Here is a 57,303-nt window from a genome sequence, read left to right as displayed (position 1 = left end):
AGCCTTCCGTGGTAGCTATTCGCCAGGATCGTGCCGGTTCGCCGAAAAGTGTCGCGGCCGTGGGTCATGACGCAAAACAGATGCTTGGCCGTACGCCAGGCAACATCGCAGCCATTCGCCCGATGAAAGATGGCGTTATTGCTGACTTTTTCGTCACCGAAAAGATGCTGCAGCACTTCATCAAACAAGTCCACAGCAACAGTTTTATGCGTCCCAGCCCGCGTGTGCTGGTCTGCGTCCCCGTTGGGGCCACGCAGGTTGAACGTCGTGCCATCCGTGAGTCCGCTCAGGGTGCCGGTGCGCGTGAAGTCTTCCTGATTGAAGAGCCGATGGCGGCTGCGATCGGTGCTGGCCTGCCCGTGTCGGAAGCAACCGGTTCAATGGTAGTCGATATCGGTGGCGGTACCACAGAAGTGGCCGTGATCTCGCTGAACGGCGTGGTCTACTCCTCGTCGGTGCGTATTGGTGGTGACCGTTTCGATGAAGCTATTATCAATTATGTGCGTCGTAACTACGGTTCACTGATTGGTGAAGCGACCGCAGAACGTATCAAGCATGAGATCGGTTCCGCCTATCCGGGCGACGAAGTGCGTGAAATTGAAGTGCGCGGCCGTAACCTGGCTGAAGGGGTACCGCGCGGCTTTACGCTCAACTCCAACGAAATCCTTGAAGCGCTGCAGGAGCCGTTAACCGGCATCGTTAGCGCGGTGATGGTTGCCCTGGAACAGTGTCCGCCTGAACTGGCGTCGGATATCTCCGAGCGTGGCATGGTACTGACCGGCGGGGGTGCGCTGCTGCGTAATCTGGATCGTCTGCTGATGGAAGAGACCGGCATTCCGGTGGTTGTCGCTGAAGATCCGCTGACCTGTGTGGCTCGCGGTGGCGGCAAGGCGCTGGAAATGATCGACATGCATGGCGGCGATTTGTTCAGCGAAGAATAATTGCCTCAACCGGCTGAGAACGTCATGACGATGCGCAGGGAGTCGCGTGTCAACCGGCGCGCTATGCGCCGGTGCAATGCGTCCAGCTCAGGGGAGCACGGTGTTATGCCGGGCTTCCTTACCTGTCGTCGAGGATCATGCAGATTATATGAAGCCGATTTTTAGCAGGGGACCATCCCTGCAGTTGCGTCTTTTCCTGGCTGTCATTGTGGCGATAGCCATTATCATTGCTGACAGCCGTGTGGGTTCGTTTACCCAAATACGCAACTATCTGGATACGTCGGTCAGTCCGTTTTACTTCCTGGCCAATGGGCCGCGCCAGATTCTGGATGGCGTGTCGGAGTCGCTGGCGTCACGTCAGCAACTTGAGCAGGAAAACAAAGCCTTACGTCGCGAGCTCTTCCTGAAAAACAGTAACCTGCTGATGCTGGGGCAATACAAGCAGGAAAACGCACGTCTGCGTGAACTGCTGGGTTCACCGCTGCGTCAGGACGAGCAAAAGATGGTCACCCAGGTTATCTCGACCGGCACTGACCCCTATACCGACCAGGTCGTGATCGACAAAGGCAGCGTTAACGGTGTCTATGAAGGTCAGCCGGTCATTAGTGATAAAGGGGTGGTCGGGCAGGTGATTGCGGTGAGTCAGCTGACCAGCCGCGTGCTGCTGATTTGCGATGCCTCTCATGCGCTGCCGATTCAGGTCTTGCGTAATGACATCCGCGTCATTGCCGCCGGTAACGGCTGTACCGAAGATCTGCAGCTTGAGCATCTGCCGGGCAATACCGATATTCGGGTTGGCGACGTACTGGTTACCTCAGGTATTGGCGGACGCTTCCCGGAAGGCTATCCGGTGGGTGTGGTTTCCTCGGTTAAAGTGGATACCCAACGCGCTTACACTGTGATTCAGGCCCATCCGACCGCTGGCCTGCAGCGCCTGCGCTATCTGCTGCTGCTGTGGGGTGCCGATCGTAACGGTGATATGCCGCTGCCGCAGGATGAAGTGCATCGCGTAGCCAACGAACGGCTGATGCAGATGATGCCGCAGGTTCTGCCGCCTGCGGGTGAAATGGGGCCGCCTGCGCCCGCAGCGCAGATGGGACCGCCGGCACCGGCGACCGGCAGCAGTGCCGGACAGAACAGTTCTTCGCGTTCGCGCGGAGGTCAGCCTTGAGTCGATATCGCAGCCAGGGACGTTGGGTCATCTGGCTCTCTTTCCTGGTTGCGCTGATTCTGCAGATCATGCCGTGGCCGGATGAGATCTATATGTTCCGGCCCTCCTGGCTGTTGTTGATCCTCATCTATTGGGTACTTGCGCTGCCGCATCGGGTTAACGTCGGCAGCGGCTTCCTGATGGGCGCGATTATGGATCTGATCGCCGGCTCCACTCTCGGAGTACGGGCACTGGCGCTCAGCATCATCGCCTACCTGATCGCCTTTAAGTTCCAGTTATTCCGCAACTTAGCGTTGTGGCAGCAAGCGTTAATGGTTATGGTGCTGTCACTGGCTATGGATGTGATTGTCTTCTGGGCTGAATTCCTGGTGATCAACGTTTCATTCCGACCTGAAATTTTCTGGAGCAGTGTCGTCGACGGTATTCTCTGGCCATGGCTATTCTTACTCATGAGAAAGATTCGTCGTCAGTTCGCTGTTCAATAAGGAAATTTATGGTAACCCTCTATCTGGCTTCCGGTTCACCGCGTCGGCGTGAGCTGTTAACTCAACTTGGCCTGGCCTTTGAGCGCATCGTGACTGACGTTGAAGAACAGCGTCAGCCGAATGAGGCGGCGGAAAACTATGTCCGCCGTCTTGCCAACGACAAAGCGCAGGCGGGTGTCAGGCTGGCCGCGCAGGATCTGCCGGTACTCGGCGCAGATACTATCGTGGTGCTGAATGGCGAGGTGCTGGAAAAGCCGCACGATGCTGCCCATGCCGCCGCGATGCTGCATAAGCTCTCCGGACAGACGCATCAGGTGATGACGGCGGTGGCGCTGGCCGATGCTCAGCAGTCTCTTGATTGTGTCGTCATCACGGATGTGACCTTCCGCACCTTAACCACTTCTGACATCACCGACTATATTGCAACCGGTGAGCCGATGGATAAAGCCGGCGCATACGGCATTCAGGGCAGGGGTGGAAACTTCGTCCGCAAAATTAATGGAAGCTATCACGCGGTGGTTGGACTGCCTCTGGTTGAGACTGCAGAGTTGCTCAGCCACTTTCAGTCACTGCGTGCCGTAAGGGGTCAACATGACGGCTGAATTACTGGTTAACGTCACGCCTTCTGAAACGCGTGTTGCCTATATTGATGGCGGCATACTGCAGGAAATTCATATTGAGCGCGAAGCGCGGCGCGGCATCGTCGGCAATATCTACAAAGGCCGGGTCAGCCGTGTCCTGCCGGGGATGCAGGCGGCATTTGTCGATATCGGTCTGGATAAGGCCGCTTTTCTGCACGCTTCCGACATCATGCCGCATACCGAATGCGTGGCGGGCGATGAGAAAAAGAACTTCATCGTGCGGGATATTGCCGAGCTGGTTCGTCAGGGACAGGATCTGGTGGTGCAGGTGGTGAAAGATCCGCTGGGCACCAAAGGCGCGCGGCTGACCACCGATATCACGCTGCCGTCGCGTTACCTGGTGTTTATGCCGGGCGCCTCACACGTCGGCGTTTCACAGCGCATCGAGAGTGAAAAAGAGCGTGAACGTCTCAAAGCGGTGGTAGCCGATTATTGCGACCATCTGGGCGGCTTTATTATCCGCACCGCCGCTGAAGGGATCGGCGAAGAGGAGCTGGCGCAGGACGCCGCCTTTCTCAAGCGTCTGTGGACCAAAGTCAGCGAGCGCAAAAAGCGTAACCAGACCCGCTGTTTGCTCTACGGCGAGCTGGCTTTAGCCCAGCGTATTTTGCGTGATTTCGCCGGCGCAGCGCTGGACCGCATCCGTGTCGATTCGCGTCTCACCTGCGATATGCTGGTGGAATTTACCAGTGAATACATTCCGGAGATGGCCGGTAAGCTGGAGCTCTACAATGGCAAACAGCCGATCTTTGATCTGTTCGACGTTGAAAATGAGATTCAGCGCTCGCTGGATCGCAAAGTTGAACTAAAGTCAGGCGGATACCTGATCATCGATCAAACCGAAGCGATGACCACCATCGATATTAATACCGGTGCCTTTGTCGGCCATCGCAACCTCGATGAGACTATTTTCAATACCAACGTTGAAGCCACGCAGGCGATTGCCCGTCAACTGCGACTGCGTAATCTTGGCGGCATCATCATTATTGATTTCATCGACATGAGCAATGAAGAACATCGCCGCCGGGTGCTGCATTCCCTGGAAACAGCGCTGAGTAAAGATCGGGTGAAAACCGGTATCAGTGGTTTCTCAGCGCTGGGCCTGGTGGAGATGACGCGCAAGCGGACGCGTGAAAGTATTGAGCACGTGCTGTGTGAAGATTGTCCGGTGTGTAAAGGGCGCGGCACGCTGAAGACGGTGGAAACGGTCTGCTACGAGATCATGCGCGAGATCGTGCGGGTCCACCACGCGTATGACGCTGACCGCTTCCTGGTCTACGTCTCGCCGACGGTAGGTGAAGCCCTGAAAACCGATGAGTCACATGCGCTGGCAGAAGTAGAAATCTTTGTCGGCAAACAGGTCAAAGTCCATGTCGAAGCGCTCTATACCCAGGAGCAGTTTGACGTGGTGATGATGTAATATCAGGCACGTCAGCCCGACCGGCTTTTCTCTGATCGTCGGGCTAAAAAATCGCCCTTGTCTGGGATAACATGCGCCTGTCTGGTGCTTTTGTCTGAAGACGGCCGGGTTTCAGAATTAACTATCCGTCGTTAACGGAAGGCAAGGAGAGGTGTGAGTGAGGCAGTTGCCGAGGATCTTGTTACTGCTGGTCGCCGCGATCATCGTGATTGTCGCGCTGCTGGTCAGCGGGCTGCGTCTGGTAATGCCGCATCTCGACAGCTATCGCAGCAACCTTCTGCAATTCGTCTCCGAGCGCAGTGGCGTACCCGTGAGCGCCCGTCAGCTGCAGGGGAAATGGGAGAATTTTGGCCCAACTCTTCAGATACGCGATCTCAACGTCGATCTGCAGGAAAACGGCAAACTCACCATCGCCCGCATCAATCTGGCCCTCGACGTCTGGCAATCCCTGCTGCACTGGCGCTGGCAATTCCGCGATCTCACTTTCTGGCAGCTGCATCTCGACAGTAACCGCCCATTGCTGGACAGCGATAAAGAGAAGAACAGCTTTCGTCCGGCTCAAATCAATGAACTTTTCCTGCGCCAGTTTGACCATTTCGACCTGCGCGACAGCACCATTCGCTTCCGTACGCCATCCGGTCAGCATGCCGAGCTGGCGATTCCACGACTCACCTGGCTGAATGAAAAAACGCGCCATCGGGCTGAGGGTGAAGTTAGCCTGTCGAGCTTTACCGGTCAGCATGGCGTGGTTCAGGTGCGGCTTGATCTTAATGACAGCAACGGCCTGCTGAATGATGGCCGCATCTGGATGCAGGCCGATGACGTGGATATGCGTCCGTGGCTGGGCCGCTGGATGCGTGATAATACCCGGCTGGATAGCGCCCGCTTTAGCCTGGCGGCCTGGGTCAACCTGCGCGACGGCGACATTTATGCCGGTGATCTGCTGCTGCGGCAGGGCGGTGCCAGCTGGCAGGGGGAAACGGGCCGGCATACGCTGCAGGTTGATGGCCTGACGGCGCACCTGTCGCGCTTCCAGAACGGCTGGGTGGTGAATGTTCCGCAGACGCGTCTCAGCACCGACGGCAATCCGTGGCCGGCCGGACACTTCTCGCTGCTATGGCGGCCGGAAGATAAGCAGATGCTGGGTGCCAATGGCCAGCCTGAAGTGCGGGTGCGAGCCACCCAACTGGCGCTGGATCACATTGCGCCGATCGTGCCGCTATTTGCGCCGCTCTCGCCAGCGCTGTTTGAAAACTGGCGCACGCTGCGGCCTCAGGGCACCATCGAAGGCCTGGCGCTGGATATTCCGCTACAGCAGCCGGAGCAGACGCGTCTGCAGGTCAAATGGCGCGACTTTAGCTGGCAACACTGGAAACTGCTGCCGGGAATCAGCCATTTAAGCGGAGAGGCGCGTGGCAGCCTGAATCATGGTCAGGTCAGCGTCGACATGGGCGCAGCCACCGTGCCGTATGGCGATGTCTTTCAGGCACCGCTTGAGATCAAACAGGTCACCGGTAACCTGCGCTGGCAGCGTGATCAGCAGGGCCTGACGCTGGCGGGCGAAAATCTTGATCTGCAGGCGCGCTCGCTCTGGGCGCGTGGCGACTTCAGTTATCAGCAAAACAGCGGCGGTGAGCCGCGGCTGGATATCCTGGCTGGCATCAGGCTAACCGATGCGGGCGATGCCTGGCGCTATTTTCCGGTGCCATTGATGGGCAACGGACTGACGCACTACCTGAGCGGCGCGATCAAGGGCGGTAAAGTCGATAACGCCACGTTGCTGTTTGCCGGTAACCCGGCGCTGTTCCCGTTCAAGCACAACGACGGCATGTTCCAGGTCTGGGTACCGCTGCGCCAGGCAACGTACGCCTTCCAGCCCAAATGGCCGGCGCTCAGCAATCTGGATATCGATCTTAACTTCCTCAATGACGGCTTGTGGATGAATGCCGCCACGGCCCGGCTGGGTGAGGTTGATGCACGTAACGTCAGTGCCGTTATTCCCGATTACCTGAAAGAGAAGCTGATTATCGATGGCGATATCAGCGGAGACGGCAAACAGATCGCCGACTATTTCCAGCAGACGCCGCTGAAATCGTCACTCGGTGCGGCGCTGGAGCAGCTGGAAATCAAAGGCACTACGCGGGGACATCTGAACCTGGATATTCCGCTGGATGGTCAGCAGGTTCATGCCAGCGGCAACGTGGTAATGAACAACAACTCACTGTTTATCAAGCCGTTGAAAACGACGCTCACCGGTCTCACCGGCCGCTTCCGTTACAACAACGGTAATCTGGAAAGTGAAGAGATGCGGGCTGCCTGGTTTGGTCAGCCGCTGGGGGTCAGCTTCAGCACCCGGGAGAATCCGGATGATTTCGGCGTGAAGGTGAAACTGCTGGGTGACTGGCAGCCGGCCAAAATCAGCGAGATTCCTGCGGCCGCCAGCCGCCAGCTGGGTGGACATCTGCCGTGGCAGGGTGATGTGAATATTACGCTGCCGCATCGGGGCGGGGCGAAGTATGCAGTAGAGCTGAACGGGGATGCCAGGGAAGTGAGCAGTCGCTTACCTTCACCACTGGATAAAAAGGCCGGTGAGGCGATGCCGATCAATATCAAAGCCAGCGGCGACCTGCAGCATTTCGATCTCAGCGGCAGCGTGGCGACCCGTCATCGGTTCAACAGCCGCTGGCTGCTGGAGCCGACCTTACGCGTCGATCGCGGCATCTGGCTGAATGACACGGCGAAAACGCCTGCGCTTCCCGATCATGCCGGCATGGTGCTGAATCTGCCGCCGCTGGATGGCGAAGCCTGGGTAGCAATGATGGCTGGCGCAAGTGGCGGTACCGGCGGCAGCGCTGAACAGCGTCAGCTGGGCGGCGTCACGCTGCCGGGCAACCTGATTGTGCGCACTCCGGCGGTCACGCTGGCGGGGCAGCAGTGGCATGCGGTAGACGCGACGCTGGCAGAGACAGCCGATGGCAAGGCGCAGGTCAGCGTCAATGCTCAGGAGATTCGCGGTAAGCTGGAGATAGCGCCTAAGGCACAGTGGCAGATTGGCCTGGATTACCTCTATTACAATCCGCAATGGCACCATGACGCGCAGCAGGGCGACAACGCCAGCGCTCAGCAAGCCAGCCAGATTAACTTCAGCAGCTGGCCAGCGTTACAGTTGCGCTGTGCCGAATGCTGGGTACTGGGACAGAAATATGGCCGGGTTGCGGCGACGCTGCAACCGAAAGGAGATACGTTAGCACTTACTAACGGAACGGTAGATACCGGCAGCTCGCAGCTGAAAATTAAGGGTGACTGGGTCAACCGCCGGGACGATCAGCGTACTTCACTGAAAGGGACGTTGAAAGGGCCCAATATCAACAACGCCACCAACTGGTTTGGCGTCAATACCCCGCTGCGCGATGCGCCGTTCAATATTGATTACGATTTACACTGGCGCGCCGCGCCGTGGCAGCCGTCAGCTGAAACCCTGAGCGGCACGCTGAAAACCCACTTTGGCAAAGGGCAGATCGCTGATGTGAATACCGGGACTGCCGGCCAGATCCTGCGCCTGTTCAGCTTTGATGCGCTGCTGCGCAAGCTGCGCTTCGATTTCAGTGATACCTTTAATAATGGCTTCTATTTCGATTCGATTAATGGCACCGCCTGGATCGAAAATGGCGTGATGCGCACCGATAACCTGCGGGTCGATGGGCTGGAAGCCGACATCGCGATGCAGGGCAATATGGATCTGGTTAAACGCCGGATCGATATGGAAGCGGTCATCACGCCGGAAATTTCTGCTTCAGTCGGCGTTGCGGCGGCGTTTGTGGTTAACCCGGTGATTGGCGCGGCGGTGTTCGCCGCCAGCAAGGTGCTGGGACCGGTATGGAACCGGATATCGCTGCTGCGTTATCACATCAGCGGCCCGCTGGATAAACCGGAAATCAATGAAGTGCTGCGTAAACCGCGTGAAACTGACAACAAGTGAATTTGACGCGGTACCGGAATTACCGCAGGCTATGATTATCCGAGCACATAATGAGTGAGAAACGATGACTCTGAACCTGGTAAGTGAGCAGTTACTAACTGCTAACGGCATTAATCAGCAGGACCTTTTTTCCCTGTTAGGGCAGCTTTCAGAACGTCGTCTGGATTATGCCGATCTCTATTTTCAGTCCAGTTTCCACGAATCCTGGGTGCTGGAAGACAAAATCATCAAAGATGGCTCCTACCATATTGACCAGGGCGTCGGCGTGCGTGCCGTCAGCGGTGAGAAAACCGGCTTTGCCTATGCTGACCAGATCACGCTGAACGCCCTGCGGCTGTCATCGGAAGCGGCACGCAGCATCGTACGCGAACAGGGCAACGGCAAGGCGCACACCCTGTCTGCGGTAATGAACCGCTCGCTCTACTCCACGGTTGACCCGCTCAGCAGCCTGACGCGTGAAGACAAAATTGCGTTGCTGCACCGTGTCGATCAGGTGGCCCGTGCGGCCGACCCGCGCGTGCAGGAGGTCAACGCCAGCCTGAGCGGCGTGTATGAGCAGGTGCTGGTGGCCGCGACGGATGGCACGCTGGCGGCTGATGTGCGTCCGCTGGTTCGTCTCTCTATCAGTGTTCAGGTCGAAGATCAGGGTAAACGCGAGCGCGGCTCAAGCGGCGGCGGCGGACGTACCGGTTATGAGTTCTTCCTCGCCGATGAAAATGGCGATGTGCGTGCCGATGCCTGGGCGCGTGAAGCGGTGCGAATGGCGCTGGTTAACCTTTCTGCCGTGGCGGCACCTGCCGGTACGCTGCCGGTGGTGCTGGGCGCGGGCTGGCCGGGCGTACTGCTGCATGAAGCGGTGGGACACGGTCTGGAAGGCGACTTCAACCGTCGCGGCACCTCGGTATTCAGCGGCAAAATGGGGCAGCTGGTGGCGTCAGAACTCTGTACGGTGGTCGATGACGGCACCATTGAAGGGCTGCGCGGTTCCCTGGCGGTCGATGATGAAGGCGTACCGGGTCAGTACAATATGCTGATTGAGAACGGCGTGCTGAAAGGCTATATGCAGGACAAGCTCAATGCGCGCCTGATGGGCGTCAGTCCTACCGGAAACGGTCGTCGTGAGTCATATGCTCATCTGCCGATGCCGCGTATGACCAACACCTATATGCTGGCCGGCAAGTCGACGCCGCAGGAGATCATCGAAAGCGTTGAATATGGCCTGTATGCGCCTAACTTTGGTGGCGGCCAGGTGGACATCACCTCAGGAAAATTTGTCTTCTCTACCTCGGAAGCCTATCTGATTGAGAACGGCAAAATTACCAAACCGGTGAAGGGCGCGACCCTGATTGGTTCCGGTATTGAAGCGATGCAGCAGATCTCAATGGTAGGTAACGACCTGGCGCTGGATAAAGGCGTTGGCGTCTGCGGTAAGGAAGGCCAGAGCGTGCCGGTGGGCGTGGGCCAGCCGACCCTGAAGCTGGATAAACTGACTATCGGCGGCACCGCCTGATATCCACTCAACAACCCGCCGCCCGGCGGGTTGTTAGCTTTTACGCTGCTGCTGATACTGCTCGGCAACCTGTTCGAAGTAGCCAGTCAGATAATCGATACAGACCTGAACCTTGAGCGGCAACTTATCCTTTTCGGTATAAAGCGCGTAAACCGGGCGCGGCTCAGACTGATACTGCGGAAACAGAATATCAATCTCACCGGCATTGATCTCATCAATCACCCACATCATTGGCACGTAGGCGATGCCGTTGCCCGCTTTCAGCCAGCGGATCAGGGTCAGTGAATCGTTAGTGACGAAACGCCCCTGCGGCGCCAGTCGCGTCACCAGCCCTTCTGGCGCAATCAGCTCAAAGTTATTATCGGGACGCACGCTATATTCCAGCCAGGCGAAATTATCGATATCGCCCGGTTTTTCCGGCGTACCGTGCTGCGCCAGATAACTTTTTGCCGCGCAGACCACCATCGGCATGGCGCCCAGGCGACGTGAAAACAAGCTGGAATCTTTTAGCGCACCGACCCGAATCACCAGGTCCAGGCCATCGGCAATTAAATCCGGTGCCGGAATGCCGGTGACCAGATTGACGCTCAATCCCGGATACTCACGCAGCATATCGCTGGTCATGCCAGCCAGCACGTTCTGCGCCATGGTAGAGGAGCTGCCAATACGCAGTACGCCAATCGGCGTGTTATTAAAGGCGTAGAGCTGCTCATGCACCTGGGTAGCTTCCGCCAGCATACGACGACAGCCCTGATAATAAATTTTGCCCGCTTCTGTCAGCCCGATACTGCGTGTGCTGCGATTAAGCAATTTGACCTGTAGCTCATCTTCCAGTTTTGCCACGATCTGACTGATCGAAGAGACGCTCAGATGGAGCTGGCGTGCGGCAGCGGTAAACGAACCCAGTTCAACCACTTTGGCGAAAATCGACATGCCCTTCAGTCGTTCCATTATTTACTCTGGCTTAAAAGTGATTTAGATCACATTCTGTAGAAAACTTATAGTCAGGCGCGTTACTATAAGCGCGCCGGGGTATTTCCCGGTGATTCTTCATTGCCTGTTGCCCTTCGATGATACGCTATTATTAAGCCAGCTGGGGTTCGGATAGAGCGACCAGTGGCTTTTCCTGCGACATCTGACGAGGCAAAGGAGTATCCCGGCAAGGTCGAACTAAGGATTTCTGATGAGTGTGCTTCCGGTATTTGTCATGTTTGGGCTCTCTTTTCCGCCCGTTTTCATCGAATTAATTATCTCGCTAATGCTGTTCTGGTTAGTGAAACGTGTGCTGACGCCGAGCGGTATTTACGATCTTGTCTGGCATCCGGCACTTTTTAATACAGCGCTTTACTGCTGTGTGTTTTACCTTGTATCCCGTTTATTTGTCTGAGGTTTAAGTGAAAGCACTCATAAGAAAAATCGCGCGTTACGCGATTACTATCCTGCTGGTCATCATCGCTGTGGTGATTATTTTCCGCGCCTGGGTGTTTTATACCGAATCGCCCTGGACCCGTGACGCAAAATTCGCTGCCGACGTCGTCGCCATCTCACCCGATGTCACCGGTCTGATTACCGACGTACCGGTTCATGACAACCAGCTGGTGAAGAAGGGCGACACCCTGTTTGTGGTGGATCGCCCGCGTTATCAGAAAGCGCTGGACCAGGCCCAGGCTGACGTCGAATATTATCAGGCGCTGGTCGGTGAGAAACGCCGCGAAGCGGGACGTCGTAACCAGCTCGGTACTTCCGCTATGTCTCGCGAAGCGATTGATCAGGCTAACAACGATCTGCAAACCAGCGAACACCAGCTGGCGAAATCGGTGGCGACCCGCGACCTGGCGAAGATCGATCTGGAGCGCACTACCGTTAAGGCACCGTCTGATGGCTGGGTCACCAACCTGAATGTTTACCAGGGCGAATTTATCACCCGCGGTTCGGTGGCGGTGGCGCTGGTGCAACAGCACTCCTTCTACGTGCTGGCCTACCTGGAAGAGACCAAACTGCACGGCGTGGAGCAGGGCTTCCGCGCTGAAGTGACGCCGCTCGGCAGCAATGTGGTGCTGCGCGGTACGGTGGACAGCGTGGCTGCCGGCGTCACCAACAGCAGCAGCTCGGTCGACAGCAAAGGCATGGCAACTATCGACTCTAACCTGGAGTGGGTGCGTCTGGCGCAGCGTGTGCCGGTGCGTATTCGTCTTGATCAACAGCCAGGCAACCGCTTCCCGGCAGGCACCACGGCGACGGTGGTGATCACCGGTCAGGCCGATCGCCAGCCGGAACAGGTGTCGCCAATGACCCGACTGTTTAATCGCCTGCGTGAGTTTGGTTAAGAGGGCGATATGATCGAGTTCTTGCGTTTCCCGGTGAAGCTGACCTTCGCGCTGCTTGCCGCGCTGATGATTGGTTTTCACCTTAACCTTGAAACGCCTCGCTGGGCAGTGATGACCGCGGGCATTGTTGCCGGCGGCACCGCCTTCGCCGCCGGTGGCGATCCCTATTCAGGTGCGCTACGTTACCGCGGTGTGCTGCGAATCATCGGTACCTTCATCGGCTGTATCGCCGCCCTGACCATTATGATCGCCACGGTGCGTGCGCCGGTGGTGATGCTGCTGCTCTGCTGCATCTGGGCCGGTCTTTGCGTCTGGCTCTCATCGCTGATCAAAGTTGAAAACTCCTATGCTCTGGGGCTGGCAGGCTATACCGCACTGATTATCGTGGTCACCGCCGACGCCAGCGGCGGCCTGACGCTGGCACCGCAGTATGCGGTAGAGCGCTGCAGTGAGATCGTGCTCGGGATTTTGTGCGCCATCCTGGCGGATATGATCTTCTCGCCGCGCTCGATTAAAAAAGTGATCGATGCTGAAGTGGACTCGCTGCTGGTGGCGCATTATCAGCTGCTGCAGCTCTGCGTCGCGCACGGTGACAAAGAAGAGGTTGATAAGGCCTGGAGCGCGCTGGTGCGCCGTACCACTGCGCTAAACAGTATGCGCAGCCAGCTGATGATGGAATCCTCGCGCTGGAAGAACAGCAATCGACGGCTGCAGATGCTCAATACGCTCTCGCTGACCCTGATTACCCAGGCGGCCGAAACCTTTCTGATTCAGAATGCGCGCCCCGACTACATTCCGCCGCAGTACCGTTTGCTGATTGAAAAAGAGGCCACGACGGTTGAAGAGGTGCATAAGCGGATGAAGGTGATGCGGCGGGTAATGGGTGCCAGCGGCAAATCGACGCCGGACACGCTGGTGAGCTGGGTCGGTGCGGCAACCGAATATCTGCTGCTGCTCAACGGCATTAAAAGTAACAGCCGTATCACCTCGCTGGAAGAGGAGATCCTGCAACGCGAAATCGTGATTCAGGCGCGTTCGGCTGAAACCCATCACGCGATGATCAATGGCATCCGTACTTTTGTTGCCACCGCGCTGGGATCGTTATTCTGGTTATACACCGGCTGGACCTCGGGCAGCGGCTGCATGGTGATGCTGGCGGTGATTACCGCGCTGGCGATGCGGATGCCGAATCCGCTGATGATGGCGAAAGACTTTCTCTACGGCATGACGGTCGCGGTGCCGCTTGGCGCGCTCTACTTTATCTACGTCTTGCCCAATACCCAGCAGAGCGCACTGTTGCTCTGTATTGCCATCGGCCTGCTCGGCTTTATCGGCGGTATCTTTGTACAGCGACGTCAGCTGGGCACCCTTGGTGCGTTAATCGGGACGCTTAACGTGCTGGTGCTGGATAACCCGATGGAGTTCAGATTCAATGTGTTCCTCGATAACGTGCTGGGCCAGGTGATCGGCTGCTTCGTGGCGATGATGGTGATCCTGTTGATTCGGGATAAATCGAAAGCGCGCACCGGACGCAAACTGCTTAACCGCTTTATGTATGCGGCCGTGTCGGCGATGACCACCAATCAGGCGCGCCGCCGTGAAAACCATCTGCCAGCGCTCTATCAGCAATTGTTTCTGCTGTTAAACCTGTTTCCCGGCGACATCGATAAATATCGCATCGCGCTGACGCTGATCATTGGACATCAGCGGTTACGCAATGCAGAAGTGCCGGTGAATGACGATCTCTCCGCCTACCATCGCCAGCTGCGCTACACCGCCGACCGGGTGATCTCCGCCGGCAGCGATGACAAACGACGCTACTACTTTGAGCAGTTATTGCAGGAGCTGGAGGTCTATCAGCAGAAGCTGGTGCATTACGATGCGCCCGTCAGCGTAACCGAACCGGTAAAACGGCTGGCGACTATGCTGAACAAGTATCAGAACACCCTAATCCAAATCTGAAACCGGCCGCTGCGTCCTGCAGCGGCCGGTGTAATGCCATCCCGTCACAAAACCTGTCGCTTTTGCCAACTATACTCTTCTGACGGAAGGGTAAAATGACAGGAGCGAATCAATGACATCACTGCACACAAGCGAACTATTTCAGACCGGTTATTTAGCTGACGGTCAATGGCATCGCACCTCCACCACTTTTGACGTGACCAATCCCGCCACCGGCGAGGTGATCGCGCAGGTCGCTAAAGCGGGTAAAGCGGAAACGGAGCAGGCGATTGCTGCCGCTGAGCGCGCCTTTCCCGCCTGGCGCGCCCTGACCGCCAAAGCGCGCGCGGAGATCCTTTATCGCTGGTACCAGCTGATCATTGAGAACAAGCGCTGGCTGGGCGAGCTGATGACCGCTGAACAGGGGAAACCGCTGAAAGAGGCGGAAGGCGAAGTGGAGTATGCCGCCAGCTTTATTCAGTGGTTTGCCGAACAGGCAAAACGCGCTAACGGTGAAATCATCCCGCCAGCCAAACCGGGTTCCCGTATTCTGGCGACCCGCGAACCGATTGGCGTTGTTGCTGCCATCACGCCGTGGAATTTTCCGATGGCGATGCTGACGCGCAAGCTGGGTCCGGCGCTGGCGGCAGGCTGTACCGGCATCATCAAACCCGCCAACAATACGCCGCTTTCTGCCTTTGCCTTGCTGGCGTTAGCGAAGCCGGCTGGCGTGCCGGATGGCGTACTCAACGCAGTGGCAGGTGATACGCATGCGATTAGCGACGCCATCATGGCCAGTAAAGCGGTGCGTAAAATCTCGTTCACCGGTTCAACCGAGGTCGGCAAGCTGCTGATGCGCAATGCCGCAGAGACGATGAAAAAAGTCTCTATGGAGCTGGGCGGCAATGCGCCTTATATCGTGTTTGAGGATGCGGATATTGATGCCGCCGTGCAGGGCGCGATCGCCAATAAATTCCGTAATGCGGGTCAGGTCTGTGTCAGCGTAAACCGCTTCTACATTCACAGCGCTATCTATGACCGCTTTACCCGCCAGCTGGCAGACGAAGTCAGTAAGCTCAAAGTGGGTAACGGCATGGAAGAGGGGGTGATTGTCGGGCCGCTGATTGAGGCCTCTGCGCTGGAAAAGGTGGAACAGCACGTTAAGGATGCGGTCGCCAAAGGCGGCAAACTGCTGGCTGGCGGCGAGCGTCACGCGCTGGGTGGCAACTTCTGGCAACCGACGGTGATTACCGAGGCGCACGAAGGAATGCAGCTGGCACAGGAAGAGACCTTTGGTCCGGTCGCCGCCTGCTTCCGGTTCGATGATGAGGCAGAGGTGATCCGCCGCGCCAACGATACGCCCTTTGGTCTGGCGGCTTATTTCTACACCCAGAACCTGCAGCGGGTGTTCCGCGTCTCTGCCGCGCTGGAAAGCGGCATGATCGGGATAAACGAATGCGCCGTGTCGACGGAAGTCGCGCCGTTTGGTGGCGTGAAAGAGTCGGGACTGGGGCGCGAAGGTTCGGTGCTGGGTATGGAAGAGTATCTGGAGATCAAAGCGCTGCATCTCGGCGGTTTGGGCTAGCGGTCAGGAACGGGCGGCGCGGGTCGCCCGCAGACGGAGGATGGGAGCCGTCAGCATGAAAACCGAGCGTTTTGATTTCAATGAGATAGTCGATCAGGCACATTTTTTTCGCCAGTTCAGCGAGCGGTTTGCGCTGGAAGAGCGGCGGATCTGCGATCTGGATGGACTATGGGATGTGGTGACCGGCGATCTGTTGCCGATGCCGCTGGAGATTGAGTTTGTAAATCTGGGGAAAGGGCAGCGACGACGCTATGGTGCGCTGATTTTGCTGTTTGATGAAGCAGAAGAGGAGCTGGAAGGTCAGCTGCACTTTAACGTCAGATGAAAAAGGGCCCCGGCGAGCGGGGCCAAAGGGTTCGTCATAAATCTGACGAGGAATTACTTATAGAGCTGAGCGGTGAAGTGATAGTTATCGCCGGTACGGGCCTCAATCACTTTATAGGCGCTGGCACCCTGCTCATCGGCTTTCTGAGAAAGCTCCGCACGATAATCCATCGGTGCCCCCGCTGTACCACTGATGGTGACGGTTCCCGCAGGCTGCAGGTTTTGTGTCTGTTCACCGGTTACCAGCTGTGCGGCAGAAGCGCCGAACGCCATAACGGAAAGCAGGCTGACTGTAGCGATGGTTGTTTTGATTTTCATTGTTCGTCTCCTCATTACGTTCAACAACCTGCGGTGAAAAGAAAGAAGCGGGTCGTCGATACGGGTCCGGCGCCGTTCAGGGCGACGTGACGGTTAATTATTTATACAGCTCAGCGGTGACGTGGTAGGTGTCATCCTGGTTGTTTTCGATGATGCGATAGTGGCTGGCACCCTGCGCATCGGCTTTCTCAGACAGAACCTGACGGATATTGGTCTGATCGCCGTCACGGCCGCTGACGCTGATAGTCTGGTTCATCGGTTGCAGATTCTGGCTCTGTGCCTGCTGATTCGATACCAGGCTGGCTGCGCTGGCACCCATTGAGAACACGGAAGCCAGACTCAGTACGGCAATAGCGAATGTCTTTTTCATGATTAACTCTCCTGAAATTGTTTGCCTGAACCCACCGAGGCGCATAACCGCGCGTCAAAAAGAGGGTTCGGGGCGATATCTGATGACGCTGGGCTTAGTTGTACAAACGGGCAGTGGCGTGATAGTTGCCGTTGTTGTACGCCTCGATCACGCGATAGGCTTTTGCGCCCTGCTGATCGGCTTTATCACTCAGCTGCTGGTTAATTTCCATCGGTGAGCCTGCAACGCCACTGACGCTGACGGTACCTGCGGGTTGCAGATCCTGTGCCTGCGCTGCGGTGACAGATTCTGCTGCCACAGCACCAAAAGAAAGAGCAGAGAGAATGCTCAGCGTAGCGATGGTAGTTTTTACGTTCATGTATTTTTCCTCGTCGTCAATTTTTATCTTTTTAGTTGGTGTGATTTGCATCACGAAAAGAAGTATAGAACTAATAACGGAAGAAATTAATACTCCGCTAATAATGTTTTTTTGTGATTCTTTATCCTTATGGCTACTTTTAATAACCCAGCGTTATAAAAACCGGCTGAAAAATGACCTTTTCAGCCCTTTTTGCTGCAAAAACAGCGGGATAAATCACTTTATCTTTTTGTGCGAAAAGAGGTGGTCGATCAGCCTGGACTTTGATTCAGATCTGGGTAATGTCGCCAGTGTCGTGATGTAAAGCAGTGTAAAATAGCGCGAAAGGTTAAGCAGACCAAAAGGTATGACCATTATTCAGACGAGAGAAAACGACCAAAGCATGACGCTAACGCACTGATTTTAATCAGGACAGGGCAGGAGAAGTGGCAGGCGCGGGCAAAACAGGCTGTTGACCGGCACGATTATGCTCAGTCAACAGGTCCGCTATCAGAGTTCCTGTTCAAACAGGTTAAGAATGGCACCGTGCAGTTGCTTAACCGTGAAGTCGCGTGCGCGGGTGATAAAAATGGTGTCATCCCCGGCGATGGTGCCCAGGATGCCTTCTGATTTGCCCAGCGAGTCGAGCAGGCGCGCAATCAGCTGTGCGGCACCCGGGCTGGTATGAATCACCACCAGCGCATCGTTGTAATCGATGTCCAGAACCAGGTTTTTTAACGGGCTGGTGGTGGTCGGCACGCCAAGTTCGGCAGGTAAGCAGTAAACCATCTCCATTTTGGCATTGCGGGTGCGTACCGCGCCAAATTTGGTCAGCATACGAGAAACCTTTGACTGGTTGATGTTCTCGAAGCCTTCATCCTGGAGCGCCTGAACGATTTCGCCCTGGGAACTGAATTTTTCTTCTTTTAATAAGGCCTTGAAAGCCTTGATCAGATCGTCTTGTTTCGATGGGTTTCGCATAGGTTACCAATAAATAGAGGGAATAACCGCGCAGCCGCCCGCGGCAGAGTGGTGATTATGCATTTAAATGCATTTTTATGCAATCGGTTGATTGATGAGCAGGGTTCGGGCGGCTAGCGGGCGGCGATAATAGCAAAGAAATCGTCTCATACCAAAACCCCTGTCACAGCGCTGGAAGGCGAAGGTTGCAAAGTTGTTATATTATTGGTGGTGTAGTAACAGAAAACGCACGTAGCCGTTCTCTGTCTGACGACGGCACAGTTGTCGGTCATTCAGGTATGAAGATGATAAGTAACTTTTGAATCCGGCGATTAAGTGTGAAAACACGTAGAATTAACAGCGGATATTTATCATCGCCTGAGCAGTTGATTAAGGTCTGACACAGATAGAATTTCGGCCCATCTCTGCCCCACCTTAATAAGGAGTTAAGAATGAAAGTTGCCGTTCTCGGTGCCGCTGGCGGCATAGGCCAGGCGCTCGCACTTCTGCTCAAAACCCAGCTTCCTGCAGGTTCAGAACTTTCACTGTATGACATCGCACCGGTGACGCCGGGTGTTGCCGTCGATCTCAGCCATATTCCGACGGCGGTCGCTATCAAGGGATTTAGTGGAGAAGACGCCACGCCCGCCTTGCAGGGTGCCGATGTGGTACTGATCTCTGCTGGTGTAGCGCGTAAGCCTGGTATGGATCGCGCCGACCTGTTCAACGTGAATGCCGGCATTGTGCGCAATCTGATTGATCAGGTGGCGACGACGGCACCCAAAGCCTTAATCGGGGTGATCACTAACCCGGTCAATACCACGGTGGCGATTGCGGCGGAGGTGCTGAAAAAACATGGCGTCTACGACAAAAACCGCCTGTTTGGCGTCACCACGCTGGATATCATCCGCGCCAATACCTTTGTGGCCGCGTTAAAAGGTAAGCAACCTGGCGAGGTTGAGGTACCGGTTATCGGCGGTCATTCCGGCGTGACCATTCTGCCTCTGCTGTCGCAGGTGTCAGGCGTCAGCTTCAGCGAACAGGAAGTGGCGGATCTCACCAAACGCATCCAGAACGCCGGGACGGAAGTGGTTGAAGCCAAAGCGGGTGGCGGTTCTGCCACGCTGTCGATGGGTCAGGCTGCCGCGCGTTTCGGTTTATCGCTGGTGCGTGCGCTTAACGGTGAGGCCAATGTGGTGGAGTGTGCTTATGTAGAAGGGGATGGCGAATATGCGCGTTTCTTCTCTCAGCCGCTGCTGCTGGGTAAAAACGGCATTGCCGAGCGTCAGCCGATTGGCACGCTGAGTGCTTTCGAACAGCAGGCGTTGACCGGGATGCTGGATACGCTGAAGAAAGATATCGCCCAAGGCGAAGAATTTGTGAAGCAGTAAATCATCGCCCTGACCCAACAACGCCCGGCTTAGCCGGGCGTTGTCGTTTACAGGCCGCCAGATTTATAAGCGCGTGCCGCGGGCGTACCGTTGCTGGCTGGCAGCTTCTTGCCCAGCATCTCCATCCGCATCTGGAACGGCGGGAACGGCATCTCGATACCGTGCTGCTCGAATCCGCTGAGGATCAGCTGATGCAGCTCATGACGCAGCGGCATACGATGCCCCATCTCAGCCGCATGTACACGCAGTTCAAACAGCTGAATGCCCTGCTGTAAATCGACCAGGAACACTTCAGGTGGCGGCGTATCCAGCACATAGCTGCAACGTTCAGCCGCCTGTTTCAGGATGGTTGTCACCTGTTCGCTGCTGACTTTCGCCGGTGCAGGAATGGTCAGCACCACACGCGTCACCGAATCGGACAGCGACCAGTTAACGAACTGCTCGGTGATAAAGGCTTTGTTCGGCACAATAATCTCTTTGCGGTCCCAGTCAGTGATCGTGGTGGCGCGGGTATTGATGCGGGTAATGCTGCCGGTCAGGTCGCGAATCGTGACCGTGTCGCCAATGCGGATCGGTTTTTCAAACAGAATGATCAGACCCGAGATAAAGTTGGCAAAAATTTCCTGCAAGCCAAAACCGAGCCCGACACCGAGTGCGGCCACCAGCCACTGTAATTTCGACCACTCAATACCGATCAGCGAGAAACCAATCAATCCGCCAATCAGCAACAGCAGGTATTTGGTCAGCGTGGTGATGGCATAGCCGGTACCGGGCGTCAGATTAAGGTGCTGCAGCAGCGCCAGTTCCAGCAGAGCGGGCATATTGCGCACCAGCTGGGTGGTGATAATAAACACCAGAATGGCGATCAGCACCGAACCCAGGGTAATCGGCTGGATAGACTCCACGCCCTGCACCGAGGTGTTGACGTCCCACAGCGGAATATTCTCCAGGAAGCCAAAAGCGGAGTGAATTTCCGACCACAGCACAATCACCGAAACCAGCGCAATCAGCGTCAGAATTGAGCGCACCAGCCGCAGTGACTGCGCACTGATAGCGTCAAGATCGATCACCGGCTCTTCAATCTCAATCGCGTCGGTATTCTGTGCGCCTTGTTCTTTCTCTTCTTCACTGCGCGCCCGGTTCGCCAGCATATCAGCGCGGCGCTGACGGGCGCGGTCAAAGCCAAGACGGCGCCGCTGAATCAGCATCCAGCGGCGGATAATGTGATAGATCACCAGCAGCAGGAACCAGATGGCAACCGAGGTTTCCAGCCGGGCCAGCAAGGCCTGCGCCGTTGCCAGATAACCGATTGCTGAGGCGAGCGCCGCCATCAGCGGCATCGCGATCATCAGGTTCCACAGCATACGGTTGATCATGTTGTCGCCATTTCCCTCTTTATCCAGATAGAGCGGAATCCCGGCGCGTTTCAGGCTGACGGTAACGATGCTGATCGCGCCACAAATCAGAATGAAACAGAGGCGTCCCAGTGACGAAGAGAACTGACGATCTTCCAGATTACCAAAGGCGATTAACAGCATGATCAGCGGCACAATCAGACCGATGCTCAGCGAGTAGTAGCGCATAGCGCGCGCCACGCGGTTCTGCGGCCAGCGGAAATGGACGATGAACAGGCCGTTGGAGCGGGCAAAGGTGGCGCTGATCATAAAGGCCCACAGCAGCGGCAGCGTGGCGGTAATACCATCGCCGATGGCGACGGCAATCGGGTAGGGCCAGGCGTTCTGCAGACCATAACCCAGCGTGCCCCACAACACCGGCAGCGGCAGCGCCACCAGTATCGACCAGAATACGGTACGAATGGTGAGCCGGAAGCGGTCCTGAGTGACCTTGCCGACTTTACTGGCGGAGCGTTCAAGGAAGGCGTTGAAGTGACGACGCGAACTGATGCTGAAACCGACCAGCAGCAGGGCGCCAATGATCGGCAGCACGGTGTTGCGGCTGGTAAACATCATTGCCATCGCTTTGCCGAGCTGACCCAGTGTATCCAGCGACAGCAGGCGTGACAGATCCTTAGCCAGATCCAGCGGGTAACTCAGGCCGATCGGGCTGACGTCGGCGGTCCAGAACAGATAACGGTGGGTGGCATCTTTTACTTCGGTCAGCGCATCCTGCAACTGCGTGTTGCCGACCTTCAGCTTGGTGATCTCCAGGATCAGGGTGTCGCAGCCGGAGATCAGGGAATTAAGCAGTTCGCGCTGGGTCCGCAGCTGGGCATCAAGGATTCGCTTCTGCTCGCTGGTAAAGGGCTGTCCATCCGCCTGATGGCCCTTGCGTAGCGCCTCCTGACGATCCAGCAAATCTTCATAATGGAGTCGCTGAACCCGCAGCTGCGCCATCTCGTTATCAATCTGCTGAGATTTGGGCATCTCCGGCAGACGCGCCACCTGGGCCCGTAGCGCTTCCCCCAGTAAATTAGAGGCGCCGAGCCACTGTGACTGCTCGCGCAGGGTTGAGAGCGCCTGACGTACCTGAATAATTTGATTGGTTGCCAGCCGCTGCTGCGACGCTACCAGATCCATCCGCTGCGCCTGCTGATTCAGGGCAACGGAGAGATCGCGGTTAACGCGGAACTGATCGCTGATTGCCGGTGGCAGATCGCCACTGTTTTCCGCCAGCTGCTCGGTGCGTGCCAGCGCCAGTTCGGCTTCACGCTGGCGCTGATCGTTGAGCTGATTACGCAACGCCTGCAGATAGTTATCCAGCTGAGCGGCTTTGCGCTGGTGCGCTTCGGCCCGCATCCGCGCCAGTTCCTGACGATTATTGGCGGAGAGCTGCGCCAGCTCCAGCTCATCGACGCGCGCTTTATTGGCGGCATTTTCCGCCTGACGCGCCGCCAGTTGCAGCTGGCCCTGCGGCGAGGCGCTGTTGCTGGCCGCCTGCAAACGTCGTTCACTTTCGGTCATGGCGCGGCGGGCTTCGGTCTGCTGTTGTGGCAGCTGCGACAGGGAGTCGCTGATCTCACGTGCGCGATCCTGCTCCTGCTGCGCCTGACGACCCTCTTCCAGCAGCTGGCTGCTGACCTGCAGAATCTCCTGATCCAGTTCCGCGCTGCTCATGTTGCTGCGCACGGTCTTTGCGCTGTCGCCCATCGCAGCGATCTGTTGACGTAACTCGCGAGCCAGACGCGGGAAATCATCAATGACCTGCTGATACTGGGCGGCACGCTCCAGCGAGTCATCACGTTCAGAGAGGAAATTTAACGCGGCTTCAATGGACTGGATCTGTTCTGCCTGGGCGGGTGAACTTTTGGCGGCTTTGACTTCTTCCAGCTGCTGTTTTAGCTGGTTCGCGTCAGGCAGGCTGGCCGCAAAGGCCGGGCTGCTGAGCCACAGGCTCAGCAGCAGGAGGAGAATCGAACGCACAGGTGACACTCACTTAGTCGACGATGACGTCGGAAACGTCTGTCGCCACCGGCAGGGCAATCGCCAGCGGTTGACCCAGACGGGTTTTACTTTCAGCTTCAAGGCTTTCAGCCAGTTTGACCCGGCCCGGTGCGAACAGGTTAATCACGGTAGAGCCCAGCTTAAAGCGACCCATTTCCTGACCTTTCAGCAGCACCACCGCACCTTCATCATCCGCTGCCGGATAGTGCCAGCGTTTAATCACGCCTTCACGCGGCGGGGTTATGGTACCGGCCCACACCGTTTCGATGCTGCCGACGATGGTGGCGCCGACCAGAATCTGCACCATCGGACCGATATCCGTCTCGAAATAGCAGATCACGCGCTCATTGCGGGCAAACAGGTTAGGGATGTTGCGCGCGGTCAGCGGGTTAACTGAGTAGAGATCGCCCGGCACGTAGATCATCTCACGCAGGATACCGTTGCACGGCATATGAACGCGGTGATAGTCGCGAGGTGCCAGATAGGTCGTAACAAATTCACCGTCAACAAAGCGGGCCGCCATCTGCTCATTTCCGGCCAGCAGGGCTTCAAGCGTGTAGTGATGACCTTTCGCCTGGAAGATCTGGTCACCCTCGATGTGGCCGAGCTGGCTGATTGCGCCATCAGCGGGCAGGGCGATCAGGTTGGCGTCAGCATCTACCGGACGCGCATCGTCTTTTAACGGACGGACAAAGAAGTCGTTAAAGGTGCGATAGCTGGCGGTGTCTGGCTTGCGCGCTTCCGCCATGTCGACTTTGTAAAACCAGACAAAGATGTCAATGACCAGTTTGGTCAACCAACCACCGCGGCGACTGGCGCCCCAACCGGCGAGTTCAGTCAGCCATTTCTTCGGGAGAATATGATTCAAGCCGAGTTTCAAACGATCAAACACCTTAGCCTCCTGGCTATTTTCATGACGTTGATAAAAAAGGGAGCGGATTGTAGCAGCGCCCCGGTCAGATGGCGACTATAGCCGATTTATGCCACGCGGCGAATCGCCGGGCCTTTGGCCAATTGGCGCGCAGCATCGGGACCGGGTAACCCGCCGCAGCGGGCAGCACCGCGCGCCGGATGAAAATCTGCGTTCAGGACGCGGTTATACCCGTTAACCTTCACCGTCAGGGAAGTTTTTACGCGTTTTTACCTGCGCCATGCTCTCCAGAATGCGGTGGTAGTTATCGAAACGGGAAACGTTGATTTTTCCCTGCTCTACCGCTTCGCGGATTGCACAGCCGGGATCGCTGCCGTGCTTACAGTCACGAAACTTGCAATCGCCGAGGTAGGCACGAAATTCGACAAATCCGCGGGTGATTTGTTCCGGTTCAAGATGCCATAAGCCAAACTCGCGCACGCCGGGCGAATCGATCACATCGCCGCCGTGTGGGAAGTGATACAACCGCGAGGCGGTGGTGGTGTGCTGACCGAGACCGGAGTTATCAGAGACTTCATTGGTCAGAATGGCCACCTGTTCCTCTTTATCGAGGCCGAGCAGGGCATTCAGCAGGCTCGATTTACCAACGCCAGACTGGCCGGCGAAGATGCTAACGCGATCGGTTAATGCAGCTTCCAGCTCATCCAGACCGTTTTTCGCCCGGCTGGAGACCATGACGACCCGGTAACCAATCTCACGATAAATATCCATCTGCCGATCGACAAAGGCGCGCGCCTTCTCATCCAGCAGATCGGTTTTGTTCAGGACCAGCAGCGGCTCAATATCCAGCGTTTCACTGGCAACCAGATAGCGGTCGATGATGTTCAGCGACAGTTCGGGCAGAATGGCCGACACGATAATGATCTGATCGATATTGGCGGCGATCGGTTTGACGCCATCGTAAAAGTCGGGACGGGTTAATACGCTGGTGCGTTCATGCACCGCTTCGACAATACCTTTGCCGCCGCTCAGCGCCGGACGCCACAGCACGCGGTCGCCGGTCACCAGCGAACGAATAGTACGACGAATATTGCAGCGGTGGGCGACGCCTGCGCTGTCCTCGACATCGGCGTGCATGCCAAAACGGCTGACAACGACCCCATCTGCAGCTTCACCAAACAGATTATCATCCGCTTCCGGACGCTCTCTGCGCTGGTTGAGACGGCGATCGTGGTTAGCGCTTACGCGACGTTGTTGGCCCTTCGACAGTTTATTTTTGCTCACTCACCCTCACAGTGTTAGCCAGATTTCGCCCGGCTGGGCAAAACGTCTATGATACACCTTATTCATCCTGAATGACGACTACAGCAACCGCAGGAAACAGCATGGCTACTGGAAATGAACAGAATCTGATCTGGATTGATCTTGAGATGACCGGACTGGATCCGGAACGCGATCGCATTATTGAGATCGCGACCCTGGTAACGGACGCCAATTTAAACATCCTGGCGGAAGGCCCGGTGATGGCCGTCCACCAGTCTGACGCGCAACTGGCGCTGATGGATGAGTGGAACGTTCGTACCCACACCAACAGTGGACTGGTAGAAAGGGTAAAGGCGAGCCAGATAGACGATCGGGCGGCGGAACTGGCCACCATTGAATTTCTGAAACAGTGGGTGCCAGCCAATACTTCGCCGATTTGCGGTAATAGCATTGGCCAGGATCGGCGCTTCCTGTTCAAATATATGCCTGAGCTGGAAGCCTACTTCCATTATCGCTATCTGGACGTCAGCACGCTGAAAGAACTGGCGCGCCGCTGGAAGCCCGACATCCTGCCTGGCTTTAAAAAGAGCGGTTCACATCAGGCGCTGGATGACATTCGCGAGTCCGTTGCGGAGCTGGCTTACTACCGCGAACACTTTTTGCAGCTTTAATCAACAGCGGGTGCGCAGGAAATCGTCAGGTTGCTGATTTAATCAGCAATCGCGCGGAAAGCGAAAAATTTTGCTTTCAAGGGCTTGCAGCAGCAACGATTTCTCGTATAATGCGCACCCCGTACCGGTGAAGAATTTATTAACGGTACAAGGCGCGGGAATAGCTCAGTTGGTAGAGCACGACCTTGCCAAGGTCGGGGTCGCGAGTTCGAGTCTCGTTTCCCGCTCCAGATTTAATTAGCAGTACCCTCTTTGCGGGAATAGCTCAGTTGGTAGAGCACGACCTTGCCAAGGTCGGGGTCGCGAGTTCGAGTCTCGTTTCCCGCTCCAGATTTTTTAGCACTGCCCTTCTATGCGGGAATAGCTCAGTTGGTAGAGCACGACCTTGCCAAGGTCGGGGTCGCGAGTTCGAGTCTCGTTTCCCGCTCCAGTTTTACGTCATACCCCATCCAGCCGATTATCAGGCTGTTTATTGTTGCGGGATACAAGAGTTTCCAGAAGGTTATCCACAGCACTGCACGCCATCATTTGCGCTGTTTTCCCCGATCTGTAAAATGCTTTTGAACAGAGTTATCCACAGCTTTATCTGTTAACCGAAGCGATAGCCTCATTATTAAATAAACACAAATTTTCGGTAAGCTATTGATAATTAACAATATGAAAATATTTCAGATTGTTATTTCCCAGCGTAATCAGCCTTATGGCAGTTGAATGACAACGCCTTTTTATTTTTATTCACAGCATGTGGAAAACGCCTGACTGCCGGCTGGCTGCTCACTCATGCATCACGCGATAATCCCTTCTCAACTGCACGGACCAGGCGCTTATGCTGCGCGGGCTGCACGTCGACCACCAGCTGCTGACGTTGATCCTGCTGCCGGGCGATAGCCCAGCGGATATGTTCATCCAGCATTTCACTCTCACCCAGCCGCTGCTCCAGCACCGGAATAATCTCTGCTGACCAGGGCGCATTTCCCAGCGCCACGGCGATATTGCGCAGCCAGCGTAAATGACCGATGCGCCGAATGGCCGATCCTTCCGTAATACGCAAAAACTTCGCTTCATCCCACTGAAACAGATCGATCAGTTCGGGCGCATGCAGGGCGGCGCGCGGCGAAAAATCACTTTCATCACTAAGCTGCCCGTAACGATTCCACGGACAGATCAGCTGACAATCGTCACAGCCGTAAATCCGGTTGCCCATCAGCGGACGAAATTCTTCCGGAATGGCCCCTTCCAGTTCGATGGTGAGATAGGAGATGCAGCGCCGGGCATCGACCACATAAGGTTCAACGATGGCGCTGGTCGGGCAGATCGTCATGCAGGCGACGCAGCGGCCGCACTGCTCTTCCTGCGGCGCATCCACGGGCAGCGGCAGGTCAATCAGCAGCTCGCCGAGAAAAAACCATGAACCCGCTTCGCGATTAAGAATCAAAGAGTGTTTGCCGGTCCAGCCGAGCCCGGCTTTCGCGGCCAGCGGCCGTTCAAGCAATGGGGCAGAGTCGACAAAGGGGCGAAAATTGAGCTCGCCACAGTGCTGCTGGATCATTTCTCCGAGCTTTTTCAGTCGATTGCGCAATACTTTGTGGTAATCACGGCCTAAGGCATAACGGCTGACATAGCCCAGTCGGGGATTTTTCAGGGTGCTGGCAAAGGCAGCTTTGGCCGGAAGGTAGTTCATGCGAACGCTGATGACGCGCAGCGTACCGGGTAACAGTTCATGCGGACGCGCCCGCATCATACCGTGGCGCGACATCCACGCCATCTCGCCATGATATTGCTTGTCCAGCCAGGCCTGAAGACGCGGCTCTTCCGCACTCAGATCGGTATCGGCGATACCGACCTGCTGAAAGCCGAGATCCAATCCCCACTGTTTAATCTGTTGTGCGAGTTGATGAAGATCGAGAGGGTATGACATGAGTGACCAGGGTTCGAAGAAAAACCGCCGCAGTTTACCATATTCTGTCTGGCCTGCGCAGGCGGTGGCGCAACTGGAGCGTGAAGGTGCTGATGCGCTCGGCATCACCTTGTATGAACTGATGCTGCGCGCCGGACAGGCGGCCTATGAACATCTCAACGCCTGCTGGCCTGACGCCCGGCACTGGCTGATCCTGTGTGGTCATGGCAATAACGGCGGCGATGGCTATGTGGTGGCGCGTCTGGGGCAGGCGGCGGGTAAACAGGTGACGCTGCTGGCCTGTGAAGGGGAGAAACCGCTGCCTGAAGAGGCGCAGCGCGCGCGGGATGCCTGGCTGGATGCGGGCGGCGACATTCATGCTGCGGATGCCGCCTGGCCAGAACAGGTTGATGCAATTGTTGATGCGCTGCTCGGGACCGGCATTAATCGCGCGCCCGCTGAACCCTATAGCACGCTGATCCAGCTGGCGAATGCCCATGCCGCGCCGATCCTCGCTATCGACATGCCTTCTGGTTTAGCCGCCAGTACCGGCAGTGTGCCCGGCGAGGTCATCAACGCCACCCATACCCTGAGCGTGCTGGCGCTTAAACCGGGACAGATTACCGGCAAGGCCCGCGATTATATCGGTGAGTTGCACTATGCCGACCTTGGCCTGCAGGCTTTTCTGGCGGCGGAATCAGCACCGATGGCGCGCTATGATGCCAGCGCGCTTACGCAGTGGCTCAGGCCGCGTAAACCGACCTCGCACAAAGGCGATCAGGGGCGTTTACTGGTGGTTGGCGGCGATACCGGTACCGCGGGCGCGGTGCGAATGACGGCGGAAGCGGCCCTGCGCAGCGGTAGTGGGTTAGTGCGAGTACTTACTCACAAAGATAATATTATCCCGATCCTGACGGCGCGGCCGGAAATCATGGTCGATGAACTGACTGATGAACAGCTGACCGCCGCACTGGCGTGGGCGGATGTGATTGCGATTGGTCCGGGCCTGGGGCAGCGCGAGTGGGGCAAGCGGGCGCTGGAACGGGTCGCCGAAAGCGAAAAGCCGATGCTTTGGGATGCGGATGCACTTAACCTGCTGGCAATCAGTGCGGAGAAACGTCAGAATCGCATCATTACGCCACATCCTGGCGAAGCGGCACGTCTGCTCAATATCAAGACCAGTGAAGTTGAGAGTGACCGCTTACATGCAGCGCAGATGCTGGCGCAGCGCTACGGTGGTGTGGTGGTACTGAAAGGCGCGGGCACGCTGATCGCCAGCGAGCAGGGTGAAATGGCGTTTGCCGACGTGGGAAATGCCGGTATGGCTTCCGGCGGCATGGGGGATCTCCTGAGTGGGATTATCGCCTCGCTGATGGGCCAGAAACTGGCGCTGTTTGATGCTGCCTGTGCCGGCTGCGTAGCCCACGGTGCCGCTGCGGATGCGGTGGCTGCACAACGAGGCACGCGCGGTATGCTGGCAACAGATTTACTTGAGCTGCTGTGGCAGTTTGTTAATCCTGAGATGAATTACGAAGCATGAAGACCTGTGTTATTTCTTTGCCCGATGAGGCGGCAACGCTCGGTTTGGGCGCTCAGCTGGCGCGTGCCTGTGGCAACGCGGCGGTCATTTATCTCTATGGCGATCTGGGGGCGGGTAAAACCACCTTCAGCCGCGGCTTTCTGCAGGCGCTGGGTCACCAGGGTAACGTAAAAAGCCCGACCTACACGCTGGTCGAGCCTTACACCCTGGGTGAGCGCTCACTTTATCATTTTGACCTCTATCGTCTTGCCGATCCGGAAGAGCTGGAATTTATGGGCATCCGCGATTACTTCAGCGGCGATGCCATCTGTCTGGTCGAATGGCCGCAGCAGGGCGAAGGGTTTCTGCCGTCGCCCGACCTCTCCTTAACGCTGCGCTACGTCGGTGACGCGCGTGAAGCGGAACTGGCGGCCCATACGCCACTGGCAGAGCAGTGGATAGCGTCACTTGCACAACACAGGGACCCGGCATGAAGTCACGGATGAAATGGGCGTTAGTGACACTGCTGCTGCTGGTCTGCACGCCGCTGTTCGCGGCCACACTGTCTGATATCAAAGTCGCCAATGGCGATAACCAGGCCACGGTGACCCTGAGCTTTGCTGGTCAGCCCGTGTATGGTTTCTTCCCGCTGCGCAATCCGGATCGGGTGGTGCTGGATGTGCGCCAGAGTGGGGTAGTGCAGGGACTGCCGCTGAACTTCAGCGGTGAAAACATCGTAAAGCGCATCCGCACCAGTACGCCGAAAGATAAACAGAGCGTACGGCTGGTGTTTGAGCTGACGCAGCCTGGCAAAACCCGGGCGGTTACGCAGCGTAACGGCAGCAACTACAGCGTGGTGTTTACCATTACCGGTACGCGTCCGGCCGTCACCCGCACGGTGTCCGCTCCGGCAACGGCGCCAGCGCGCGCGCCGGTTCAGAGCGCGGCCGCTGCCAATCCGTTTAATGCTAATCCGGTCACCGCTGTCACCAGCACGGCCAGCACGGTACGTCCGGGCAGCGCGGTGAGCCGCAACGACACGGTGATCGTGGCGATTGATGCCGGACACGGCGGTCAGGACCCTGGCGCGATCGGACAGCGCGGGCTGAAAGAGAAGAATGTCACCATCGCTATCGCCCGTAAGCTGCGGGTGCTGCTGAATAATGACCCGATGTTCAAAGGCGTCCTGACCCGTGATGGCGACTACTTTATTTCGGTGATGGGCCGTTCCGACGTGGCGCGTAAAGCCAACGCCAACGTGCTGGTTTCAATTCACGCCGACGCCGCGCCAAGCCATGCGGCGACCGGTGCCTCGGTCTGGGTACTGTCAAACCGTCGCGCCAACAGCGAGATGGCCAACTGGCTGGAGCAGAAAGAGAAACAGTCTGAACTGCTGGGCGGCGCAGGCGATCTGCTGGCGAACAGCCAGGCGGACCCTTATCTCAGCCAGGCAGTGCTTGACCTGCAGTTTGGTCATTCACAGCGTGTCGGTTATGACATCGCCCAGAAAGTGCTGCAGCAGTTACGTGGCGTCACCTCGCTGCATAAACGCTTACCTGAGCATGCCAGTCTTGGCGTGCTGCGTTCGCCGGATATTCCTTCGCTGTTGGTGGAAACCGGCTTCATCAGTAATTCCTCGGAGGAGCGACTGCTTGGCAGTAGCGCACACCAGGATAAGATTGCGCAGTCGATCTATAAAGGTCTGCGCACTTATTTCCTGGCGCACCCGCTGCAATCCATCCCAAAGGAGGAAAACCGGCCGCTGGGCTCGTCGCCAGCGGTTAGCGTGGTCAGTAATCCGGCGACCGGTGTGACGCAATATACCGGCGCCGTTCAGCGCCACACGGTGACGCGCGGCGAGACGCTCTCTGGCATCGCCGCGAAGTATGGCGTCAGCATGGCGACCCTGCGTGAGATGAATACGCTGAAGCGCGATGTGGTGTGGGTTGGACAGCGTCTTAAAGTCCCGGCCAGTGCCGCCATCAGCCGGACGACGCGTGCCGCCCCGCGCGGCGTGATACGTCACAAAGTGGTCCGTGGCGATTCCCTGACCGCGATTGCCGCCCACTATGGCGTCAGCCCGAAAGCGATAATGCAGACCAATAATCTGAAGTCGACCAACGTAATGTTGGGGCAGAACCTGAAAATTCCTGCATCCTGATTGTTCGCCCGGCCACTGCGCCGGGCTGTCAGCTAAAAGGATATCCATCATGCCGATACAAATTTTACCGCCGCAGCTGGCGAACCAGATTGCGGCGGGAGAAGTGGTCGAGCGTCCTGCATCGGTTGTGAAAGAGCTGGTGGAAAACAGCCTTGATGCTGGCGCAACGCGCATTGATGTTGAGATTGAAAAGGGCGGCGCGAAGCTGATTCGTATCCGTGATAACGGGTGCGGCATCGTTAAAAGCGAACTGGCGATGGCGCTGGCCCGTCACGCCACCAGTAAAATTGCCTCACTGGATGACCTGGAGGCGATCATGAGCCTCGGTTTTCGTGGTGAAGCGCTGGCCAGCATCAGCTCGGTCTCGCGTCTGACCCTGACCTCACGTACCGCCGATCAAACCGAAGCCTGGCAGGCTTATGCCGAAGGGCGCGATATGGCCGTGACGGTCAAACCGGCTGCGCATCCGTGCGGCACCACGCTGGAAGTGCTGGATCTGTTTTACAACACGCCGGCGCGCCGCAAATTCATGCGTACCGAAAAAACCGAATTTGGCCACATTGACGAAGTGATTCGCCGCATTGCGCTGGCTCGCTTTGATGTCGCTATCTCGCTCAGCCACAATGGCAAAATGATGCGTCAGTATCGGGCGGTAAGTGATGAGAGTCAGCGCGAACGGCGGCTGGCGGCGATTTGCGGCGTGACCTTTATGCAACATGCGTTACGCATCGAGTGGCAGCACGACGATCTGTCGCTGCGCGGCTGGGTCGCCGATCCTACCGGTTCCCGTCAGGTCAGCGAGCTGCAGTATTGCTACGTCAATGGCCGCATGATGCGGGACAAGCTGATCAATCATGCTATTCGTCAGGCTTTCCAGACCCAGCTGCAGGACGATCAGCAGCCCGCCTATGTGCTCTATCTGGAAATTGACCCGCACCAGGTGGATGTTAACGTCCATCCGGCGAAACATGAGGTGCGCTTTCATCAGTCGCGGCTGGTGCATGATTTTATTTATCAGGGCGTGATGAGTGTCCTGCAGGCCAGCGCCTCACCCGCCTTGCCGACGCTGCAGGCTGAAGAGCCTGCCCCGCGCTGGCAGCCGGAGAACCGGCAGGCCGCCGGCGGCAACCACTTCTCACAGCCCAGCGCGCGTCGCAGCGAGTCAACGCCCGCCGCCGCGCCCGCCTGGCAGAACAAAGAGAACAGCTATCGTCAGCGGGAAGGGGCGGTTTATCAGCAGTTGCTGAAAACCCCTGCCAGCGGCGCGTCACCGGCGAAGCAGGCTGAAGCTGCGCCGCGTCCCGTCGCAGTCGCTAAAGAGTCACCGCTGGCGGCACATGCTCAGAGTTTTGGCCGGGTACTGACGGTGCTGCATCACCACTATGCGTTACTGGAGCAGGATCAGCGATTGCTGCTGCTGGCCTTGCCGGTCGCGGCACGCTGGTTAAAACAGGCGCAGCTGCAGCCGGGTGAAGCGGGATTAAAACCGCAGCCGTTACTGATCCCGGTACGGCTTAAAATTGCGCAGACAGAGCGGCAGGCGGCCGAGGAAAATAGCAGTCTGCTCAGTCAGATGGGCATTGATTTGCAGCTGGAAGGGGACCATGTGACTCTCCGCGCGGTTCCTTTACCGTTACGAACACAAAATTTACAAATCTTGATTCCTGAACTGTTAGGCTATCTCGCCCGGCAGCAGGATAACTCTGCGACGCAGCTGGCCCAGTGGCTGGCGCGGCGTCAGGATGCAGAGTCATCTGACTGGAATCACTCACAGGCGATCAATCTGCTGGCTGAGCTCGAAAGGCTCTGTCCACAGTTACTGAAATCGCCGCCTTCAGGTCTGTTACAGGCCATTGAGATTGAGAGCGCGATTGACGCGTTGAAGCATGAGTGAACAAAACCAGGCTGGCCGGCCAAAGGCTATTTTTTTGATGGGACCCACAGCATCGGGTAAAACTGCCTTAGCGATTGAGCTACGTAAGCAGTTGCCAGTGGAACTAATCAGCGTAGATTCTGCCTTAATCTATCGTCAGATGGATATTGGTACGGCGAAACCGTCGGCTGAAGAGTTAGCAGTGGCACCCCATCGTTTGCTGGACATACGCGATCCCGCGGAGGCCTATTCGGCTGCCGAGTTTCGACGTGATGCGTTAGCAGAAATGGCGGATATCGTTCAGGCCGGACGAATTCCGTTGCTTGTTGGTGGAACCATGCTCTACTTCAAGGCGTTACTTGAGGGATTGTCGCCGTTGCCCTCGGCCGATCCTGAGGTTCGTCAGCGGATAGAGCAAACGGCGCGTGAAAAAGGCTGGGAAGCTTTACACCGCCAGCTGTGTGAAATCGACCCGGTTGCCGGCAGTCGTATTCATCCGAATGATCCGCAGAGACTTTCGCGAGCACTGGAAGTTTTTTTTATTTCGGGTAAAACTTTAACGGAACTGACAAAAACTTCCGGCGAAGCGTTACCCTACGACGTGTACCAGTTTGCCATCGCCCCCGCGAGCCGTGAACTGTTACATCAGCGCATCGCGTTGCGTTTTGAGCAGATGCTGGCGTCAGGATTTGAAGCGGAGTCTCGGGCCCTGTTTGCACGAGGTGATTTGCATACGGACATGCCTTCCATTCGTTGTGTGGGTTATCGCCAGATGTGGTCTTATTTATCGGGCGAAATCGATTATGACGAGATGGTTTATCGGGGAATTTGCGCAACCCGGCAACTTGCTAAGCGTCAAATCACCTGGTTACGCGGCTGGGAAAATGTGCACTGGTTAGACAGTGACGAGCCCCAACTGGCGCGTGACAGGGTGTTACAGGTTCTTAGTGCGAAGCATGGGTGATTGTGTACAATTGACTGGTTATCGTGCGCAAATTTTTACGCAGTTTTTTCAGAACCATAGGTTCTACAAGCAACAAACAACAAGCATATAAGGAAAAGATAGAATGGCTAAGGGGCAATCATTACAAGACCCGTTTTTGAACGCACTGCGTCGTGAACGTGTTCCGGTTTCGATTTATTTGGTTAACGGTATCAAGCTGCAGGGTCAGATTGAGTCATTTGATCAATTTGTAATTTTGCTGAAAAACACGGTAAGTCAGATGGTTTATAAACACGCCATTTCTACCGTTGTTCCTTCGCGCCCGGTTTCACACCATAGTAATAATACCGGTGGCGGCGGCAGCAATAATTACCATCATGGCGGCAGCAACACATCTGCGCAGCCACAGCCACAACAAGACGGTGATAACGCAGAGTAACGCGTCGCCGTACAGCCAGGACTGGAGAGCACATTTGGTTTTCCGTCCTGGTCTTTTATTTTAGCGAGGTTATAGCTTGTTTGACCGTTATGATGCCGGTGAGCAGGCCGTACTGGTACACATCTGGTTCTCCCAAGACAAAGAAGTAGAAGATTTACAGGAGTTTGAAACCCTGGTTTCTTCTGCTGGCGTTGAGGCGCTGCAAGTGATCACTGGCAGCCGCAAAGCGCCACATCCCAAGTATTTTGTCGGTGAAGGAAAGGCCGTTGAAATTGCCGATGCGGTAAAAACAACTGGAGCATCGGTCGTGTTATTCGATCATGCCCTTACGCCCGCTCAGGAAAGAAACCTGGAGCGCCTGTGCGAATGCCGGGTGATCGATCGTACCGGCCTAATTCTTGATATCTTCGCCCAACGCGCACGCACCCATGAAGGTAAATTGCAGGTTGAGCTGGCACAGCTACGCCATCTTGCCACACGTCTGGTGCGCGGCTGGACTCACCTTGAACGTCAGAAAGGCGGGATCGGCTTACGCGGTCCGGGTGAAACGCAGTTAGAAACTGACCGCCGTTTATTGCGCGGACGTATCAGCCAGATTTTATCCCGTCTTGAGCGGGTAGAGAAACAGCGTGAGCAGGGACGTCAGGCGCGTGCCAAAGCCGACGTGCCGACCGTATCGCTGGTAGGCTATACCAACGCCGGTAAATCGACGCTGTTTAACGCGATGACCTCGGCCAACGTCTTTGCTGCCGATCAGCTGTTTGCAACCCTGGACCCTACGCTGCGCCGCCTGAACGTCGCCGATGTCGGTGAAGTGGTGCTGGCGGATACGGTCGGCTTTATCCGTCATCTTCCTCACGATTTGGTTGCTGCGTTTAAAGCGACTCTGCAGGAGACGCGTCAGGCGACGCTGCTGCTGCATGTGATTGACGGTGCCGATGTACGCGTCACGGAAAATATTGAAGCCGTGGATGCCGTACTGGAAGAGATTGAGGCGGACGAAATCCCCACCTTACTGGTCATGAACAAGATCGATATGCTCGATGGTTTCGAACCGCGCATCGATCGTAACGAAGAAAACCTGCCAATCCGCGTCTGGCTCTCTGCGCAGAGCGGCGCTGGCATTCCGTTGTTATGGCAGGCGCTCTCTGAACGGCTGTCGGGTGAAATTGCCCAGTATGAATTACGTCTGCCACCCGAAGCGGGGCGCTTGCGCAGCCGTTTCTACCAGTTGCAGGCGATTGAGAAAGAGTGGAATCAGGAAGACGGCAGTGTAGGATTGCAGATTCGTATGCCAATCATTGAATGGTTGCGCTTATGCAAACAGGAACCGTCGCTGACCAGTTATATTGTTTGATATTGCCCAAACGCATTTACCTTAAAAATTGAAGATTGTCGCATTTTCGTTGCAGACCGGAATACGCAGGAATGACCCGAGTATTTCGGATTTCAGCAAGGCGGCAACTGAGTGAAGCCCCGGGAGCTTACGCAGGTAAGTGACCGGGGTGAGCGAAGGCAGCCAACACCGCTGCAATCCGAAAGATGAAGGGTAAAAACCGCAAATACAATAAATGGAGTAGAGACATGGCGTGGAATCAGCCCGGAAATAACGGACAGGACCGCGACCCGTGGGGAAGCAGCAATAATCAAGGCGGCAACTCTGGGGGGAATAAAGGAGGACGGGAATCCGGGCCTCCCGATCTGGATGATATCTTCCGTAAGCTGAGCAAGAAGCTTGGTGGTCTGGGCGGTGGCAAACAGAACGATAGCGGTCAGCGCGGCTCCGGCAGCGGCGGCAAAATTGTTGGCATTGTAGCCGTTGCGGCCGTGGTTATCTGGGCGGCAAGCGGTTTCTACACCATCAAAGAAGCGGAACGTGGCGTGGTGACGCGCTTCGGCAAATTCAGTCATCTGGTTGAACCGGGTCTGAACTGGAAGCCGACTTTCATCGATCAGGTGCGCGCCGTTAACGTTGAAGCGGTGCGTGAACTGGCGGCGTCAGGCGTGATGCTGACCTCGGACGAAAACGTGGTACGGGTTGAGATGAACGTCCAGTATCGGGTTACCGATCCGGAACGTTATCTGTTTGCCGTGACCAGCGCGGATGACAGTCTGCGTCAGGCCACTGACAGCGCACTGCGCGGCGTGATTGGCCGTTCCACCATGGACCGTATTCTGACCGAAGGTCGTACCGTGGTGCGTAGCGATACCCAGCGTGAGATTGATGAGACTATTCGTCCATACAATATGGGCATCGCGGTACTGGACGTTAACTTCCAGGCGGCGCGTCCACCGGAAGAAGTGAAGTCAGCGTTTGATGACGCTATTGCGGCGCGTGAAAACCGCGAGCAGTACGTTCGTGAAGCCGAAGCCTACGCCAATGAAGTTCAGCCACGTGCTAACGGCCAGGCGCAGCGTATTCTGGAAGAAGCCCGCGCCTATAAAGAGCGTACGGTTCTGGAAGCACAGGGTGAAGTGGCGCGGTTTGCCAAGATTCTGCCTGAGTACAAAGCGGCTCCGGAAATTACCAAAGAGCGTCTCTATATCGAAACGATGGAACGCGTGTTAAGCCATACGCGCAAAGTACTGGTTAACGATCGTGGCAATAACCTGATGGTGCTACCGCTCGATCAACTGATGCGTGGCGGTCAGGCTTCAGCCGGCCAGAACGGTCAGAAAGGGGGCAATGCCGCCTCGCAGCCTGCGCTCTCCGATCGCAGCGCCAGCCGCAGTGACACGTCGTCATACAGTCCGGATAGCATCATGGATCAGCGTCGGGCTAACGCTCTGCGCAACGACAGCCAGCGCGAAGGGAGAGAGTAATCGATGCGTAAGCCAATTATAGTATTAATCATTGTCGTGCTGGTGGCGCTCTATGCGTCGCTGTTTGTGGTGCAGGAAGGCCAGCGTGGCATTGTACTGCGCTTCGGTAAAGTCCTGCGCGACAATGAAAACAAACCGCAGGTGTTTGAACCGGGTCTGCATTTCAAAATTCCTTTCCTGGAAACGGTAAAAACGCTGGATGCCCGTATTCAGACCATGGACAACCAGGCCGATCGCTTCGTCACCAAAGAGAAGAAAGATCTGATCGTCGACTCCTACATCAAATGGCGTATTAGCGACTTCAGTCGTTACTACCTGGCCACCGGTGGCGGCGATGTCTCTCAGGCGGAAGTGCTGCTGAAACGTAAGTTCAGTGACCGTCTGCGTTCGGAAATGGGCCGTCTGGATGTGAAAGACATCGTGACCGACTCTCGTGGTCGTCTGACCACTGACGTACGTGATGCGCTGAATACCGGTAGTGCGGGCAACGATGATGAAATCGCGACGCCAGCCGCCGATGATGCAATCGCCAGTGCGGCCGCGCGTGTCGAGCGTGAAACCAACAGCAGCGAACCGGCACCGAACCCGAACAGTATGGCGGCGTTAGGTATTCAGGTGGTGGATGTGCGCATTAAGCAGATCAACCTGCCGACCGAAGTCTCTGATGCGATCTTCAACCGTATGCGTGCTGAACGTGAAGCGGTGGCGCGTAGCCAGCGTTCACAGGGTCAGGAAGAGGCAGAAAAACTGCGCGCCCAGGCGGATTATCAGGTGACGCGTACGCTGGCCGAAGCCCAGCGTGAAGCGCTGATTACCCGCGGTGATGGTGATGCGGAAACGGCGCGACTGTTTGCTGCGGCATTCAGCCAGGACCCGGACTTCTACGCCTTTATTCGTAGCCTGCGTGCCTATGAAAACAGCTTCAATGATAATCAGGATGTGATGGTGTTAAGCCCGGACAGCGACTTCTTCCGATATATGAAGGCGCCCTCTAACGCGACCCGTTAAGAACTGATATAACCTACAGGCCGACAATGTTGTCGGCCTTTTTTTTGGGTATCAGTATGAAAACAAGCATCTGGATGGCGCTGGCGCTGGTGTTAGTGCTGGAGGGATTGGGACCGATGTTCATGCCGCGCGCCTGGCGCCGAATGATACTGGCCATGACGCAGCTGCCCGATCGGCTGTTGCACCGTTTTGGCGGCGGACTGGTGGTGGCAGGAATGGTGATCTATTGCATGCTCAGTCTGCACGGCAATCTCTGACGCCTGGCTGACGGCGCATAAATTGTGCCTGTCGCCTCCATTTTCCCCAACATGTTGTAGTGATCAAAACACAGGCAAAAAAGCGCGCAATCGTATGCTAAAAGTGCTGAAAACCACCGGATCAGATGGTAGAATCCTTTTTTAAGCAATCGGTGATTTTGAGAAATGGGTAAGAACGTCGTCGTACTGGGCACCCAATGGGGTGACGAAGGTAAAGGTAAGATTGTAGACCTTCTGACTGAACGCGCGAATTACGTTGTGCGTTATCAAGGCGGCCACAATGCGGGCCACACGCTTGTCATCAACGGTGAAAAAACCGTCCTCCACCTGATCCCTTCTGGCATTCTGCGCGATAACGTCACCAGCATCATTGGTAACGGCGTAGTGCTCTCTCCTGAAGCCTTAATGAAAGAGATGAAAGGCCTCGAAGAGCGCGGGATTCCGGTACGCGAACGTCTGCTGATTTCTGAAGCCTGCCCGTTGATTCTGCAGTATCACGTTGCGATGGACATGGCACGCGAAAAAGCGCGTGGTGCGAAAGCGATCGGGACTACCGGTCGTGGTATTGGTCCTGCCTATGAAGATAAAGTCGCTCGCCGTGCGCTGCGCGTCAGCGATCTGTTCAACAAAGAGACCTTTGCCGCCAAGCTGAAAGAAGTGGTCGATTTCTACAACTTCCAACTGGTGCACTACTACAAAGAAGAGGCCGTTGACTTCGATAAAGTGCTGAGCGATGTGATGGCGATTGCCGATATCCTCACCAGCATGGTAGTTGACGTCTCTGAGCTGCTGGATGGCGCGCGTAAGCGTGGCGATCTGATCATGTTCGAAGGCGCGCAAGGCACGCTGCTGGACATCGACCACGGTACCTATCCGTACGTCACCTCATCCAACACCACCGCAGGCGGCGTTGCGACCGGTTCAGGCATTGGCCCGCGCTATGTCGACTACGTACTGGGCATTGTCAAAGCGTACTCAACCCGCGTGGGTGCCGGTCCTTTCCCGACCGAGCTGTTTGATGAAACCGGCGAGTTCCTCTGCGCGCAGGGTAACGAGTTTGGTGCCACCACCGGCCGTCGTCGTCGTACCGGCTGGCTGGATGCAGTTGCCGTGCGCCGTGCCGTACAGATCAACTCCCTGTCAGGTTTCTGCATGACCAAGCTGGACGTGCTGGATGGCCTGAAAGAGGTGAAAATCTGTGTCGCTTACCGCATGCCGGATGGCCGCGAAGTGACCACCACGCCACTGGCGGCAGAAAACTGGGAAGGCATTGAGCCAATCTACGAAACGCTGCCAGGCTGGAGCGAGACCACGTTTGGCGTGAAGACGCTGGAGGGCTTACCACAAGCCGCTCGCGACTATATCAAGCGTGTTGAAGATGTGACTGGCGTTCCGGTGGATATTATCTCAACCGGTCCGGACCGCAGTGAAACGATGATTCTGCGCGACCCGTTTGACGCATAATCACCCAGGCCGGACCTTGTCCGGCCTTTGTTTTTCCACTCTGTGATGCCACTTATCCCCGCTTCGCTTGTCCAACTTAGTGCTGGCTGAAAAAAACGCACGGTCAATCAGACTCTGGTTTATCATCATAGCCATTCGCATGGCGATCCGATCTATTCCTGACATCAATCGCAAGCCGGATTATGTGATGCCAATTTTTGATGATTCACTGAGGTTACTGTGCAGCTGACGAGTTTTACTGATTATGGTTTACGGGCCCTGATTTATCTGGCTTCGTTGCCCGAAGGCCGACAGACCAACATCACTGAAGTGACCAATACTTACGGTGTTTCACGTAATCATATGGTCAAAATCATTAATCAACTGAGCCGGGCGGGCTATATCGCAGCCACGCGCGGCAAAAATGGTGGCATTCGTCTGGGCATGCCAGCCAGCCAGATTGTGATTGGAGACGTTGTGCGTAAGATGGAACCGCTACAATTAGTGGACTGCGCATCCTGTTCGATCTCGCCCGCCTGTCGCCTGAAGAAGGCGCTCCATGATGCGGTGCAGCGTTTCCTGCAGGAACTGGATAGCTACACGTTGGCGGATTTGGTTGAAGGAAACTCCCAACTTTATGAAATCATATTGTCCGAACCGCCGGTGGCAATAAATACTCAATGACATCGGAGGAACCGCTATGTCAAAAGATCCTTTTCAGGATAGAGAAGCTGAAAAATACGAAAACCCTATTCCCAGCCGTGAATTTATTCTGGCGCTGTTAGAAAAACGTGAAAAACCGGCCAGCCGCGAAGAGCTGGCACAAGAGATGAACCTGCAGGAAGAAGAGCACATTGAGGCGCTGCGCCGCCGCCTGCGCGCCATGGAGCGTGATGGTCAGCTGGTCTTCACCCGCCGTCAATGCTATGCCCTGCCTGAACGTCTGGACCTGCTGCGCGGGAAGGTCATCGGCCACCGTGACGGCTACGGCTTCTTACGGGCCGAAGGTCAGAAGGATGATCTCTACCTCTCCGCCGAACAGATGAAATTCTGTATGCACGGCGACGTCATCCTGGCGCAGCCGCTGGGTGCCGATCGCAAAGGCCGCCGCGAAGCGCGCGTGGTCCGGGTGCAGGAACCGCGTAATAACCAGATTGTTGGCCGCTACTTCACCGATGCCGGTGCTGGCTTTGTGGTGCCGGACGACAGCCGCCTGAGTTTTGATATCCTGGTTCCGCCGGAAGAGACGATGAATGCCCGCATGGGCTCGGTCGTGGTGGTGGAGCTGGTTCAGCGCCCGACCCGCCGCAGCAAAGCGATCGGTAAAGTGACTGAAATCCTCGGCGATGACATGGGCACCAGCCTGGCCGTCGATATGGCGCTGCGCACCCATGAAATCCCGCACAGCTGGCCGCCAGAAGTTGAAGCGCAGGTCAGTACGCTGAAGGAAGAGGTGCCGGAAGAGGCGAAGAAAGGACGGGTCGATTTACGTAAGCTGCCGCTGGTCACCATTGATGGCGAAGATGCCCGTGACTTCGATGATGCGGTCTACTGTGAGAAAAAACGTGGTGGTGGATGGCGTCTGTGGGTGGCGATTGCGGATGTGAGCTATTACGTTCGTCCGGGCACGCCGCTCGACAACGAAGCGCACCAGCGCGGCACGTCAGTTTACTTCCCGTCGCAGGTGGTCCCGATGCTGCCGGAAGTGCTGTCGAACGGCTTATGTTCGCTCAATCCGCAGGTCGATCGCCTCTGTATGGTGTGCGAAATGACCATCTCCTCGAAAGGGAAACTGACCGGCTTCAAACACTATGAAGCGGTGATGAATTCCCACGCGCGTCTGACCTACAACAAGGTGTGGAATATTCTGCAGGGCGATAAGGAACTGCGTCAGCAATATTCGCCGCTGGTTAAAGATCTGGAAGAGCTCTACAACCTCTATCAGGCGCTGGAAACGGCGCGTGAAGAGCGCGGTGGTATCTCGTTCGAAACCGAAGAAGCGAAATTTATCTTCAACGCTGAGCGCCGGATTGAGCGTGTTGAGCGCGTTTCACGTAACGATGCCCACAAACTGATCGAAGAGTGCATGATCCTGGCGAACATCGCCTCGGCGCGCTTCGTTGAGAAAAATCAGGAACCGGCACTGTTCCGCGATCACGATCGCCCGACTGACGAAAGCATCAAGAGCTTCCGTACCGTGCTTAACGAACTGGGACTGAGTCTGCCCGGCGGCAACAAACCGCAGCCTGTCGACTATGCGGCGCTGCTGAAGCAGGTAGCCGATCGTCCTGATGCGGAAATGCTGCAAACCATGCTGCTGCGTTCAATGAAGCAGGCGGTGTATGACCCGGAAAATCGCGGCCACTTTGGTCTGGCGCTCTCGTCATATGCTCACTTTACCTCGCCAATCCGTCGCTATCCGGATCTGACGCTGCACCGCGCCATCAAGTATCTGCTGGCCAAAGAGCAGGATGAAGGTAAAGGCCTGGTACAACGCGCCATGAAATACCTGATGCCAAAAGAGCGCAGCGTAGCCAAAGATCTGACGACAGCGACCGGTGGCTATCACTACGAGATGCCGGAGATGCTGCAGCTGGGACTGCACTGCTCAATGACCGAGCGCCGTGCCGATGAGGCGACGCGTGACGTTGCCGACTGGCTGAAGTGTGACTTCATGCAGGATCAGGTCGGTAACCTGTTCAATGGCGTGATCTCCAGCGTCACCGGCTTCGGCTTCTTTGTTCGCCTGAGCGATCTGTTCATTGATGGCCTGGTGCATGTTTCGACGCTCGACAACGACTACTACCGTTTCGATCCGGTGGGTCAGCGCCTGATTGGTGAATCTGGCGGTCGTACCTATCGTCTTGGCGATATTGTGGAAGTGCGGGTGGAAGCGGTCCATATGGACGAGCGTAAAATCGATTTCGCCCTGGTCTCCAGCCAGCGTCAGGTGCGTGGCGAAGGAAAGACCGAGCGCGATCGGGCGAAGCGTGATGGCAAACCGCCATCAAAGCGTCGCCGTGATGTGAGCAAGAAATCTAATTTCGAGCCCGACTCGGCATTCCGCGGTGACAAGTCCCGACCGGCACCAGCAAATACCGAGAAAAAAAGTAAAAACGTCTCGGAAAAAAGCCGTAAAATCGCCGCCGCCACTCGGGCGAAGCGCGCCAGCAAGAAAGCGCAAACTGACTGATGCGCGTATCCGCCCTTTCTCCTGCGGGAAAGGGCGGTAATTTATTCATTTCCAAACACTGAGCAGATCGATGAGCGAAATTATTTTTGGTATCCATGCCGTGCAGGCGCTGCTGGAGCGCGATCCCCAGCGTTTTCAGCAAGTCTTTATCCTTAAAGGCCGTGACGATCGTCGCCTGCAACCTCTGATTGCCGCGCTGGAAGCTCAGGGGATCGTGATCCAGCTGGCGGAGCGCAAGTGGCTGGATAGCCAGGTAGAAGGCGGTGTGCATCAGGGTATCGTGGCGCAGGTTAAGCCGGGTCGTCAGTATCAGGAAGGCGACCTGCCGGACCTGCTGCAAAGCCTGGAAAAACCGTTTCTGCTGGTACTGGATGGCGTCACCGATCCGCATAACCTGGGTGCCTGTCTGCGCAGCGCTGACGCGGCGGGCGTCAATGCGGTGATCGTGCCAAAAGATCGTTCCGCTCCGCTGAACGCCACCGCCAAAAAAGTGGCCAGCGGCGCGGCAGAAAACGTGCCGTTGATCCGCGTCACCAACCTGGCCCGGACGCTGCGCCTGTTGCAGGAGTACAACATCTGGGTGGTCGGTACCGCTGGCGAAGCGGATCACACCGTTTACCAGAGCAAAATGACCGGCCCGATGGCGCTGGTGATGGGTGCCGAAGGTGAAGGGATGCGTCGCCTGACGCGTGAACACTGCGACGAGTTAATCAGCATCCCGATGGCGGGCAGCGTCTCCTCGCTCAACGTCTCGGTTGCCACCGGCGTTTGCCTGTTTGAAGCGGTGCGTCAGCGCAACGCCTGATCCCCGATGTGATCCTCGCCACAAATTAGTTTCTGTACCAGGCATAACTGCGCGTCATTCGTATATACCCAAAGGATTTCGGGTTGCATTGAGGCGGCAAGAGAACGAATCCCGATGAGCTTACATGAGTAAGTGATTCGGGTGAGTGAACGCAGCCAACAAAAATGCAGCTTGAAAGACGACGGGTATACTTACTGAGTGACATCCGCGAGGAGTGGTTATGACCTGGACAACACACACCGTTTTTAATCAGCCCCATCCTCTCAGCAACAGCAATCTTTTCCTTTCCGATACGCCGCTGAGCGATGCACTACAGCGCGAGGGCGCGGAGTGGGATCGTGAATGGCTGGCCTCGGTCGGCCTGCAACTGGGCAGTGCCGAATCGCTGGAGCTGGGCCGGCTGGCCAACGCCGAGCCGCCCGAACTGCTGCGCTACGATGCGCGCGGTGTACGGCTCGACGAAGTGCGATTTCATCCCGCCTGGCATCTGCTGATGCAGGGCGTCTGCGCCAGTCGTCTGCACAACCTAAGCTGGCAACCCAGCGTACGCGAATATGCCAGCGTAGCGCGGGCCGCCCGATTTATCCTGCATGCCCAGGTAGAAGCCGGCACGCTCTGTCCGGTCACCATGACCCACGCGGCGATCCCGCTGCTGCAGACTTATCTGCCCGCCGCATTTGAAGGCTGGCTCGATCCGTTACTCAGTGACCGTTATGACACCCATGCGCAGCCCGGCGATCAAAAGCGCGGACTGCTGATTGGCATGGGAATGACCGAAAAACAGGGCGGCAGCGATCTGCTCACCAGCACCACCCGCGCTGAGCCGCTGGGCGCACGCGGTCCGGGTGAAGCCTGGCGGCTTACCGGGCATAAATGGTTTTTCTCGGTGCCGCAAAGCGATGCGCATCTGGTGCTGGCCCAGACACCGGCCGGTCTGAGCTGCTTCTTTCTGCCACGCCTGTTACCAGACGGTAGCCGCAATGCGATCCTGATCGAGCGGCTGAAAGATAAGCTCGGTAACCGATCCAATGCCAGTAGCGAAGTGGAGTTTCGCGACGCCACCGGCTGGCTGCTGGGAGAAGAGGGCGAAGGTGTCCGGTTGATGCTGAAAATGGGCGGCATGACGCGTTTTGACTGTGCGCTCGGCAGCCACGGTCAGATGCGGCGCGCCTTCTCCGTTGCGCTCTACCATGCGCATCAGCGCCAGGTGTTGGGTAAAAATCTGGTGGATCAGCCGCTGATGCGTCAGGTACTGGCGCAGCAGGCGCTGCAGCTGGAAGGGCAGACCGCGCTGCTGATGCGGCTGGCACGTGCCTGGTCGCTGCCAGCAAAACCGCATGAAGTAGCCTTTGCCCGCCTGTTTACGCCAGCGGCGAAATACCAGATATGCAAAGCGGGCGCGCCGTTCGTCGCGGAATCGATGGAGGTATTAGGCGGCATCGGCTACTGCGAAGCGAGCGAACTGCCGCGCTTATATCGCGATATCCCGGTCAACAGCATCTGGGAAGGCTCAGGCAATGTGATGTGTCTTGACGTGTTGCGCGTGCTTTCCCGGCAGGGCGATGTCACAGAGATGCTCAGTCAGGAGTTTGAGGCAGTTAAAGGCAGTAATCGCCATTTCGATGCGCGCTGGCGTCAGCTGCGGCTGCGGCTCAACAAAATGCCGGAGGCGCAGGCGCGGGAACTGACCCGCAGCCTGCTGCTGCTGGCCACCGGCGCACAGTTGCTGAAATATGCCGAACCGCCGCTGGCGGATGCCTGGTGCCAGCAATGGCTCGATCAGCGCGGCGCACGTCCACTGGATGCCGCGCTGGCCGACCGCTTACTGGCTCGCGCCTGCGGTGGGTGAGGCACCGTACAGAATGGCGCTGGCATACCACAAGCCAGGCATCACCGTTTCACTCAGCGCCACGATCTGATAATAAGCCGCACCGGCCTGATTGGCGCGTGCGGCCACGGCGCGTTGCGCATCATCTGGCGAGCCGTGAACGTTAACGGTGATGTTGCCCAGCTTCGGCAAATGGGTACTTTGCGCCCGTGAAATTTCCTGCGCCTGTTGAGTCGGCGCGGGCGGCGCTTTTGGAGTTGTCTGAAACGCAGAACAGCCTGCCAGTGACAGGCTTAACACCAGTAAGTAAGCGAAACGCATAGGAAAACCCTCATTCAGGACGAAGCATTAAGTGTATGCCATCGTCCTGAATGACGTCAGGATTTGAGGGTAAAAACACTCACCAGCTGGGTCAGATGATGGCCTTTATCACTCAGATTCTGGGCGCTACTTTCCGCCTGGGCCACCAGTTCGCTGTTCTGATGCGTCGCCTGGCTGATCTGGTTCATCGCCAGATTAACCTGACCAATACCGGCCGCCTGCTGCTGTGCCGCCACGTTGATCTCACCCATCAGCGCCTGTACCTGCTCGATGTGAGTGACGATATGGGTCATCGCATCGCGGGTCTGCTCAGATAACAGATGGCCTTCCGCCACGTTGCCGATTGAGGTGGCGATCAATCCATCAATCTCTTTCGCGGCCTGAGCAGATCGCTGCGCCAGCGCCCGCACTTCGGCCGCCACTACGGCAAAACCACGTCCCTGCTCACCAGCGCGCGCCGCTTCCACCGCGGCATTCAGCGCCAGAATATTGGTCTGGAAGGCGATTGATTCGATCACATGAGTGATATCCGCAATGCTCTGGGAAGAGATTTTGATCGCTGACATGGTGTTCACGGAGCGCACCACGGTCTGGCTGCCCTGGCTGACAATATCGCTGGCTTCAGACACCAGCGACATCGCCTGACGCAGGCTGTCGGCGGTATGTTCGACCGTTGCGCCAAACTGCTCCATGCTGGCGGAGGTCTGCTCCACGCTGCTGGCCTGACGACCAATCTGTTCACTGATATTGTGGCTGCTGGCGGCGATAGTATCGGTCCCGTCGCTGATCTCCTGCGCGGCGCTGCGCACCTGGCCTACGATCTTCTCCAGACCATCGCCGATGCCGTTAATGGCATTAATCAACTGGCCCACTTCGTCACGTCGTGAGGTATCCAGATGCACCTGCAAATTGCCGGCGGCATACTGCTGCGCCAGATGAATCACCTGCTGCAGTGGACGGGTAATCGCCCGGCGGCTGTACCAGACAAACCCCAGCGCAAACACCACCACCAGCGCCAGACCGGTAAGCAGGAACAGGTTACGGCTGTGGGTGATCGGGGCCAGCAGACTGGCGCGGTTAACCTCGCCGACAATCACCCAGTTCCATCCCGGTAGCTGCTGCCAGGCGAGCATCCGGGTTTCACCGTCGATATTCACCTGCTCTATCCCCTGCGGCTGAGTCAGCAGTGGCTGTTGCACCGACTGATCCCAGGCCGGCAGTTTGCCCTCGTTTTGCTGAGCAAACAGATACTGGCCCTGTGTGCTGCCTGGCGCGCCGTTAATCACATAAAAATGGCCGCTGTCGCCCAACCGACGCGCGAGGATTTTTTCACGCATCAGCGCATATTGCTGATCGATTCCGACCCCAACAAACAGAATGGCAACCACCGTGCCGCTGGCATCTTTAACCGGCTGATATTGAGTGATGTAGCGATGACCAAACAGCGTCGCCAGGCCACGATAGACCTGGCCCTGATGGACGTTTTTCCAGGCTGCGCTGGCGCGATCGAGCTGGGTGCCGATGGCGCGACTGCCATCCTGCTTCCTGAGTGAGGTCGAGATACGGATGAAGTCATCGCCGTCGCGCACAAAAATGGTGGCCACTGCGGCGGTGCGATCGGTGAAATCGTCCACCGCTGTCTGATCAAGGTTGAGCGTTTTTAATCCGGCGCGCAGCACCGGCGTTGAGAAGTTGCCGACCTGCACGCGCGCCGTCTCATCCAGGCTAAAACGCTTAGGCAGAAAGCTGGTAAACAGATTGGTATAGTTGCTCACCTCTTCGGAGAGCGTGGCGTTGAACATGGTCGCCATTTCGCTGATGCCCTGCACCTGATTGTGCATATCATCAATCGCGAGTTTTTCCAGCTGGCGCGAGGCGGTCTGGCTCTGAGTCAGCGTCAGAACCAGCAACAATAACGCTACGCTGAGAGACGTCAGTACAGACAGCTTAACTCCAAGACTCAGGCCGCTGAGAGAGAGACGCTTCATAAATTACCTTTGATCGCATTAGGGAGATATCGGATCAACGGCAGAAGCGCGGAAAAGTTTAGCGCGAAAGTTGGTGGCAGAGAGTGGCGGACCGGTTCGCAAATTCAGCGGCAGACCGTACACTGATCACGCACGTCTTGACCCTTTTCAGGAGATAACATGATCGAACTCACCACGGAAACGCTGGCCGGTATTGAGTGTCTGCACGCCGCGCCTGCCGGTCAGCGCCGTAACCGGCTGCCGACCGTGCTGTTTTATCACGGCTTCACCTCATCGAAAGAGGTCTACGCCTATTTCGCCGTCGCCTTAGCCCAGGCTGGCTTCCGGGCGGTGATGCCGGATGCGGATCTGCATGGCGCGCGCGATCAAGGCGATGCCGAAGGCCGCCTGCGCCGCTTCTGGGATATCCTTAAAACCAATATTGATGAGCTGCCGCAGCTGGAAGCCGCGCTGCGCGCTGAGGATCTGATCGCCGGAGAACGGTTTGCGGTGGCAGGCGCTTCAATGGGCGGCATGACGGCGCTGGGCGCGATGGCGCGCTATCCGCAGATCCACAGCGTCGCCTGCATGATGGGGTCCGGCTACTTTATGCAGCTCAGCCAGACGCTGTTTCCGCCGCTGGTGGTGCGCTCGCCGGAACAGCAGGCCGGGTTTGATGCCCGAATGGCGCCGCTGGCGGAGTACGATCCCAGCACCCGACTGGAAACGCTGGCCAATCGTCCACTGCTGCTGTGGCACGGCGAAGCTGATGAGGTGGTGCCGTTTGCCGAGAGTGCGCGGCTGGAAGCGGCGCTGCGCAGCCAGGGTTTAGCCCGGCATCTGACCTCACTGTCGGAAAAGCAGATTGGACATAAGATCACGCCGTCAGGCCTGACGGCGCTGGTTAACTTCTTTAAACACCAGTTATAAAACATCCGTTATAAAAAGGGCGGATTAATTCAATCCGCCCTTTATCTGCCCCGATTATCAGGGGGCAGCGAACCGTTCTGCCGGTCGGGCCGGCGTGCTGACCGGGCTTCTCTCCGGTGCATCCAGTCGATTCACATAGACATAACCCGATGCCGCTTTGCTGCTGTGACTTCTCATCTGCTGCGCACAGTCAGCATTGCTGGCAAGAGCGGGGAGAGACAGGAAGAGACCCAGTAAAGTGGCGATGACGTACCTTTTCATGGCCGACTCCTCACTTCAGGGAACACACTCTGTTAGACGCTGATAAGCCAAACCGTAACGTCTGCATTAAGTTTAGCGACTGGCGATATTATCGCCAGATCGTCCGCCTGAACCTCTTTGTCAGCATTTTTGAACAATGGCTGCTTAACAGATTGTATTGCTGCGATTAGCACGAAAAGCCACCCTATCTGGCACGCCACATCAGATTTGTTGAAATGTGCGCTTGAGTTTAGCGCCCGCCGCCAGTATGATTACGCGTCAATTTTTCAGCCGCATTCTCAGGCTGTGTCCCACAAGCGCTCGTCATGACGAACCTTTGTGGGACACAGCCTATAACGTTCCTTGCTTCCATGGGCCGCGGTTGACCCCGACAGGAGGCTGAATAATCCGTAAGGAGCAATTTCGATGCGTCATTACGAAATCGTATTTATGGTCCATCCTGACCAGAGCGAACAGGTTCCGGGCATGATCGAGCGTTACACTGGTGCTATCACTGGTGCACAGGGCACGATTCACCGTCTGGAAGACTGGGGCCGCCGTCAGCTGGCTTATCCGATCAACAAACTGCACAAAGCCCACTACGTTCTGCTGAACGTTGAAGCGCCGCAGGAAGCGATCGATGAGCTGGAAACGAACTTCCGCTTCAACGACGCCGTTATCCGTAGCATGGTTATGCGCGTTAAAAACGCGGTAACTGAAGCATCACCGATGGTTAAAGCGAAAGACGAGCGTCGTGAGCGCCGCGAAGATTTTGCTAACGAATCCGCTGATGACTCAGATGCTGGGGATTCTGAAGAGTAATCCATCGTGACGGTTAATCGACTGCGCTTGTCTGGCACGGTGTGCAAGACGCCGGTTCGAAAAATTAGCCCGTCAGGAATTCCGCACTGCCAGTTCGTGCTTGAGCACCGCTCAGTGCAGGAGGAGGCCGGGTTTCACCGGCAAGCCTGGTGTCGGATGCCGGTGATTATCAGCGGCAGCGCCCATCAGGTGATTACTCAACATATAACGGTCGGCACGCAACTCATACTCGACGGTTTCATTAGCTGCCATCAGGCACGCAATGGCCAGAGCAAAATGGTGTTACATGCCGAGCAGATTGAATTGATAGATTCTGGAGACTAGCCAAATGGCACGTTATTTCCGTCGTCGCAAGTTCTGCCGTTTCACCGCGGAAGGCGTTCAAGAGATCGATTATAAAGATATCGCAACGCTGAAAAACTACATCACTGAAAGCGGCAAGATCGTACCAAGCCGTATCACTGGTACTCGCGCAAAATACCAGCGTCAGCTGGCTCGTGCTATCAAGCGCGCGCGTTACCTGTCTCTGCTGCCGTACACTGATCGTCATCAGTAATCGGCAACTGTCCATTAACGACTTTAAGAGGATAAGGTAATGCAAGTTATTCTGCTTGATAAAGTAGCAAACCTGGGCAGCCTGGGTGATCAGGTTAACGTTAAAGCGGGCTACGCTCGTAACTTCCTGGTACCACAGGGCAAAGCTGTTCCTGCTACCAGGAAAAACGTTGAATTTTTCGAAGCACGCCGTGCAGAACTGGAAGCTAAACTGTCCGACGTTCTGTCTGCAGCAAATGCACGCGCTGAGAAAATTAATGCACTGGGCACCGTAACCATCGCGTCTAAAGCTGGCGACGAAGGTAAACTGTTCGGTTCCATCGGTACCCGCGACATCGCTGATGCAGTGACTGCAGCTGGCGTTGAAGTGGCTAAGAGCGAAGTTCGCCTGCCGAACGGCGTTCTGCGCACCACCGGTGAGCACGAAGTGAACTTCCAGGTTCACAGCGAAGTATTCGCGAAACTGATCGTGAGTATCGTTGCTGAGTAATTGTTATTACTGAGCACTGCGGGAACGCCGGCCTTGTGCCGGCGTTTTTGTTTTTGTCGCCGCGTAAAGATTACTGCGCGCGAATAAAGCTGCCGTCCGGCTGGCGGGTAAACAGCACCGGGCCGTTAGCGCCCTCTATCGTCAGTCCTGTCACCACGCCCTGTGCATCCTGACGGATTTTAACCTGCTGACCGCTTTTCAGTGAACTCAGCGGCTGATCGTTGCCTTCTACCCGCGCCATCGCAAACACATCATTCACCGGCAGACTGTTGTCACGGAACAGCTGCGCCAGCGTCTGGCCCGACGCGACGGTATAGTTGCGCCATTGTCCCTGTGAATCCGCTTTTGGCGTCGGCTGCGGCTGAGAAGGGGAGGAGTCGGCCTTGTTGTCATAAATATCCGCCTGCATCGGCACCTCTTTCTCCGCTGTCGGGGTCACCGGCTGCTCCACCGGATAGCGTGGTGTGCTGACCGGCCAGAGAAACGCCAGCAGAATTACCAGCAGCGCGATAACAATGCCGCGACGATGAGGGGCCGGTAGCGGGTCCATCCAGCCGATGTGGTCGGTGAAATGCCAGATACGATGAAGCCATGTCGGTAGCCGGGATGACGCGTCTGAAGCCATTCGTGGTTCCTCCTCTCCAGCGGGTTGCTGCGGCTTGCGTGTGGCCAGCCAGGTTTGCAGCCGGGATACAATACGCGTTGCGCGCGTCCTGCGGCGTCGTGGGGCGATCTGGCCCATGTGTTCTCTCTTTTGGTGTGCAACAGACGGGTTAATTCCGTCAACAGTTATAGTATGGGCAATACCGGCGCGAAGTGCCTGCCAGCATTGATAAATTTGACGGGCCTATTGTTTCTCTTTCATCGGGAAAAGTCATCTGCGATGCAGGGCATTTTACGCCAGCGGCCTGCACTGTTATGCTGCCGGTTCGAATTTATCCGAGAGTGAAAGGAACGAAGATGACTACCCCTTCTTTCGACAGCGTCGAAGCACAAGCAAGTTACGGTATTGGTTTACAGGTTGGCCAGCAGCTGCTGGAATCTGGTCTGCAAGGGCTGCAACCAGAAGCACTGCTCGCGGGCCTGCGCGACGCGCTGGAAGGGAACTCGCCGGCGGTGCCGGTTGATGTGGTTCATCGCGCACTGCGTGAAGTGCACGAGCGCGCTGAAGGTGTGCGTCGTGAGCGCACCGAAGCGATGGCGGCAGAAGGCCAGGTGTTCCTGCAGGAACATGCGCAGCGTGAAGGCGTGAGCAGCACCGAATCTGGTCTGCAATTCAGCGTCATCACCCAGGGCGACGGTCCGATCCCATCACGTCAGGATCGCGTACGTGTCCACTATACCGGCAAACTGATCGACGGCACCGTGTTCGATAGCTCTGTGGCACGCGGTGAGCCAGCAGAGTTCCCGGTTAGCGGCGTGATCGCGGGCTGGATTGAAGCGCTGACCCTGATGCCGGTTGGCTCAAAATGGGAACTGGTGATCCCACACAACCTCGCGTACGGCGAGCGTGGTGCCGGTGCCTCTATCCCGCCATTCAGCACCCTGGTCTTTGAAGTAGAACTGCTGGAAATTCTGTAATTTAAAGACGCTGCAACCATCCTGGTTGCAGCGTTTTCTCCCGCCTTACTTCTGCTGTAAATTCACCTGCCACAGAGCAAAGCCAATCGCATCTGTCCCTTTGGGCTGAAGCGGATATTGCGCATGCTGCTTAATAAATCCGGTCGCTTTATCACCCGGTGCCGTTTCAAACTGAATATCGAGCGGGGTTGAAGAGGTGATGGGTGCCAGTCGCCAGTTATTGTCCGCCTGCGGTCTGACCTCACCCTGTTTTTTCGTTTCCGCGCTGATATAGGCGGCCACCACGGAACGGTTCTCATCCGGTGAGGCAAAGGCAATGTACTTATCGCCAGTGCCGGCAAACTTGCCGCCATACGCGCGATAGTTGTTGGTCGCCACCAGGAAGGTCGCCTGCGGATCGATCGGTTTGCCCTGCCAGCTCAGCTGACGAATACGCGACGCCTGCGGATGAATCAGCTGACATTCTGCGTCATAGCGCGCTGGCTGGGTGATATCGATCTGATAACTGACCCCATCAATCACGTCGAAGTTATAGGTGCGGAAATCCCAGTTGATCAGCGACTGCGTTTTGCTGCTGTGCGGGTCGATCTGATTAAACTGGCCCGCTGAACACTCCAGCCACTCTTTGACCTGCGCACCGCTGACTTTCATCACCACCAGGGTATTCGGGTAGAGATAGAGATCGGCGGCGTTACGGAAGGTCAGAGGACCTTTCTCGACTTCAACGTAGCTGGCCGGATCGTTCTTACGTCCGCCCGCTTTAAAGGGTGCAGCGGCGGAGAGCACTGGCAGACCACCGAGATCCGGATCGCCCTGAATGAAGTGTTCAACGTAAGCGCGCTGGGCATTGTTGACGATCTGTACCGTCGGATCGTCCTGCACCAGCGACAGATAGCTGTACATCACATCGGCGGATTTGCCGATCGGCTTGCCGACAAATTCCCGCGTGGCACGATGATCGTCAGCCAGCAGCTTAACCAGCGCCGGATCTTCTGCCGCTAACGACTTTTTCGCGGCCGCGTCATAAATGGGCTGCGCCTCGGCTTTGCCGCTGCTGACCTGCCAGCGTCCGCTGTCATTATTCAGCACCAGATCGACCACGCCCAGATGATCGCCCCACATGCCGGGCATCACGGCCGGGATGCCATTCAGCGTTCCCTGCGCAACATCCGCGCCTTTAATACTGGCGAAGTCGCTGCCCGGGAACACCGCATGGGCATGACCAAACAGTATGGCGTTAACGCCCTCAACCTGGCTGAGGTAGTAAACCGAGTTCTCGGCCATCGCGTGATACGGCTCGCTGCTCAGGCCGGAGTGGGGAATGGCGACGATAATATCCGCGCCCTGAGCGCGCATTTCAGGCACGTAGCGACGGGCGGTTTCGGTGATGTCATCCACCCGCACCTTGCCCTGCAGATTGGCTTTATCCCACACCATGATCTGCGGCGGCACAAAGCCGATATAGCCAATCTTCACCGTCTGCGCTTTGCCGTCGCGGTCCACCACGCGGGTGGATTTGATCAGATAAGGCGTGAACAGCGGCTTACCTGTTTTAACGTCGATGACGTTGGCGTTGACATAAGGAAAGCGTGCGCCGGCCAGCGCTTTTTTGAGGTAAGGCAAACCATAGTTAAACTCATGATTACCCAGGTTACCGACGCTGTAATCGAGCGTGTTAAGCGCTTTATAGACCGGATGGATTTCGCCCGCTTTCAGGCCTTTGGCCGCCATATAGTCGCCCAGCGGGCTACCCTGGATGATGTCGCCGTTATCGACCAGTACGCTGTTTTTTACTTGCTGGCGCGCCGCATGAATCAGCGTGGCGGTGCGAACCAGACCAAATTTCTCGGTTGGCGTGTCTTTGTAGTAGTCGAAATCCATCATGTTACTGTGCAGATCGGTGGTTTCGAGTATCCGCAAATCGACCGTTGCCGCCTGCGCGGCGACGGAAACGCTCAGGGCCAGTAACATCATTCCAGGCTTAAACATGCTTGCTCCTGCTGCCAGATAAGTTAAGGCTCTCAAAATAATGTAAAAGCCTGATGAGTGGTCAGTTTAAATCGTGATGGATATAACGTTTTGGCGCATCGGTTAACCTGCCAGCCGTTTCGGAATAGGCGTAGTTGTGCAGGCGTGGCGATAAGCGGGTAACTATGGTATTGATATATCTATATATTGCTCCGTGCTGCCGCTGCGCGATCGGCTTGCAGAGCGGAACTGCTAAAATGTAACCATCAGGCGTTGAACTGAACGTGCAGCCGATGGACACAACGAGGTGAAAAATGTTAGAGCAAATTTGCCAACTGGCACGCGAAGCGGGCGACGCGATCATGCAGGTTTACGACGGCGCCGCGCCGCTTGACGTTTCTCACAAATCGGACGACTCGCCGGTGACTGCCGCCGACATTGCCGCGCATCAGGTGATTGTGAACGGCCTGGCGCAGTTGTCACCGGCGATACCGGTCCTGTCAGAAGAAGATCCGCCCGGCTGGGAGGTGCGTCAGCACTGGCAGCGCTACTGGCTGGTCGATCCGCTTGATGGCACCAAAGAGTTCATCAAGCGTAACGGCGAATTTACCGTCAATATTGCGCTGATTGAAGAAGGCAAGCCGGTGATGGGCGTGGTCTATGCGCCAGCGCTGGGCGTGATGTACGCTGCCGCAGACGGTAAGGCGTGGAAAGAAGAGGGCGGCCGGCGTGAACAGATTCATGCGCAGGATGCCCGGCCACCGCTGGTGGTGGTGAGCCGCTCACACGGCGATGACGATGAGATGAGGCAGTATCTGAAGCAGCTCGGCGAACATCAGACGGTGGCGACCGGCTCATCGCTGAAGTTCTGCCTGGTGGCGGAAGGTAAAGCGCAGCTCTATCCACGCTTCGGGCCGACCAACATCTGGGATACCGGTGCGGGCCACGCGGTCGCCATGGCGGCAGGTGCTCATGTGCATGACTGGCAGGGCAAAACGCTGGATTACGCACCGCGCGAATCCTTCCTCAATCCTGGCTTTCGCGTTTCTCTGTTTTAGTCCGTTAAGCGGGAGGGCAACCTCCCGCCATGCGGCCGGCCTGGTGCGCCAGCAGTGAGGCTTAGTGCGCCAGCAGAGTGGTTACCAGGTTAACCACCTGCTGAACTTCCTCCTGCGTCAGCGGCCCATCCTTCACAAACTTCACTGCGCCATGTTTATCCAGCACCACAATGGCTGAGCCGCCCGGTTGCAGCTGCCAGGCACGCTGCACATTTCCCTTATCGTCGACAATAAACTGTGACCACGGATACTGCTGTTTATTGCTTTCGATGCTGCTGCGAACAAACATCCCGGTGCCGGGAATCGCATCATCAGTATTGACGATGGTGGTGGTCTGATAACGATCGTGCGGCAGCTTCGCGGCTTTGATCGCCTCGATTAACGCCGCATTCATCTGCTTCGCGGAAGAGCGCCCGGCGATATGCTGAATCACTCGAACTTTCCCGCTCAGCTGAGCACTATTCCAGTTTTTGTAGCTAAACTTATCCTGCTGTAGTAACAGCTCACCTTTGTCATTCACACCGGTGGCCGGAACGCGCGCATCCTGCTTCAGATCGTGCGCCAGAGCGCTTACCGGTATCAGTAACGACAAAACTATCGCTGCCAGAGTGATTCGCATCGTGGTTTCCTTAAGTGATCAGACCAGTTGGTCATTTTATTGCAATAGTAGGCAGGGATGATGCAGCTGTCCTGGAAAGGTGTCAGGTTTGTTATCAGCGCCACAATTCCGTAACGACTGAAGGTTTATACTGTGTTGTGTGAGCGTGATAACAGAGTGTTCTGTAATGATGTGTCAACTCAGTAAAAAAATTCATTTTTCGGAACATCAGCAGCGCTGAGTGTTCTATAGTTTATCCCGAATTCGCGCTTCATGGGCTCGTACCTAATTTGGAAACGGCGAAGCGTGCTTAAAATTGTACAGGAGTTAATCAGTATGAAGATCTTCCAGCGCTATAATCCGCTGCAAATAGCGAAATATGTAAAAACGCTGTTCAAAGGAAGGTTGTATATCAAGGATGTTGGCGCGTTTGAGTTCGACAAGGGAAAAGTATTAATCCCGCGCGTCAAAGACAAACAGCACCTGAGCGTGATGTCAGAAATTAACCGCCAGGTCGTTCGTCTGAAACTTGAGTTCAACTAATCACAAGGGCGCCGATGGCGCCCTTTGAGCTTGGCCTATCAGGCTATTTTATTTGCCATTCTGAACCTGGGCAGTGCTCACAATCCTCACGTACTACGTGTACGCCTGCTTGTTCCGCGCTGTCCGTGTCCAGAC

At 56.5% G+C, this 57,303-nt stretch carries 52 protein-coding genes and 3 tRNA genes (1 of these 55 running past the window's edge); 40 read left to right on the top strand and 15 right to left on the bottom strand.

The features are described from left to right. From mreB to tldD, 7 genes are all read left to right on the top strand, one after another. A protein-coding gene (gene mreB / locus ACX3P5_RS16425; protein ID WP_003855260.1) for a rod shape-determining protein MreB crosses the window boundary here: on the top strand, positions 1 to 941 show its 3' portion. It extends 103 nt beyond the left edge of the window; 941 of the gene's 1,044 nt are visible here — the last part of the coding sequence; the start codon falls outside the window, past its left edge; the stop codon is at positions 939 to 941. 148 nt (positions 942 to 1,089) lie between these two features. Continuing rightward, positions 1,090 to 2,112, top strand: a complete 1,023-nt coding sequence (gene mreC / locus ACX3P5_RS16420; protein WP_233986980.1) for a rod shape-determining protein MreC — start codon at positions 1,090 to 1,092, stop codon at positions 2,110 to 2,112. After that, entirely contained in the window at positions 2,109 to 2,597 is a 489-nt protein-coding gene (gene mreD / locus ACX3P5_RS16415; protein WP_233986981.1) for a rod shape-determining protein MreD, read from the top strand. The genes mreC and mreD overlap by 4 nt, the downstream gene beginning before the upstream one ends. Before the next feature lie 8 nt (positions 2,598 to 2,605). Continuing rightward, on the top strand, positions 2,606 to 3,199 hold the full coding sequence (locus ACX3P5_RS16410; RefSeq protein WP_233986982.1) for a Maf family protein: 594 nt from the start codon (positions 2,606 to 2,608) through the stop codon (positions 3,197 to 3,199). After that, positions 3,189 to 4,658 (top strand): ribonuclease G, encoded by a 1,470-nt coding sequence (rng, locus tag ACX3P5_RS16405; protein WP_233986983.1) that lies wholly within the window; start codon positions 3,189 to 3,191, stop codon positions 4,656 to 4,658. The genes ACX3P5_RS16410 and rng overlap by 11 nt, the downstream gene beginning before the upstream one ends. A gap of 157 nt (positions 4,659 to 4,815) precedes the next feature. After that, a complete protein-coding gene (gene yhdP / locus ACX3P5_RS16400) occupies positions 4,816 to 8,637 on the top strand; it encodes an AsmA2 domain-containing protein YhdP (RefSeq protein WP_458969006.1) in 3,822 nt (1,273 codons plus the stop codon). Positions 8,638 to 8,701: 64 nt separating this feature from the next. Then, the gene (tldD, locus tag ACX3P5_RS16395) at positions 8,702 to 10,147 is read left to right on the top strand and encodes a metalloprotease TldD (RefSeq protein ID WP_094121111.1); all 1,446 of its coding nucleotides are present in this window, start codon (positions 8,702 to 8,704) and stop codon (positions 10,145 to 10,147) included. A 33-nt stretch (positions 10,148 to 10,180) separates the two neighbouring features. Here the strand turns inward: tldD and aaeR are convergent, their stop codons facing one another. Beyond that, complete coding sequence (gene aaeR / locus ACX3P5_RS16390; protein ID WP_094121110.1) at positions 10,181 to 11,098, bottom strand: HTH-type transcriptional activator AaeR; 918 nt, start codon at positions 11,096 to 11,098, stop codon at positions 10,181 to 10,183. 232 nt (positions 11,099 to 11,330) lie between these two features. Here aaeR and aaeX point away from each other — a divergent pair, with 232 nt between their 5' ends. From aaeX to ACX3P5_RS16365, 5 genes are all read left to right on the top strand, one after another. After that, complete coding sequence (aaeX, locus tag ACX3P5_RS16385) at positions 11,331 to 11,534, top strand: p-hydroxybenzoic acid efflux pump operon protein AaeX (protein WP_031375118.1); 204 nt, start codon at positions 11,331 to 11,333, stop codon at positions 11,532 to 11,534. Positions 11,535 to 11,541: 7 nt separating this feature from the next. Continuing rightward, positions 11,542 to 12,474 (top strand): p-hydroxybenzoic acid efflux pump subunit AaeA, encoded by a 933-nt coding sequence (gene aaeA / locus ACX3P5_RS16380; protein WP_233986985.1) that lies wholly within the window; start codon positions 11,542 to 11,544, stop codon positions 12,472 to 12,474. Between the two features lie 9 nt (positions 12,475 to 12,483). Further along, positions 12,484 to 14,436: a p-hydroxybenzoic acid efflux pump subunit AaeB gene (aaeB, locus tag ACX3P5_RS16375; RefSeq protein WP_262287815.1), complete on the top strand. Its 1,953-nt coding sequence runs from the start codon at positions 12,484 to 12,486 to the stop codon at positions 14,434 to 14,436. 112 nt (positions 14,437 to 14,548) lie between these two features. Beyond that, complete coding sequence (locus tag ACX3P5_RS16370; RefSeq protein WP_458969005.1) at positions 14,549 to 16,000, top strand: NAD-dependent succinate-semialdehyde dehydrogenase; 1,452 nt, start codon at positions 14,549 to 14,551, stop codon at positions 15,998 to 16,000. A gap of 55 nt (positions 16,001 to 16,055) precedes the next feature. Beyond that, the gene (locus ACX3P5_RS16365) at positions 16,056 to 16,325 is read left to right on the top strand and encodes a barstar family protein (RefSeq protein WP_233986988.1); all 270 of its coding nucleotides are present in this window, start codon (positions 16,056 to 16,058) and stop codon (positions 16,323 to 16,325) included. Positions 16,326 to 16,378: 53 nt separating this feature from the next. Here ACX3P5_RS16365 and yhcN (ACX3P5_RS16360) read toward each other — a convergent pair whose 3' ends face one another. The 4 genes from yhcN (ACX3P5_RS16360) to argR all read right to left on the bottom strand — a co-directional run bounded on the left by yhcN (ACX3P5_RS16360) (position 16,379) and on the right by argR (position 18,330). Next, a complete protein-coding gene (gene yhcN / locus ACX3P5_RS16360; protein WP_094121106.1) occupies positions 16,379 to 16,642 on the bottom strand; it encodes a peroxide/acid stress response protein YhcN in 264 nt (87 codons plus the stop codon). A gap of 97 nt (positions 16,643 to 16,739) precedes the next feature. Beyond that, positions 16,740 to 17,012, bottom strand: coding sequence for a YdgH/BhsA/McbA-like domain containing protein (locus tag ACX3P5_RS16355; RefSeq protein ID WP_233986989.1), 273 nt, complete (start codon positions 17,010 to 17,012; stop codon positions 16,740 to 16,742). Positions 17,013 to 17,106: 94 nt separating this feature from the next. Continuing rightward, on the bottom strand, positions 17,107 to 17,370 hold the full coding sequence (gene yhcN / locus ACX3P5_RS16350) for a peroxide/acid stress response protein YhcN (RefSeq protein ID WP_233986990.1): 264 nt from the start codon (positions 17,368 to 17,370) through the stop codon (positions 17,107 to 17,109). Between the two features lie 489 nt (positions 17,371 to 17,859). Further along, entirely contained in the window at positions 17,860 to 18,330 is a 471-nt protein-coding gene (gene argR / locus ACX3P5_RS16345) for a transcriptional regulator ArgR (protein WP_031375110.1), read from the bottom strand. Positions 18,331 to 18,761: 431 nt separating this feature from the next. On the opposite strand from argR, the gene mdh reads away from it, so the two are divergent. Continuing rightward, positions 18,762 to 19,700 carry a malate dehydrogenase gene (gene mdh, locus ACX3P5_RS16340; RefSeq protein ID WP_458969004.1) on the top strand — a complete coding sequence of 313 codons (939 nt, stop codon included), beginning with the start codon at positions 18,762 to 18,764 and terminating at the stop codon, positions 19,698 to 19,700. A 47-nt stretch (positions 19,701 to 19,747) separates the two neighbouring features. Here mdh and mscM read toward each other — a convergent pair whose 3' ends face one another. The 3 genes from mscM to rsgA all read right to left on the bottom strand — a co-directional run bounded on the left by mscM (position 19,748) and on the right by rsgA (position 25,256). Continuing rightward, entirely contained in the window at positions 19,748 to 23,080 is a 3,333-nt protein-coding gene (mscM, locus tag ACX3P5_RS16335) for a miniconductance mechanosensitive channel MscM (RefSeq protein WP_458969003.1), read from the bottom strand. A 13-nt stretch (positions 23,081 to 23,093) separates the two neighbouring features. Next, positions 23,094 to 23,993, bottom strand: coding sequence for an archaetidylserine decarboxylase (asd, locus tag ACX3P5_RS16330; protein WP_458969002.1), 900 nt, complete (start codon positions 23,991 to 23,993; stop codon positions 23,094 to 23,096). Between the two features lie 213 nt (positions 23,994 to 24,206). Further along, the gene (rsgA, locus tag ACX3P5_RS16325; RefSeq protein ID WP_233986994.1) at positions 24,207 to 25,256 is read right to left on the bottom strand and encodes a small ribosomal subunit biogenesis GTPase RsgA; all 1,050 of its coding nucleotides are present in this window, start codon (positions 25,254 to 25,256) and stop codon (positions 24,207 to 24,209) included. Between the two features lie 101 nt (positions 25,257 to 25,357). Between rsgA and orn the strand changes: the two genes are divergently transcribed. The 4 genes from orn (at position 25,358) to ACX3P5_RS16305 (ending at position 26,336) form a co-directional block, all read left to right on the top strand. Next, the gene (gene orn, locus ACX3P5_RS16320; protein ID WP_233986995.1) at positions 25,358 to 25,906 is read left to right on the top strand and encodes an oligoribonuclease; all 549 of its coding nucleotides are present in this window, start codon (positions 25,358 to 25,360) and stop codon (positions 25,904 to 25,906) included. A gap of 154 nt (positions 25,907 to 26,060) precedes the next feature. Then, a tRNA-Gly gene (locus ACX3P5_RS16315) sits at positions 26,061 to 26,136 on the top strand. Between the two features lie 24 nt (positions 26,137 to 26,160). Continuing rightward, positions 26,161 to 26,236, top strand: a tRNA-Gly gene (locus ACX3P5_RS16310). Positions 26,237 to 26,260: 24 nt separating this feature from the next. Further along, positions 26,261 to 26,336 (top strand) — tRNA-Gly (locus ACX3P5_RS16305). Between the two features lie 348 nt (positions 26,337 to 26,684). Here the strand turns inward: ACX3P5_RS16305 and queG are convergent. Then, positions 26,685 to 27,824 (bottom strand): tRNA epoxyqueuosine(34) reductase QueG, encoded by a 1,140-nt coding sequence (gene queG / locus ACX3P5_RS16300; RefSeq protein WP_458969001.1) that lies wholly within the window; start codon positions 27,822 to 27,824, stop codon positions 26,685 to 26,687. Here queG and nnr point away from each other — a divergent pair. The 15 genes from nnr to ACX3P5_RS16225 all read left to right on the top strand — a co-directional run bounded on the left by nnr (position 27,823) and on the right by ACX3P5_RS16225 (position 46,116). Continuing rightward, complete coding sequence (gene nnr / locus ACX3P5_RS16295) at positions 27,823 to 29,343, top strand: bifunctional ADP-dependent NAD(P)H-hydrate dehydratase/NAD(P)H-hydrate epimerase (protein WP_458969000.1); 1,521 nt, start codon at positions 27,823 to 27,825, stop codon at positions 29,341 to 29,343. The genes queG and nnr overlap by 2 nt on opposite strands. Beyond that, positions 29,340 to 29,816 (top strand): tRNA (adenosine(37)-N6)-threonylcarbamoyltransferase complex ATPase subunit type 1 TsaE, encoded by a 477-nt coding sequence (gene tsaE / locus ACX3P5_RS16290; protein ID WP_233986998.1) that lies wholly within the window; start codon positions 29,340 to 29,342, stop codon positions 29,814 to 29,816. Before nnr ends, tsaE begins: the two co-directional genes overlap by 4 nt. Beyond that, a complete protein-coding gene (gene amiB, locus ACX3P5_RS16285) occupies positions 29,813 to 31,483 on the top strand; it encodes an N-acetylmuramoyl-L-alanine amidase AmiB (protein ID WP_458968999.1) in 1,671 nt (556 codons plus the stop codon). The genes tsaE and amiB overlap by 4 nt, the downstream gene beginning before the upstream one ends. Before the next feature lie 49 nt (positions 31,484 to 31,532). Then, complete coding sequence (mutL, locus tag ACX3P5_RS16280; RefSeq protein WP_458968998.1) at positions 31,533 to 33,377, top strand: DNA mismatch repair endonuclease MutL; 1,845 nt, start codon at positions 31,533 to 31,535, stop codon at positions 33,375 to 33,377. Then, a complete protein-coding gene (gene miaA / locus ACX3P5_RS16275; protein WP_336756658.1) occupies positions 33,370 to 34,320 on the top strand; it encodes a tRNA (adenosine(37)-N6)-dimethylallyltransferase MiaA in 951 nt (316 codons plus the stop codon). The genes mutL and miaA overlap by 8 nt, the downstream gene beginning before the upstream one ends. Positions 34,321 to 34,423: 103 nt before the next feature. Beyond that, positions 34,424 to 34,738 (top strand): RNA chaperone Hfq, encoded by a 315-nt coding sequence (hfq, locus tag ACX3P5_RS16270; RefSeq protein WP_094120614.1) that lies wholly within the window; start codon positions 34,424 to 34,426, stop codon positions 34,736 to 34,738. 76 nt (positions 34,739 to 34,814) lie between these two features. Continuing rightward, the gene (hflX, locus tag ACX3P5_RS16265) at positions 34,815 to 36,095 is read left to right on the top strand and encodes a ribosome rescue GTPase HflX (protein WP_233987002.1); all 1,281 of its coding nucleotides are present in this window, start codon (positions 34,815 to 34,817) and stop codon (positions 36,093 to 36,095) included. A gap of 227 nt (positions 36,096 to 36,322) precedes the next feature. After that, positions 36,323 to 37,561 (top strand): FtsH protease activity modulator HflK, encoded by a 1,239-nt coding sequence (gene hflK / locus ACX3P5_RS16260; protein ID WP_233987003.1) that lies wholly within the window; start codon positions 36,323 to 36,325, stop codon positions 37,559 to 37,561. 3 nt (positions 37,562 to 37,564) lie between these two features. Next, on the top strand, positions 37,565 to 38,569 hold the full coding sequence (gene hflC / locus ACX3P5_RS16255) for a protease modulator HflC (RefSeq protein ID WP_233987004.1): 1,005 nt from the start codon (positions 37,565 to 37,567) through the stop codon (positions 38,567 to 38,569). A gap of 56 nt (positions 38,570 to 38,625) precedes the next feature. Continuing rightward, positions 38,626 to 38,826 carry a DUF2065 domain-containing protein gene (locus tag ACX3P5_RS16250; RefSeq protein ID WP_031376418.1) on the top strand — a complete coding sequence of 67 codons (201 nt, stop codon included), beginning with the start codon at positions 38,626 to 38,628 and terminating at the stop codon, positions 38,824 to 38,826. 165 nt (positions 38,827 to 38,991) lie between these two features. Beyond that, positions 38,992 to 40,290 (top strand): adenylosuccinate synthase, encoded by a 1,299-nt coding sequence (locus ACX3P5_RS16245; RefSeq protein WP_233987005.1) that lies wholly within the window; start codon positions 38,992 to 38,994, stop codon positions 40,288 to 40,290. Positions 40,291 to 40,509: 219 nt separating this feature from the next. Beyond that, positions 40,510 to 40,953: a nitric oxide-sensing transcriptional repressor NsrR gene (nsrR, locus tag ACX3P5_RS16240; RefSeq protein WP_233987006.1), complete on the top strand. Its 444-nt coding sequence runs from the start codon at positions 40,510 to 40,512 to the stop codon at positions 40,951 to 40,953. A gap of 16 nt (positions 40,954 to 40,969) precedes the next feature. Further along, the gene (rnr, locus tag ACX3P5_RS16235; protein ID WP_233987007.1) at positions 40,970 to 43,462 is read left to right on the top strand and encodes a ribonuclease R; all 2,493 of its coding nucleotides are present in this window, start codon (positions 40,970 to 40,972) and stop codon (positions 43,460 to 43,462) included. Positions 43,463 to 43,532: 70 nt separating this feature from the next. After that, a complete protein-coding gene (rlmB, locus tag ACX3P5_RS16230) occupies positions 43,533 to 44,267 on the top strand; it encodes a 23S rRNA (guanosine(2251)-2'-O)-methyltransferase RlmB (RefSeq protein WP_233987008.1) in 735 nt (244 codons plus the stop codon). A gap of 220 nt (positions 44,268 to 44,487) precedes the next feature. Beyond that, positions 44,488 to 46,116 carry an isovaleryl-CoA dehydrogenase gene (locus ACX3P5_RS16225; RefSeq protein WP_336756652.1) on the top strand — a complete coding sequence of 543 codons (1,629 nt, stop codon included), beginning with the start codon at positions 44,488 to 44,490 and terminating at the stop codon, positions 46,114 to 46,116. Here ACX3P5_RS16225 and bsmA read toward each other — a convergent pair. Together bsmA and ACX3P5_RS16215 are read right to left on the bottom strand one after the other, a co-directional pair. Further along, entirely contained in the window at positions 46,090 to 46,416 is a 327-nt protein-coding gene (gene bsmA / locus ACX3P5_RS16220; RefSeq protein ID WP_233987010.1) for a biofilm peroxide resistance protein BsmA, read from the bottom strand. The genes ACX3P5_RS16225 and bsmA overlap by 27 nt on opposite strands. Positions 46,417 to 46,472: 56 nt before the next feature. Further along, a complete protein-coding gene (locus tag ACX3P5_RS16215; RefSeq protein ID WP_336756650.1) occupies positions 46,473 to 48,404 on the bottom strand; it encodes a methyl-accepting chemotaxis protein in 1,932 nt (643 codons plus the stop codon). A 159-nt stretch (positions 48,405 to 48,563) separates the two neighbouring features. Here ACX3P5_RS16215 and yjfP point away from each other — a divergent pair, with 159 nt between their 5' ends. Next, positions 48,564 to 49,313: an esterase gene (yjfP, locus tag ACX3P5_RS16210; protein WP_336756649.1), complete on the top strand. Its 750-nt coding sequence runs from the start codon at positions 48,564 to 48,566 to the stop codon at positions 49,311 to 49,313. Positions 49,314 to 49,370: 57 nt separating this feature from the next. On the opposite strand, the gene ACX3P5_RS16205 is transcribed toward yjfP, so the two are convergent. Further along, positions 49,371 to 49,574 (bottom strand): hypothetical protein, encoded by a 204-nt coding sequence (locus tag ACX3P5_RS16205; protein WP_233987013.1) that lies wholly within the window; start codon positions 49,572 to 49,574, stop codon positions 49,371 to 49,373. A 405-nt stretch (positions 49,575 to 49,979) separates the two neighbouring features. On the opposite strand from ACX3P5_RS16205, the gene rpsF reads away from it, so the two are divergent. Genes rpsF through rplI form a run of 4 tightly spaced genes read left to right on the top strand, consistent with a single transcriptional unit; the run spans position 49,980 to position 51,420 of the window. Further along, positions 49,980 to 50,375 carry a 30S ribosomal protein S6 gene (gene rpsF / locus ACX3P5_RS16200; protein ID WP_031376410.1) on the top strand — a complete coding sequence of 132 codons (396 nt, stop codon included), beginning with the start codon at positions 49,980 to 49,982 and terminating at the stop codon, positions 50,373 to 50,375. A 6-nt stretch (positions 50,376 to 50,381) separates the two neighbouring features. Continuing rightward, positions 50,382 to 50,699, top strand: a complete 318-nt coding sequence (gene priB, locus ACX3P5_RS16195; protein ID WP_094120600.1) for a primosomal replication protein N — start codon at positions 50,382 to 50,384, stop codon at positions 50,697 to 50,699. Positions 50,700 to 50,703: 4 nt separating this feature from the next. Then, a complete protein-coding gene (gene rpsR / locus ACX3P5_RS16190) occupies positions 50,704 to 50,931 on the top strand; it encodes a 30S ribosomal protein S18 (RefSeq protein ID WP_000135199.1) in 228 nt (75 codons plus the stop codon). Positions 50,932 to 50,970: 39 nt separating this feature from the next. Further along, on the top strand, positions 50,971 to 51,420 hold the full coding sequence (gene rplI / locus ACX3P5_RS16185) for a 50S ribosomal protein L9 (protein WP_094120599.1): 450 nt from the start codon (positions 50,971 to 50,973) through the stop codon (positions 51,418 to 51,420). A gap of 70 nt (positions 51,421 to 51,490) precedes the next feature. On the opposite strand, the gene ACX3P5_RS16180 is transcribed toward rplI, so the two are convergent. After that, entirely contained in the window at positions 51,491 to 52,162 is a 672-nt protein-coding gene (locus ACX3P5_RS16180) for an OapA family protein (RefSeq protein WP_458968997.1), read from the bottom strand. 218 nt (positions 52,163 to 52,380) lie between these two features. Between ACX3P5_RS16180 and fklB the strand changes: the two genes are divergently transcribed. Beyond that, complete coding sequence (fklB, locus tag ACX3P5_RS16175; protein ID WP_233987016.1) at positions 52,381 to 53,001, top strand: FKBP-type peptidyl-prolyl cis-trans isomerase; 621 nt, start codon at positions 52,381 to 52,383, stop codon at positions 52,999 to 53,001. A gap of 45 nt (positions 53,002 to 53,046) precedes the next feature. Here the strand turns inward: fklB and ACX3P5_RS16170 are convergent, their stop codons facing one another. After that, the gene (locus ACX3P5_RS16170; protein WP_458968996.1) at positions 53,047 to 54,990 is read right to left on the bottom strand and encodes a bifunctional 2',3'-cyclic-nucleotide 2'-phosphodiesterase/3'-nucleotidase; all 1,944 of its coding nucleotides are present in this window, start codon (positions 54,988 to 54,990) and stop codon (positions 53,047 to 53,049) included. Positions 54,991 to 55,283: 293 nt separating this feature from the next. Between ACX3P5_RS16170 and cysQ the strand changes: the two genes are divergently transcribed. Continuing rightward, positions 55,284 to 56,027: a 3'(2'),5'-bisphosphate nucleotidase CysQ gene (gene cysQ, locus ACX3P5_RS16165; RefSeq protein WP_336756646.1), complete on the top strand. Its 744-nt coding sequence runs from the start codon at positions 55,284 to 55,286 to the stop codon at positions 56,025 to 56,027. 61 nt (positions 56,028 to 56,088) lie between these two features. On the opposite strand, the gene ACX3P5_RS16160 is transcribed toward cysQ, so the two are convergent. Beyond that, positions 56,089 to 56,646 carry a YtfJ family protein gene (locus ACX3P5_RS16160; protein WP_458968995.1) on the bottom strand — a complete coding sequence of 186 codons (558 nt, stop codon included), beginning with the start codon at positions 56,644 to 56,646 and terminating at the stop codon, positions 56,089 to 56,091. 315 nt (positions 56,647 to 56,961) lie between these two features. On the opposite strand from ACX3P5_RS16160, the gene ACX3P5_RS16155 reads away from it, so the two are divergent. Next, positions 56,962 to 57,168, top strand: a complete 207-nt coding sequence (locus ACX3P5_RS16155; RefSeq protein ID WP_003855513.1) for a DUF1107 domain-containing protein — start codon at positions 56,962 to 56,964, stop codon at positions 57,166 to 57,168. Positions 57,169 to 57,303: the final 135 nt, after the last annotated feature.

This window comes from Pantoea sp. S-LA4 (assembly GCF_054482835.1).
The sequence above is the reverse complement of the archived record's forward strand: the minus strand, read 5'-3'. Positions and strand labels throughout refer to the sequence as shown.

What these genes read in the sequence shown, in the direction of transcription:
- mreC (WP_233986980.1), top strand. Translation starts at nt 1,090, where the DNA reads ATGAAGCCGATTTTTAGCAGGGGACCATCCCTGCAGTTGCGTCTTTTC.
- ACX3P5_RS16410 (WP_233986982.1), top strand. Translation starts at nt 2,606, where the DNA reads ATGGTAACCCTCTATCTGGCTTCCGGTTCACCGCGTCGGCGTGAGCTG.
- rng (WP_233986983.1), top strand. Translation starts at nt 3,189, where the DNA reads ATGACGGCTGAATTACTGGTTAACGTCACGCCTTCTGAAACGCGTGTT.
- tldD (WP_094121111.1), top strand. Translation starts at nt 8,702, where the DNA reads ATGACTCTGAACCTGGTAAGTGAGCAGTTACTAACTGCTAACGGCATT.
- aaeR (WP_094121110.1), bottom strand. Translation starts at nt 11,098, where the DNA reads ATGGAACGACTGAAGGGCATGTCGATTTTCGCCAAAGTGGTTGAACTG.
- aaeX (WP_031375118.1), top strand. Translation starts at nt 11,331, where the DNA reads ATGAGTGTGCTTCCGGTATTTGTCATGTTTGGGCTCTCTTTTCCGCCC.
- aaeB (WP_262287815.1), top strand. Translation starts at nt 12,484, where the DNA reads ATGATCGAGTTCTTGCGTTTCCCGGTGAAGCTGACCTTCGCGCTGCTT.
- ACX3P5_RS16370 (WP_458969005.1), top strand. Translation starts at nt 14,549, where the DNA reads ATGACATCACTGCACACAAGCGAACTATTTCAGACCGGTTATTTAGCT.
- ACX3P5_RS16365 (WP_233986988.1), top strand. Translation starts at nt 16,056, where the DNA reads ATGAAAACCGAGCGTTTTGATTTCAATGAGATAGTCGATCAGGCACAT.
- yhcN (WP_094121106.1), bottom strand. Translation starts at nt 16,642, where the DNA reads ATGAAAATCAAAACAACCATCGCTACAGTCAGCCTGCTTTCCGTTATG.
- ACX3P5_RS16355 (WP_233986989.1), bottom strand. Translation starts at nt 17,012, where the DNA reads ATGAAAAAGACATTCGCTATTGCCGTACTGAGTCTGGCTTCCGTGTTC.
- yhcN (WP_233986990.1), bottom strand. Translation starts at nt 17,370, where the DNA reads ATGAACGTAAAAACTACCATCGCTACGCTGAGCATTCTCTCTGCTCTT.
- argR (WP_031375110.1), bottom strand. Translation starts at nt 18,330, where the DNA reads ATGCGAAACCCATCGAAACAAGACGATCTGATCAAGGCTTTCAAGGCC.
- mdh (WP_458969004.1), top strand. Translation starts at nt 18,762, where the DNA reads ATGAAAGTTGCCGTTCTCGGTGCCGCTGGCGGCATAGGCCAGGCGCTC.
- orn (WP_233986995.1), top strand. Translation starts at nt 25,358, where the DNA reads ATGGCTACTGGAAATGAACAGAATCTGATCTGGATTGATCTTGAGATG.
- nnr (WP_458969000.1), top strand. Translation starts at nt 27,823, where the DNA reads ATGAGTGACCAGGGTTCGAAGAAAAACCGCCGCAGTTTACCATATTCT.
- queG (WP_458969001.1), bottom strand. Translation starts at nt 27,824, where the DNA reads ATGTCATACCCTCTCGATCTTCATCAACTCGCACAACAGATTAAACAG.
- tsaE (WP_233986998.1), top strand. Translation starts at nt 29,340, where the DNA reads ATGAAGACCTGTGTTATTTCTTTGCCCGATGAGGCGGCAACGCTCGGT.
- amiB (WP_458968999.1), top strand. Translation starts at nt 29,813, where the DNA reads ATGAAGTCACGGATGAAATGGGCGTTAGTGACACTGCTGCTGCTGGTC.
- mutL (WP_458968998.1), top strand. Translation starts at nt 31,533, where the DNA reads ATGCCGATACAAATTTTACCGCCGCAGCTGGCGAACCAGATTGCGGCG.
- miaA (WP_336756658.1), top strand. Translation starts at nt 33,370, where the DNA reads ATGAGTGAACAAAACCAGGCTGGCCGGCCAAAGGCTATTTTTTTGATG.
- hfq (WP_094120614.1), top strand. Translation starts at nt 34,424, where the DNA reads ATGGCTAAGGGGCAATCATTACAAGACCCGTTTTTGAACGCACTGCGT.
- hflK (WP_233987003.1), top strand. Translation starts at nt 36,323, where the DNA reads ATGGCGTGGAATCAGCCCGGAAATAACGGACAGGACCGCGACCCGTGG.
- hflC (WP_233987004.1), top strand. Translation starts at nt 37,565, where the DNA reads ATGCGTAAGCCAATTATAGTATTAATCATTGTCGTGCTGGTGGCGCTC.
- ACX3P5_RS16250 (WP_031376418.1), top strand. Translation starts at nt 38,626, where the DNA reads ATGAAAACAAGCATCTGGATGGCGCTGGCGCTGGTGTTAGTGCTGGAG.
- ACX3P5_RS16245 (WP_233987005.1), top strand. Translation starts at nt 38,992, where the DNA reads ATGGGTAAGAACGTCGTCGTACTGGGCACCCAATGGGGTGACGAAGGT.
- rnr (WP_233987007.1), top strand. Translation starts at nt 40,970, where the DNA reads ATGTCAAAAGATCCTTTTCAGGATAGAGAAGCTGAAAAATACGAAAAC.
- rlmB (WP_233987008.1), top strand. Translation starts at nt 43,533, where the DNA reads ATGAGCGAAATTATTTTTGGTATCCATGCCGTGCAGGCGCTGCTGGAG.
- ACX3P5_RS16225 (WP_336756652.1), top strand. Translation starts at nt 44,488, where the DNA reads ATGACCTGGACAACACACACCGTTTTTAATCAGCCCCATCCTCTCAGC.
- bsmA (WP_233987010.1), bottom strand. Translation starts at nt 46,416, where the DNA reads ATGCGTTTCGCTTACTTACTGGTGTTAAGCCTGTCACTGGCAGGCTGT.
- ACX3P5_RS16215 (WP_336756650.1), bottom strand. Translation starts at nt 48,404, where the DNA reads ATGAAGCGTCTCTCTCTCAGCGGCCTGAGTCTTGGAGTTAAGCTGTCT.
- yjfP (WP_336756649.1), top strand. Translation starts at nt 48,564, where the DNA reads ATGATCGAACTCACCACGGAAACGCTGGCCGGTATTGAGTGTCTGCAC.
- ACX3P5_RS16205 (WP_233987013.1), bottom strand. Translation starts at nt 49,574, where the DNA reads ATGAAAAGGTACGTCATCGCCACTTTACTGGGTCTCTTCCTGTCTCTC.
- rpsF (WP_031376410.1), top strand. Translation starts at nt 49,980, where the DNA reads ATGCGTCATTACGAAATCGTATTTATGGTCCATCCTGACCAGAGCGAA.
- rpsR (WP_000135199.1), top strand. Translation starts at nt 50,704, where the DNA reads ATGGCACGTTATTTCCGTCGTCGCAAGTTCTGCCGTTTCACCGCGGAA.
- rplI (WP_094120599.1), top strand. Translation starts at nt 50,971, where the DNA reads ATGCAAGTTATTCTGCTTGATAAAGTAGCAAACCTGGGCAGCCTGGGT.
- ACX3P5_RS16180 (WP_458968997.1), bottom strand. Translation starts at nt 52,162, where the DNA reads ATGGGCCAGATCGCCCCACGACGCCGCAGGACGCGCGCAACGCGTATT.
- fklB (WP_233987016.1), top strand. Translation starts at nt 52,381, where the DNA reads ATGACTACCCCTTCTTTCGACAGCGTCGAAGCACAAGCAAGTTACGGT.
- ACX3P5_RS16170 (WP_458968996.1), bottom strand. Translation starts at nt 54,990, where the DNA reads ATGTTTAAGCCTGGAATGATGTTACTGGCCCTGAGCGTTTCCGTCGCC.
- cysQ (WP_336756646.1), top strand. Translation starts at nt 55,284, where the DNA reads ATGTTAGAGCAAATTTGCCAACTGGCACGCGAAGCGGGCGACGCGATC.
- ACX3P5_RS16160 (WP_458968995.1), bottom strand. Translation starts at nt 56,646, where the DNA reads ATGCGAATCACTCTGGCAGCGATAGTTTTGTCGTTACTGATACCGGTA.
- ACX3P5_RS16155 (WP_003855513.1), top strand. Translation starts at nt 56,962, where the DNA reads ATGAAGATCTTCCAGCGCTATAATCCGCTGCAAATAGCGAAATATGTA.